Annotated in this window: 49 protein-coding genes (1 of these 49 running past the window's edge); 31 read left to right on the top strand and 18 right to left on the bottom strand. The window is 62.2% G+C overall.

Annotated features, from left to right (window positions below; all coding sequences use genetic code 11):
* Both addA and trxA read left to right on the top strand, forming a co-directional pair.
* On the top strand, positions 1-1,778 hold the 3' portion of the coding sequence (gene addA / locus OU694_RS08915; RefSeq protein WP_308910649.1) for a double-strand break repair helicase AddA. 1,693 nt of this gene lie to the left of the window's left edge; only the last 1,778 of its 3,471 coding nucleotides appear in the window; its start codon lies off the left edge, out of view; the stop codon is at positions 1,776-1,778.
* Positions 1,779-1,879: 101 nt separating this feature from the next.
* Positions 1,880-2,197, top strand: coding sequence for a thioredoxin (gene trxA / locus OU694_RS08910; protein WP_308910648.1), 318 nt, complete (start codon positions 1,880-1,882; stop codon positions 2,195-2,197).
* A gap of 70 nt (positions 2,198-2,267) precedes the next feature.
* On the opposite strand, the gene OU694_RS08905 is transcribed toward trxA, so the two are convergent.
* From OU694_RS08905 to OU694_RS08880, 6 genes are all read right to left on the bottom strand, one after another.
* Positions 2,268-2,501, bottom strand: coding sequence for a hypothetical protein (locus OU694_RS08905; RefSeq protein ID WP_308910647.1), 234 nt, complete (start codon positions 2,499-2,501; stop codon positions 2,268-2,270).
* 28 nt (positions 2,502-2,529) lie between these two features.
* Positions 2,530-3,177 (bottom strand): acyl-homoserine-lactone synthase, encoded by a 648-nt coding sequence (locus OU694_RS08900; RefSeq protein ID WP_308910646.1) that lies wholly within the window; start codon positions 3,175-3,177, stop codon positions 2,530-2,532.
* A 98-nt stretch (positions 3,178-3,275) separates the two neighbouring features.
* Positions 3,276-4,007, bottom strand: a complete 732-nt coding sequence (locus OU694_RS08895) for a helix-turn-helix transcriptional regulator (RefSeq protein ID WP_308910645.1) — start codon at positions 4,005-4,007, stop codon at positions 3,276-3,278.
* A gap of 84 nt (positions 4,008-4,091) precedes the next feature.
* Positions 4,092-5,375, bottom strand: a complete 1,284-nt coding sequence (locus OU694_RS08890; protein ID WP_308910644.1) for an HlyC/CorC family transporter — start codon at positions 5,373-5,375, stop codon at positions 4,092-4,094.
* A gap of 20 nt (positions 5,376-5,395) precedes the next feature.
* Positions 5,396-6,526, bottom strand: a complete 1,131-nt coding sequence (gene aroB, locus OU694_RS08885; protein WP_308910643.1) for a 3-dehydroquinate synthase — start codon at positions 6,524-6,526, stop codon at positions 5,396-5,398.
* Positions 6,519-7,112, bottom strand: a complete 594-nt coding sequence (locus OU694_RS08880; protein ID WP_373460343.1) for a shikimate kinase — start codon at positions 7,110-7,112, stop codon at positions 6,519-6,521. Before OU694_RS08880 ends, aroB begins: the two co-directional genes overlap by 8 nt.
* Positions 7,113-7,275: 163 nt before the next feature.
* On the opposite strand from OU694_RS08880, the gene OU694_RS08875 reads away from it, so the two are divergent.
* From OU694_RS08875 to OU694_RS08845, 7 genes are all read left to right on the top strand, one after another.
* Positions 7,276-7,416, top strand: coding sequence for a hypothetical protein (locus tag OU694_RS08875; protein WP_289503894.1), 141 nt, complete (start codon positions 7,276-7,278; stop codon positions 7,414-7,416).
* Positions 7,394-9,430, top strand: coding sequence for a hypothetical protein (locus OU694_RS08870; protein WP_308910641.1), 2,037 nt, complete (start codon positions 7,394-7,396; stop codon positions 9,428-9,430). The genes OU694_RS08875 and OU694_RS08870 overlap by 23 nt, the downstream gene beginning before the upstream one ends.
* Before the next feature lie 17 nt (positions 9,431-9,447).
* The gene (locus tag OU694_RS08865; RefSeq protein ID WP_308910640.1) at positions 9,448-10,353 is read left to right on the top strand and encodes a site-specific tyrosine recombinase XerD; all 906 of its coding nucleotides are present in this window, start codon (positions 9,448-9,450) and stop codon (positions 10,351-10,353) included.
* A 16-nt stretch (positions 10,354-10,369) separates the two neighbouring features.
* Positions 10,370-12,505, top strand: a complete 2,136-nt coding sequence (locus OU694_RS08860) for a penicillin acylase family protein (RefSeq protein ID WP_308910639.1) — start codon at positions 10,370-10,372, stop codon at positions 12,503-12,505.
* A 157-nt stretch (positions 12,506-12,662) separates the two neighbouring features.
* The gene (locus OU694_RS08855) at positions 12,663-13,619 is read left to right on the top strand and encodes an acetyl-CoA carboxylase carboxyltransferase subunit alpha (RefSeq protein ID WP_308910638.1); all 957 of its coding nucleotides are present in this window, start codon (positions 12,663-12,665) and stop codon (positions 13,617-13,619) included.
* 344 nt (positions 13,620-13,963) lie between these two features.
* Positions 13,964-15,811, top strand: coding sequence for a ribonucleoside-diphosphate reductase subunit alpha (locus OU694_RS08850; protein ID WP_373460341.1), 1,848 nt, complete (start codon positions 13,964-13,966; stop codon positions 15,809-15,811).
* Between the two features lie 86 nt (positions 15,812-15,897).
* Positions 15,898-16,857 (top strand): ribonucleotide-diphosphate reductase subunit beta, encoded by a 960-nt coding sequence (locus tag OU694_RS08845; protein WP_308910636.1) that lies wholly within the window; start codon positions 15,898-15,900, stop codon positions 16,855-16,857.
* A gap of 63 nt (positions 16,858-16,920) precedes the next feature.
* On the opposite strand, the gene OU694_RS08840 is transcribed toward OU694_RS08845, so the two are convergent.
* Positions 16,921-17,382, bottom strand: a complete 462-nt coding sequence (locus OU694_RS08840) for an RT0821/Lpp0805 family surface protein (RefSeq protein ID WP_308910635.1) — start codon at positions 17,380-17,382, stop codon at positions 16,921-16,923.
* Positions 17,383-17,408: 26 nt separating this feature from the next.
* On the opposite strand from OU694_RS08840, the gene OU694_RS08835 reads away from it, so the two are divergent.
* Positions 17,409-18,578, top strand: a complete 1,170-nt coding sequence (locus OU694_RS08835; RefSeq protein ID WP_308910634.1) for a hypothetical protein — start codon at positions 17,409-17,411, stop codon at positions 18,576-18,578.
* 217 nt (positions 18,579-18,795) lie between these two features.
* Here the strand turns inward: OU694_RS08835 and OU694_RS08830 are convergent, their stop codons facing one another.
* Positions 18,796-19,599 carry a hypothetical protein gene (locus tag OU694_RS08830; protein ID WP_308910633.1) on the bottom strand — a complete coding sequence of 268 codons (804 nt, stop codon included), beginning with the start codon at positions 19,597-19,599 and terminating at the stop codon, positions 18,796-18,798.
* Positions 19,600-19,756: 157 nt separating this feature from the next.
* Here OU694_RS08830 and OU694_RS08825 point away from each other — a divergent pair, with 157 nt between their 5' ends.
* Both OU694_RS08825 and OU694_RS08820 read left to right on the top strand, forming a co-directional pair.
* On the top strand, positions 19,757-21,664 hold the full coding sequence (locus tag OU694_RS08825) for a CocE/NonD family hydrolase (RefSeq protein ID WP_308910632.1): 1,908 nt from the start codon (positions 19,757-19,759) through the stop codon (positions 21,662-21,664).
* Positions 21,665-21,695: 31 nt separating this feature from the next.
* On the top strand, positions 21,696-23,441 hold the full coding sequence (locus OU694_RS08820) for a monovalent cation:proton antiporter-2 (CPA2) family protein (protein WP_308910631.1): 1,746 nt from the start codon (positions 21,696-21,698) through the stop codon (positions 23,439-23,441).
* Between the two features lie 7 nt (positions 23,442-23,448).
* On the opposite strand, the gene OU694_RS08815 is transcribed toward OU694_RS08820, so the two are convergent.
* Together OU694_RS08815 and secA are read right to left on the bottom strand one after the other, a co-directional pair.
* Positions 23,449-23,988 (bottom strand): DsrE family protein, encoded by a 540-nt coding sequence (locus OU694_RS08815; protein ID WP_308910630.1) that lies wholly within the window; start codon positions 23,986-23,988, stop codon positions 23,449-23,451.
* A gap of 115 nt (positions 23,989-24,103) precedes the next feature.
* Positions 24,104-26,782, bottom strand: coding sequence for a preprotein translocase subunit SecA (gene secA / locus OU694_RS08810; protein ID WP_308910629.1), 2,679 nt, complete (start codon positions 26,780-26,782; stop codon positions 24,104-24,106).
* A 269-nt stretch (positions 26,783-27,051) separates the two neighbouring features.
* Between secA and argJ the strand changes: the two genes are divergently transcribed.
* Positions 27,052-28,299 (top strand): bifunctional glutamate N-acetyltransferase/amino-acid acetyltransferase ArgJ, encoded by a 1,248-nt coding sequence (gene argJ, locus OU694_RS08805; RefSeq protein WP_308910628.1) that lies wholly within the window; start codon positions 27,052-27,054, stop codon positions 28,297-28,299.
* A gap of 104 nt (positions 28,300-28,403) precedes the next feature.
* Positions 28,404-28,640, top strand: a complete 237-nt coding sequence (locus OU694_RS08800; protein ID WP_308910627.1) for a hypothetical protein — start codon at positions 28,404-28,406, stop codon at positions 28,638-28,640.
* 15 nt (positions 28,641-28,655) lie between these two features.
* Here OU694_RS08800 and OU694_RS08795 read toward each other — a convergent pair whose 3' ends face one another.
* Positions 28,656-28,865: a Flp family type IVb pilin gene (locus tag OU694_RS08795; RefSeq protein ID WP_308910626.1), complete on the bottom strand. Its 210-nt coding sequence runs from the start codon at positions 28,863-28,865 to the stop codon at positions 28,656-28,658.
* 140 nt (positions 28,866-29,005) lie between these two features.
* Between OU694_RS08795 and OU694_RS08790 the strand changes: the two genes are divergently transcribed.
* Positions 29,006-29,446 carry a (deoxy)nucleoside triphosphate pyrophosphohydrolase gene (locus OU694_RS08790; RefSeq protein ID WP_308910625.1) on the top strand — a complete coding sequence of 147 codons (441 nt, stop codon included), beginning with the start codon at positions 29,006-29,008 and terminating at the stop codon, positions 29,444-29,446.
* Between the two features lies 1 nt (position 29,447).
* Here OU694_RS08790 and OU694_RS08785 read toward each other — a convergent pair whose 3' ends face one another.
* Positions 29,448-30,329 carry a class I SAM-dependent methyltransferase gene (locus OU694_RS08785; RefSeq protein ID WP_308910624.1) on the bottom strand — a complete coding sequence of 294 codons (882 nt, stop codon included), beginning with the start codon at positions 30,327-30,329 and terminating at the stop codon, positions 29,448-29,450.
* 109 nt (positions 30,330-30,438) lie between these two features.
* Here OU694_RS08785 and OU694_RS08780 point away from each other — a divergent pair, with 109 nt between their 5' ends.
* From OU694_RS08780 to OU694_RS08765, 4 genes are read left to right on the top strand one after another with little or no spacing between them, the layout of a single operon-like run.
* Positions 30,439-31,248 carry a double zinc ribbon domain-containing protein gene (locus OU694_RS08780; RefSeq protein ID WP_308910623.1) on the top strand — a complete coding sequence of 270 codons (810 nt, stop codon included), beginning with the start codon at positions 30,439-30,441 and terminating at the stop codon, positions 31,246-31,248.
* A 52-nt stretch (positions 31,249-31,300) separates the two neighbouring features.
* Positions 31,301-31,564, top strand: a complete 264-nt coding sequence (gene grxC, locus OU694_RS08775; RefSeq protein WP_308910622.1) for a glutaredoxin 3 — start codon at positions 31,301-31,303, stop codon at positions 31,562-31,564.
* 5 nt (positions 31,565-31,569) lie between these two features.
* Positions 31,570-32,397, top strand: coding sequence for a carbon-nitrogen hydrolase family protein (locus tag OU694_RS08770; protein ID WP_308910621.1), 828 nt, complete (start codon positions 31,570-31,572; stop codon positions 32,395-32,397).
* A complete protein-coding gene (locus OU694_RS08765; RefSeq protein ID WP_308910620.1) occupies positions 32,394-32,849 on the top strand; it encodes a DUF1178 family protein in 456 nt (151 codons plus the stop codon). The genes OU694_RS08770 and OU694_RS08765 overlap by 4 nt, the downstream gene beginning before the upstream one ends.
* A gap of 8 nt (positions 32,850-32,857) precedes the next feature.
* Here the strand turns inward: OU694_RS08765 and ubiG are convergent, their stop codons facing one another.
* Positions 32,858-33,646 carry a bifunctional 2-polyprenyl-6-hydroxyphenol methylase/3-demethylubiquinol 3-O-methyltransferase UbiG gene (gene ubiG / locus OU694_RS08760; protein WP_308910619.1) on the bottom strand — a complete coding sequence of 263 codons (789 nt, stop codon included), beginning with the start codon at positions 33,644-33,646 and terminating at the stop codon, positions 32,858-32,860.
* A 219-nt stretch (positions 33,647-33,865) separates the two neighbouring features.
* Here ubiG and OU694_RS08755 point away from each other — a divergent pair, with 219 nt between their 5' ends.
* The 11 genes from OU694_RS08755 to OU694_RS08705 all read left to right on the top strand — a co-directional run bounded on the left by OU694_RS08755 (position 33,866) and on the right by OU694_RS08705 (position 49,119).
* A complete protein-coding gene (locus OU694_RS08755) occupies positions 33,866-35,098 on the top strand; it encodes an aspartate kinase (protein ID WP_308910618.1) in 1,233 nt (410 codons plus the stop codon).
* 61 nt (positions 35,099-35,159) lie between these two features.
* A complete protein-coding gene (locus OU694_RS08750) occupies positions 35,160-36,203 on the top strand; it encodes an NAD(P)H-dependent flavin oxidoreductase (protein ID WP_308910617.1) in 1,044 nt (347 codons plus the stop codon).
* A 62-nt stretch (positions 36,204-36,265) separates the two neighbouring features.
* Positions 36,266-38,527, top strand: a complete 2,262-nt coding sequence (ptsP, locus tag OU694_RS08745) for a phosphoenolpyruvate--protein phosphotransferase (protein ID WP_308910616.1) — start codon at positions 36,266-36,268, stop codon at positions 38,525-38,527.
* A 273-nt stretch (positions 38,528-38,800) separates the two neighbouring features.
* Positions 38,801-39,742, top strand: a complete 942-nt coding sequence (locus OU694_RS08740) for a RodZ domain-containing protein (protein ID WP_308910615.1) — start codon at positions 38,801-38,803, stop codon at positions 39,740-39,742.
* A 126-nt stretch (positions 39,743-39,868) separates the two neighbouring features.
* Positions 39,869-40,981, top strand: coding sequence for a flavodoxin-dependent (E)-4-hydroxy-3-methylbut-2-enyl-diphosphate synthase (gene ispG / locus OU694_RS08735; RefSeq protein ID WP_308910614.1), 1,113 nt, complete (start codon positions 39,869-39,871; stop codon positions 40,979-40,981).
* 23 nt (positions 40,982-41,004) lie between these two features.
* A complete protein-coding gene (gene hisS / locus OU694_RS08730; RefSeq protein ID WP_308910613.1) occupies positions 41,005-42,243 on the top strand; it encodes a histidine--tRNA ligase in 1,239 nt (412 codons plus the stop codon).
* Positions 42,244-42,246: 3 nt separating this feature from the next.
* Positions 42,247-43,329: a peptide chain release factor 1 gene (prfA, locus tag OU694_RS08725; RefSeq protein WP_373460294.1), complete on the top strand. Its 1,083-nt coding sequence runs from the start codon at positions 42,247-42,249 to the stop codon at positions 43,327-43,329.
* A complete protein-coding gene (gene prmC, locus OU694_RS08720) occupies positions 43,329-44,192 on the top strand; it encodes a peptide chain release factor N(5)-glutamine methyltransferase (protein WP_308910612.1) in 864 nt (287 codons plus the stop codon). The genes prfA and prmC overlap by 1 nt, the downstream gene beginning before the upstream one ends.
* 183 nt (positions 44,193-44,375) lie before the next feature.
* Positions 44,376-45,086 (top strand): DUF4167 domain-containing protein, encoded by a 711-nt coding sequence (locus OU694_RS08715; RefSeq protein WP_308910611.1) that lies wholly within the window; start codon positions 44,376-44,378, stop codon positions 45,084-45,086.
* A gap of 234 nt (positions 45,087-45,320) precedes the next feature.
* Positions 45,321-47,921 (top strand): ATP-dependent chaperone ClpB, encoded by a 2,601-nt coding sequence (gene clpB / locus OU694_RS08710; RefSeq protein ID WP_308910610.1) that lies wholly within the window; start codon positions 45,321-45,323, stop codon positions 47,919-47,921.
* 166 nt (positions 47,922-48,087) lie between these two features.
* The gene (locus OU694_RS08705) at positions 48,088-49,119 is read left to right on the top strand and encodes a hypothetical protein (protein ID WP_308910609.1); all 1,032 of its coding nucleotides are present in this window, start codon (positions 48,088-48,090) and stop codon (positions 49,117-49,119) included.
* Positions 49,120-49,133: 14 nt separating this feature from the next.
* Here OU694_RS08705 and OU694_RS08700 read toward each other — a convergent pair whose 3' ends face one another.
* A complete protein-coding gene (locus OU694_RS08700) occupies positions 49,134-50,420 on the bottom strand; it encodes an aspartyl/asparaginyl beta-hydroxylase domain-containing protein (RefSeq protein WP_308910608.1) in 1,287 nt (428 codons plus the stop codon).
* Between the two features lie 207 nt (positions 50,421-50,627).
* On the opposite strand from OU694_RS08700, the gene OU694_RS08695 reads away from it, so the two are divergent.
* Complete coding sequence (locus OU694_RS08695) at positions 50,628-51,638, top strand: hypothetical protein (protein ID WP_308910607.1); 1,011 nt, start codon at positions 50,628-50,630, stop codon at positions 51,636-51,638.
* A 153-nt stretch (positions 51,639-51,791) separates the two neighbouring features.
* Here OU694_RS08695 and OU694_RS08690 read toward each other — a convergent pair whose 3' ends face one another.
* From OU694_RS08690 to OU694_RS08675, 4 genes are all read right to left on the bottom strand, one after another.
* Positions 51,792-54,773, bottom strand: a complete 2,982-nt coding sequence (locus OU694_RS08690; protein ID WP_308910606.1) for a TonB-dependent receptor domain-containing protein — start codon at positions 54,771-54,773, stop codon at positions 51,792-51,794.
* 265 nt (positions 54,774-55,038) lie between these two features.
* The gene (locus OU694_RS08685) at positions 55,039-55,575 is read right to left on the bottom strand and encodes a hypothetical protein (RefSeq protein ID WP_308910605.1); all 537 of its coding nucleotides are present in this window, start codon (positions 55,573-55,575) and stop codon (positions 55,039-55,041) included.
* A gap of 117 nt (positions 55,576-55,692) precedes the next feature.
* On the bottom strand, positions 55,693-57,111 hold the full coding sequence (locus OU694_RS08680; RefSeq protein ID WP_308910604.1) for a M23 family metallopeptidase: 1,419 nt from the start codon (positions 57,109-57,111) through the stop codon (positions 55,693-55,695).
* A gap of 232 nt (positions 57,112-57,343) precedes the next feature.
* The coding region (locus tag OU694_RS08675; protein ID WP_308910603.1) for a hypothetical protein at positions 57,344-57,671 on the bottom strand (328 nt) is incomplete at its 5' end.

Below are 57,671 nucleotides of genomic sequence, written 5' to 3'. Positions count from 1 at the left end.
CATGGCGCATCGCGCGGCGCATCCGCGACATGATCCGGAAGGGGGAAATACTGGTCTCCAAGGCACGGCCCATCACGGCCGGCGATATCCTGATCCTCGTGCGCAAACGGGGGGCGATTGCCGACCATCTGGTTCGCGCGCTGAAACGCCTGCAGGTGCCGGTCGCAGGCCGGGACCGCATGGTGCTGACCGAAGAATTGCCGGTGATGGACCTGATGGCGCTCGCCCGCGCGGTGTTGCAGCCGGGGGATGACCTGACGCTCGCGACCGTGCTGAAATCCCCTTTCATCGGGACCAGTGAGCAATCGCTGTATGATCTCGCCCATGGCCGCGGCGAGATGAGCCTCTGGGTCAGCCTTGCTGCCCGCGCGCACGAACGCGATGACTGGAAGGCGGCCTATGGCTGGCTGTTGCAGGCGCTGAATGCGGCCGATCACCTGACCCCGTTCGATTTCATGAACCGCATCCTTGGGCCCCTTGGCGGGCGGGAGAGGCTGGCGGCTCGGCTCGGCGCCGATATCCATGATCCGGTCGATGCTTTCATGGCCGAGGCGCTGGCCTATGAGCGCACGGCCGCCCCGTCGCTGCTCGGTTTTCTGACGCATGTCGAGCGCGCGGGGGCCGAGGTCAAGCGCGATATGGAGGCTGCAGGCGGCGCGGTCCGCGTGATGACGTGCCATGGGGCCAAGGGGCTGCAGGCGCCCATCGTGTTCCTGACCGACCTGACGTCGCTGCCCGATATTTCGAAGGATGGCCGCATCCTCGACTTCGCGCCGGAGGATGGCGGTGCGCCGCTCCTGATGTGGTCGAAGGAAGGCGCGACCCTGCCGCTCGTTACCCGCCTCAAGGGCGAGCTGAAAGCCAAGGCGATTGCTGAATACCGGCGGCTTCTCTATGTGGCGCTTACTCGCGCCGAGGACCGGCTGTATGTGGCCGGCTGGCAGGGCAAGAAGGCGGCGGGTGACGACAGCTGGTTTACCGCCATCGAGGAAGGCTTCAAGCGGCTCGGTGCACTGGAAGCCGACGGCCCGGACGGGCTGAAGGTTCTGCGCCACGAAGTGCAGCAGACGGCGGAGGTGAAAGCGGCAGCGGCGGACGAGGCATCCCGCACCGCCGTGCCCGCGCCCGCGTGGCTGCATGCAGCAGCCCCCTCCGAACCCGTACCGCCCCGTCCACTCGCGCCCTCGCGACCCGATGATGACGAGCCTGCAGCGGCAAGTCCGCTCGCCGCCCGTGCCGCCCGCCGCTTTGCGCGCGGCAAGCTCGTTCACGCGCTTCTTGAATGGTTGCCGGAAATGGATGCCGCTGACCGGCAGGCGGCAGCGGCGCGCTATCTGGCCGAGCCCGCGCACGGGTTGACGGCGGAGGAACAGGCCGCTCTCGCCCGCGAGGTTGATGCGATCCTCAATGATCCTGTGTTCGCACCGCTCTTCGGCCCTGGCAGTCGGGCCGAGGTGCCGGTGGCCGGCGTGATCGGGGGCAGGGCGCTCGCCGGTCAGGTGGACCGGCTTGTCGCCATCGGCAACCAGATCCTGATTGTGGACTATAAAACCAACCGCCCGCCGCCCCTTGCGGTGGAAGGCGTTGCCCCCCTTTACATGAAGCAGATGGCGCTGTATCGGGCTGCGTTGAAAGCCCTGCATCCGGGCAAGCGCATTCGGGCCGCCCTGTTGTGGACCGATGGCGCCCGGCTGATGGAACTACCAGAAGAACGCCTTGAAGAAGCGTTAGTTGAACTGATGGCGAGTGGCAGAAATGATGGCATCACCAGTGCGTGACGTGCCTTGACCACCAAGCGGGGCCTCCTTACCTTAAGCCCAACGCAACAAATCATGGCTGTGCCTAGCCGGCCGACAGAGACAGAAAGTGAGTATTAAAAATGGCTACCATCGCAGTTACCGACGAATCCTTCGAAGCCGAAGTCCTGAATGCCGGCAAACCTGTTCTTCTCGATTTCTGGGCGCCCTGGTGTGGCCCGTGCAAGATGATCGGCCCGGTTCTTGAAGAAATTTCGGGCGAGCGCGACGATATCGTCATCGCCAAGATGAATATTGACGAGAACCCCGAAACGCCGACCCGTTTTGGCGTGCGCTCGATCCCCACGCTCCTGATCTTCAAGGGTGGCGAGCCGGTGGCAACCACGCTTGGCGCAAAGCCGAAAGCGGCGCTCAGCCAGTGGATCAACAGCGCGATCTGACCGCGCGGCCAAATGCTGAAACAAGAAGGGCGCCTGATGGCGCCCTTTTCTTTTGCTGGCCTGTTTGATTTCAAGCATGTCCGCAGGGACCGGTCACCTGAATATCCTGTGCTTCGTCATAGGTTTCAAGAAGCTGCAGAAAGCCTTCAAGTACAGGGGCGGGCATCCGGGCGGCCGCGAAGCAGAAGCGGGCCACGCTGTCTTCCCACCGGGCCTTGGTATCGAGCGGTGCTTTCTGTTCAGGGCCGAGGCGCGGGCCGAGGGCCATCATGTCGCCTTCCAGAATGAATTTGATATCGTCCATGACTGGGTTCCTTTGAATGATGCGGGCCTCAGGCAGCAGCGCGCTGCAGGGTCGGCATGGTGAGGTGATACTGGGACAGCACGGGCGTGCCGAGATTGTAACGCACCCTGAGGGCGTAAAGCCGCTCGAGCGACGGTGCATAGGCGTAGCAGGTGGCGTTGGTGGCGCCGTAATCACGGGTCTCCGACACCCATTCGGGGTCGCCAAGGAGTGTGCTTGTGTGGCGGGCGATATGGTCGTCCTGCACGCTCAAAAGTTCGGTAATGCCATGGAGAATGGCGAATTCCATCAGGCCGCAGCCCATGGCGAGCATCAGCTTCTTCATGGTCTGGGTGCGGCCGGCGAACTGGTCGCTGTCGATGGCGTAGCGGGAAAGTTCCCACACATAAGGGTCGGAAGGGGCGGCGCCGCCTTCGAAAAGGTCCCCGAACACCTCGGCCGTGAGGTTGCGGTGGGTGCTCGGCGTCAGGCGCCAGTAGCCGGCAAGCCGGCCCGGTGTGTCGAAGGCCATCAGGTGCCAGGCATGGCCGTCATAGACATCGCTTTCGCGGCCGTTGCGGTGGGGCAGGCCCCATCCCATCTGCTGGTTGAAAACCTTGTGACGGAGGGCGAAGGCCTGGTCGAGTTCGGCAGCAAACAGATGCTGCAGCGACGGGGCAATGAGGATGACTTCCATGGTCGGGCTCCTTCCGTGGGATGTGGAGCCCGATTGTGGATAAGGCGGCGGGGTTTGTCAGGTCGCGCAACCGATGATTTGGATAACCCTATGCGGGATTAATAGTGCGGGCTCACGATCCCCAGTTGTACCGCCTTCACGATTGCGCTGATTTTGGTATGGGTGCCGAGCTTCTGGCCGGCCTTCTGCAAGTGCGAATTCACGGTACTTGCCGAGATCGACAGGATACCGGCGATCTCGTCGTTCGTCTTGCCGGCGCTTGCCCAGTTAAGGCATTCGATTTCGCGGCCGGAAAGGATGGGAAGTGTGGCTGTTGGACCCATGATAGTCTTGTACTTCTCGATGATGGCGTGGCTGACACCCACAAGGCTCGGGCGTTTTGCTTTCACAAGGTGAAAGAAATCGCGGTCAGCATCCGAATAATAACAGAAGGCGGACCGGTCATGCGGTCCGCGGTTGTGTTTGATCACCAGGCCGTTCGTCAAGCCGAACTCCCGCCCTTCCTGCAGCTTCCGGAAAGCCGGGCGACTGAGGTCGCTTTCGGCATAGACCTCATCCCAGGTGAAGGTGCGGGTGGGGCCGAGCATCGCGGTATAGACTGGGTCGAAGGCGAAATAGCCCTTGTGGCGGTACCGGTCCAGCCATTCCTTGGGCCGGTCGTCGACCATATGGCGGACCTTGGCGGGATCGGAAACGGCAAAATAATAGCCGCGCATGCCCAGCGCCTCGACGGCAGTTTGCGCAGCTTGTTTGAGACCGTCGAGATCGGACGTCTGTCCGATCCGTTCAAGCATGTCACCGGTTACTGAATCGATGCCAGCCGTCGCCACGTTTTGCCCTCTCAACCGTCCGATACATCTGGATGGGGTTATTTTGGGGCTACGGAGCGCCGTGCGCAAGAAAGAAGAATGCGGTCAGACCTTGCGCACGCGCACGCCGGTGATCTGGTTGCGGCGCCGTGCAGTGACTTCGAACTCGCAGCCATGGAAGCGGAATTTCTGCCCGACGATGGGAATCGTTGCGGATTCATAGACAACAAGACCGGCAATCGTGGTGGCATCGTCGTCCGGCAAGGACCAGTCGAAGGTGCGATTGAGCTCGCGGATCGAAACCGTGCCTTCGGCCTCGATCCAGCCGTTATCAAGCACGCGGACGCCCGGAACGGCCGAATCATGCTCGTCTGTGATGTCGCCGACGATTTCCTCGAGAATGTCTTCAAGGGTCACAAGCCCCTGCAGGTCGCCGTATTCGTCAACGACCAGCGCAAAATGGTTCTTCTTTTCAAGGAAGGCGGCAAGCTGTTCGCGCAGCGTCGTGGTTTCGGGGATGAACCACGGGTTCATCATCACCCGGCGCACATTGAAACGGCTTGTCTGGTTACCGGCGCGCTTCAAGGCCCGAAGCACATCCTTGGCATGCAGGATGCCGATGATGTTTTCGGGGTTGCCTTCGAAGATCGGCAGGCGGGTGTAGGGGCTGCGCATCACCTGGTTGATGATCTCGTCGGGAGACGCCGCCGCATCCACCACCTGCATCGCCCGGCGGTGTACCATAACGTCTTCAACGGCCACATTGTCGAGATCGAGAATGGAGCCAAGCATCACGCGGTCCGATTTCACGAGGCCGCCCTCGTGATGGTGAAGATCAATGGTACCGCGGATTTCGTCGTGCGCGGAAAGGATGCTCTGGCTGGAGGAAATATCGATCCCGAAGATAGCGAGCGTGAAGCGCACGATCCGCTGCACAAGGGCAACGACCGGCGCGAAAAGCGCGACGATGATGCCGATGACGCGGGCAACGGCAAGCGCCACGGTATCCGGGTTCGAGATGGCGTAGGACTTGGGCAGCACTTCCGAGAAGATCAGCACGAGGGCTGTCATCACGAGGGTCGCGTAAACCACCCCCTCGTCGCCGAACAGCTGCAGGAAAAGCCCGGTCGTCAGTGCCGAGGCACTGATATTGACCAGATTGTTGCCAAGCAGGATGCCGCCGATCAGGCGTTCCTGGTTTTCAAGGAGCTTTTCAACCCGTCGGGCGCGGACGTCGCCTTCCTTGGCCAGATGGTGGATGCGCGCGCGGCTCGAAGCCGTGAGGCCGGTTTCGGAACCCGAAAAAAGCGCCGACAGCATCAGAAGGACGATGATGATTCCGGCGGTGATCCAGATGTCGCCGCTGAGGCCGGATATGTCTTCAGTCATTGCTCGTCACCATCCTGTTGTCAGGCAAGGGAATCCTCGAGGCTCGCCCTGATGGCGGCAAGGTCGGGATTCTGCACGATGCGGGCGCCGCCGATGGGGCCAAGGATGAAGGTCAGCTTGCCGGCATCGACCTTCTTGTCCTGCGCCATATGGCCGATCAGTTTATCGATATCGAACGTGCGGCCGATATCTGCAGCGCGCGCCTTCATGCCGACGTGCGCAAGATGGGCAAGATACCGCGTCTTGTCGGCCGCCGGTGCAAGCCCGAGCCGAACCGAGGCATCCAGCGCCATGCCCATGCCGATGGCGACGGCCTCGCCGTGCAGCAGGGTGCCGTCGTAGCCGCACTCGGCTTCAAGCGCGTGTCCGAATGTGTGGCCGAGATTGAGGAGGGCGCGCCTGTCGCCGGTTTCGCGCTCGTCCTCGCCCACGATCCGTGCCTTGGCGGCACAGGAATGGGCAACGGCGCGGGCCTGCGCGGCGCGGTCGCCGGCAAGGATGGCGGGGCCTGCCTTTTCCAGCCATTCAAAGAAGGGCAGGTCGTCGATCAGGCCGTATTTCACAACTTCGGCGTAACCGGCCCTGAGTTCGCGCGCGGACAAAGTGTCGAGGGCCGTAAGGTCTGCAATCACCTTGCGCGGCTGGTGGAAGGCACCGATCAGGTTCTTGCCGAAGGGGCTGTTGATCCCGGTCTTGCCGCCGACGGAGCTGTCGACCTGCGCCAGAAGCGTCGTCGGCACCTGCACGAAATCCATGCCACGGCGAAGGACGGAGGCAGCAAAGCCGGTGATATCGCCGATCACGCCGCCGCCGAGCGCCACAAGGATATCCTTGCGCTCCGCGCCGAGGCCCAGCAGCCGGTCAAGGAGTTCGGTGAAGGTGCCATAGGATTTGGTGGCTTCGCCCGACGGCAGCACCACGACTTCGGCGGTGATGTTCGCATGGTCAAGGGCGGCGAGCGCGCGGCCAAGGTGGGCTTCGGCGACGCGGGTGTCGGTCACGATGAACACCTTGGGGCGTTTCAGGACGGAGGCCAGTTCTGTGCCCAGCCGGTCGATCAGTCCTTCCGCAATGACGATGTCATAGGCGCGGTCGCCAAGGGGCACGCGCACGGCTTCGCAAGGTGTGGAAGCGTCAAGGCTTTCAGGCACTGGCTGTCTCCTTCGGCGCGGCGCGGCTTGCCAGCGCCTCGATCACGCGGGTCACCACGTCGTCGTGCGGGCCGTCGCCCGATACCACACGGAGCTGGGCTTCGGCATAGATGGGGGAGCGTTCGGCCGCGAGCCGCGCGAGGATCTCACGCGGGTCCCCGCCCTTCAGGAGCGGGCGAGTGTTGCGGCGGCCAGTCCGCTCGACAAGCACATTCACATCGGCATCCAGCCATACCGATACGGCAGTATCCTGGATGAGCGCGCGAGTTTCAGCATTGATGAAGGCACCACCACCGGTCGCCAGTATCTTCGGCTTGCCGTCCATCAGGCGGGCGATCACGCGGCGTTCCACCGCGCGAAATTCGGCTTCGCCATAGGTTTCGAAAATCTCGGCGATCGACATGCCGGCCGCTTCCTCGATCTCGTGATCGGAATCGACGAAGGAAAGCCCCAGTTTGCGCGCCAAGCGGCGGCCCACGGTCGTCTTCCCGGCCCCCATGAGGCCGACAAGGACGATCGACCGGTCTATGGGCGGCATTGCCCCGGCTTTGCCCCGGGCTGCCTTGCGGGCGGGTCTCTTGGTCATCATGTCCGTTGTTTACACGGGCGCCTTAGGCAAAGCCACGGTTTTTTGCGCTGCCGCACAGGCGTCTCAGGGCATGGCTGGACTTGGGGGCCGGGGCGGCCTATAAAGGCATGCAACCGCTGCAACATGTAGTTCAAGTCATTCAATCAAAAGGGTTCGGTTGATGTCGAAGCTCAAGAAAGTGTCCTTCATCGTTATCCTCGCAGCACTGGCAGGGGGGACCATCTTCCTGCTGACCTGGGATATTCCTGCACCGGCCCAGCCCGTGACGAAGACGCTGAATGATGACCGCTTCCCGTCGTAAGGCCCTGCTCCTCGCCGGAGCCGCCTTCGCCTTCCTCGGCAGTGCTGCAGCGAGCGCGCAGGAAGCCACCGAAGAAACCACCGAAACCGCAGCAGAGGAAACGGCAGCCGATCAGGCACAGCCGGCCGAGGTGGTTCAGTCCGAGCATGCCGCACGCCGCACCTGGTATCTGGGCGGCAAGCCGACAGCCACGAATGCCGGACGCATGTCCTCCGCCCCCGCCCTTGGCGCCCCGCGCACCATTTCGCCTGCCCCCTATGTGCCGGTTGGCAGTGTGACGGCAGCGGCGCCGACGGTGGGTGATGCGCAAGCGGTGACGCCGCCGGTGGCCGAGGGCACCAGCCTGCCGGGTCCGGCCGAAGCCGTGGTTCCAATGGACGGCGTGCCGATCGAGGAAGGGGCGCTCAATGACCTCGACCCCTCGACCGTGGCGGCGACATCCGAAGGCCTGCCTTCGGGCTTCTTTACAGGGCTCAGCCGTGCGGCCTATGTTTCGATCCTCGACAGCCTGCCGTCCCCGAGTGGTTCGCGGCTTCTCGGCTCCGTCGCGTCAAGGCTCGCGCTTTCGGGCCCGGTGCTGCCGGCGCCGGAGGATGATCAGTCGATGCAGGCGGTTGTGAAATCGCGGCTCGACCTTCTGGCGCGCGCCGGTGACAGCGAGGGCTTTGCCCGCCTTTTCGAAAACCTGCCGAAAGGGCAGGCCTGGCCGATGCTGGCGCATGAGGCAGCGGATGCTCACCTGCTGGCGGGCCGTGTGGCCGAGGCCTGCAATGTGGCCGATACGCAGCGCACCAACACGGGCGACCCCTACTGGATTCGCCTGCTGGCTTTCTGTAGCGCCGTCGATGGCAACCGCGATGCGGTACGCTTCCAGATGGGTATTCTGGAAGAACTGACTGACGTCGGTCCCGAAGTGCACCAGATGATCGAACGCATTCTGGTCGCGTCCGAGCAGGCCCGTGCGGCTGGTGGCGCCAGTGCGCCCGTGCCGCCCGCCCCGGTTGCCCTTGAAGGCAAGCTGAAGGTCGATGTGCTGGATGTGACGATGGCTGGCCTTGCCGCTGTTGATGTCGGCGAACTGACGACCGAGGAAATCGACCCGCTCGCGGTCGGCCCCGCGCTCGCGATCCAGACCCTGTCGCGCGATGCCAAGTTCGATCTCGTGTCGCTTGCGGTGACCCAGGGTTGGGTCAACGATCGCACGCTCGCCGCCTTCATCGGCGGGCAGGCCTTCACGGAAGCCGAACTCGCTGCCGCGATGGATGACGGCACGATAGAAAACGACAGCTTTGTGATCGATGCGGCCCTTGCCCATATCGCTGTAACAAACGGCGACGCGGGTGCGCGGCAGGCGGCCCTTGCCAAACTGTGGGCGCGCGCGGTGCGCCTTGGCCATGTGGCGGTTCTGGGCGGCGCCTTGGCCCATATGGGGCTTGATGTCGATCCCGCGAACGCCAACAGCGCGGTGGCGGGCCCGGTGATCCGCAGCCTGCTGCTGGCCGGACAAACCGAAACGGCGGCCGCCTACTTCCGCACCCTGCGCGATAATATGACCGGCCCGATCGATGAAGCCTTGCTGACCGAGGTCTGGCCGCTGCTGCTGGTGGCCGGCATGCCGGATGTACCCGGCCCCGAAGCCGGCCCGCTGCCGACATGGTGGAGCACGCAGGGCACGGATGATCGCCGCTATGCCCGAGCCGGCCTCCTGTTCAGCCTTCTCGAAGCGCTTGGTGAAAGCGTGCCGGATGCGGCATGGTCGTCGCTTGAAGATGGCCCCGTCTCGCTCGAGCAATCGGCGACCGCACCTGCCGTGTGGCGGCGTCTGCTGCTGGCCTCGAACGGGGGTGACCGTCCGCTGGTGCTTTCAAACGGCTACCGGATCGTGGCGGAATCGGGGCTTGCCGATGTTTCGCCGGCGCCTGCCGGGTCGGTTGTCCAGACGCTGCGGCGTGCCGGGTTCGAGGGCGAAGCCCGTCAGCTCGCGCTCGAAATCCTGATCGCCCAGGGTCTTTGACCCCCGGGCGCGGTCCGATGGGCGACAGCCGGCTGATAGAGCAGTTTCTGGAGATGCTGGCGGCTGAAAAGGGCCGGGCAAAAAACAGCCTTATGGCTTACGCTCGCGACCTTGAAGACTTCGGGGATTGGCTCGCCGGTCCCCTTGGCACCGCGACGACAGACGATATCAGGGGATATCTTGCCGACCTCGCCGCGCGCGGCTTCAAGGCGGCGACTGCTGCCCGGCGCCTGTCGGCCCTCCGGCAATTCTATCTATTCCTCTACCGCGATGGTCTGCGCGGCGACAATCCAGCAGCGGGGCTTGAAAGTCCGCGCGCCGGGCGTCCGCTGCCGAAGGTCCTCTCTGAAGATCATGTCGACCGGCTGCTTGATCATGCCGAGGCGGAAGCCGCCGGCGGTGACCTTGCGGCCTTGCGCCTGCATGCGCTTGTTGAAACGCTTTACGCCACGGGCCTTCGGGTCAGCGAGCTTGTCGGCCTGCCGCGCCGGGCGGTGGGCCCCGAGACGCGGCTCCTCACCGTGCGCGGCAAGGGCGGGCGGGAACGGATGGTGCCGATGGGCGAAAAGGCGCGCAATGCCCTTCTGGCCTATCAGGCAGCCGTGAAGGTGGCAGACCAAGGCGATAGCCCGTGGCTGTTTCCCTCGCGCACGGCGAAGGAAGGGCACGTCACCCGGCGGCGGGTGGGGCAGCTTCTGGAGCGACTGGCGATTGACACGGGCGTGCCTTTGGATCTCGTCAGCCCGCACAAGCTGCGCCATGCTTTCGCGACCCATTTGCTGGCGCACGGGGCAGACCTGCGCGCCGTACAGCAGATGCTGGGCCACGCAGATATCTCGACAACCCAGATCTATACCCATGTGCTGGATGCCCGCCTGAAGGCGCTGGTGTTCGACCGCCATCCCCTCAGTGACAATGCATGAGTGACGGAGCCCGACGATGACGACCAGATCCCGCTATCCCGTGGCTGCCCTCGTGCCCGCACTTCTCGTCTGGGGGCTTTTCTGGATCGTTGCCACCGGGCCGAAGCCGGTACCTGCTGACCGTTATCTGGACCTTGCCGATCGGTATGACGTGGAAATCATCCGTGACGATTACGGCGTGCCGCATATCTATGGCGCGCGTGATGTGGATGTGGCCTTCGGCCTCGCTTTCGCGCATGCCGAGGACGATTTCCCGACCATCCAGGATGTGGTGCTGGCCACCCGTGGCATGCTCGCCGCTGAAAAAGGTCCGTCGGCGGCGCCAGCCGATTTCCTCGTCGGATTCATGGATGTGAAGCGCACGGTCGAGAAAGGCTATGCGACAAAGGTGAGCGCCGAGGCCCGCGCCCTTGCCGAAGCCTATGCCGATGGCATCAATCATTATGCCGCCACCCATCCGGGCGAAGCCTCCAGCCTTTTGCTGCCGGTGAAGGGCGAGGATGTGGTGGCGGGCTTCACGTTCAAGACGCCGCTTTTCTATGGTTTCGACAAGGCGATCTCGGCACTGTTCGCTGGCACCTATCCCGGCATGCCAAGCAGTGCGCAGCCCGAGGAAGAGGAGGAGAGCCTGCCGGTTGGCAGCCAGGGCGTGGCGCTTGCCCCCAAGGCGACAACGGACGGACACACCCGGCTTCTCGTGAACAGCCACCAGCCGCTTACCGGCCCTGTTGCCTGGTATGAGGCGCGGGTGAAATCGGAAGAGGGGTGGGACATGGTTGGCGGCACCTTCCCCGGTGCGCCCCTTATCCTGCACGGAGCAGGACCCGATCTCGGCTGGGCCAATACGGTGAACACGCCCGATCTTGTCGATGTGTTCAGGATCCGCCGCCACCCCGGCGGTGCGCTTGCCTATACGCTGGATAACAAATGGGCGCCCATGACCGCCCGCACCGTGCCGATCCGCGTGAAGCTCTGGGGACCGTTTTACTGGACGGTCGAACGCACGGTTTATGAAACCCTGTTCGGCCCGGTGGTCGAGGTGAATGGCGATTATTATGCCGTGCGGTTCGCAGGCTACCGCGAGCTTGGCATGCTCGATGCCATGTATGCGCTGAACAAGGCGAAGGACCGCGCGGCCTTCGAGGCGGCACTGGCACGTGGCAGCCTGCCGAGCCTCAATTATGTGATGGCGACGGCTTCTGGCGATGTCGCTCATTATTATAATGCCCAGTTCCCGAAGCGGCCGAATGTGCCGGGCCTTGACTGGCGGAAGCTGGTGCCGGGGGACCAGAGCTCGATCTTCGTTGAAGGCTATGAGCCCTTCAGCGCGGTTCCGAAGACAGTGAACCCGGAAAGCGGGATTGTCTTCAATGCCAACAACAGCCCCTATCTGGCAACGACTGGCGCCGGCGCCCCGGTGCCGGACGATTTCCCGGCCCGCCTCGGGGTGCAGGGGAACCTGACGAACCGGGCGCTCAGGCTGAACCGCCTGCTGACGCTCGCGGCCCCCGTCAGCCCCGATGCCTTCCGCGAGATCAAATATGACAAGGTCTTCGACCCTTCCTACCCGCCACTTGTGGCGCTGCGGACCGCGCTTCTGGAGCCGCCCGTGTGGCTTGGCGTGGAGGAACGCGAAGGGGTCGACCTTCTGCGCCGCTGGCGGGGCGGGACAGCGCTGGATGACCGCTCGGCCGCGCTTGGCATCGCGCTTCTCTATCCCATGATCAAGGCATGGGAAGCGGACGAACCGATGCCGGACGTTTGGGGGCGGCTGCCTGTGGCGCTCAATTATCTCGTTACCCGGTTCGGGCGGATCGACCCCGAATGGGGCGAGGTGAGCCGTCTGCGGCGCGGCGGGATCGACCTGCCGATAGCGGGTGGGCCCGATATCCTGCGCGCGGTTTACGGTGAGCGGGACGCCGATGGCCGCATGCGCGATGTGGCGGGCGACAGCTATATCCTTTTCGCCGACTGGGATGGCAAGGGCGGCTTCACCGCGCGCTCGGCCCACAGCTTCGGCGCGGCGGCCGGGCGGCCGGATTCGCCCCATCATACAGACCAGATGGACATGTTCGTGCGAGAAGAGGAGCGCGAGGTGCCCCTTGACCGGGAAGCCCTGATGGCCGAAAAAACTTCTTCAAGGCGCCTCTGAGCGTGCCATACTGATTACTGGACCGGCTGGTTCTTGTGTTGACAGGCCGGGAAGCTTCGGGGATTTTGCGCCCGAAGTCCGGAGCAACAGACGTGGAGAGGCGTGCCCCGTGACGCGCGATAATAAAACAGTCCCAACTGAAAAGGGCGAACGCCAGATGATGACTTTTCTCGAATTCGAAAAGCCGATTGCCGAGCTCGAGGGCAAGATCCGCGAGCTTCGGAGCTTCAGCCACGGCCGCGATTTCGATATCGGTTCCGAGGTTGGCCAGCTTGAAGGCAAGCTTGGTCGCCTCCTGAAAGATACCTACGCAAACCTGACGCCCTGGCAGAAGATGCAGGTGGCGCGTCACCCGGAGCGCCCCCATTTCAAGGATATCGTGGCGCACCTCACGGAAGATTTCACGCCGCTTGCCGGTGATCGCACCTTTGGGGAAGACGAAGCCGTGATCGGCGGGCTTGCCCGTTTCCGCGGTGAAGCCTGCGTGATCATCGGCCATGAAAAGGGATCGGACACCGAAAGCCGCATCCGCCACAATTTCGGCATGGCACGGCCCGAAGGCTACCGGAAAGCGATCCGCCTGATGGACATGGCCGACCGCTTCGGCCTGCCGGTCATCACGCTGGTTGACACCTCGGGTGCTTACCCTGGTGTGGGCGCCGAGGAGCGCGGCCAGGCGGAGGCCATCGCGCGCTCGACCGACAAATGCCTGTCGCTCGGTGTGCCGCTTGTGACCACTATTGTGGGCGAGGGTGGCTCGGGCGGTGCGGTTGCCATCGCGGCGGCCAACACTGTCCTGATGTTCGAACATGCCATCTATTCGGTGATCTCGCCTGAAGGCTGCGCCTCGATTCTGTGGCGCACCAACGAAAAGGCGAAGGATGCGGCAACCGCGCTGAAGATCACCGCGCAGGATCTTCTCACCCTCGGTGTGATTGACAAGATCGTCGCGGAGCCCCTTGGTGGCGCCCACCGTGATCGCGAGCGCGCCATGAACATGCTCGGTGACGCCATCGAGGAAAGCCTCAAATCCATGGCCGGGATGGACGGCGAACGGCTGCGCCGCCTGCGCCGTGAAAAATTCCTCGCCATGGGGGCAAAAGGCATCAATTAAGCCGCATCGGACGGAGCCCCGCAAAGGGACCGCGAATCGGCAAGAATGAAGGCGTCGGGCCAAAATCCGGCGCCTTTTTCACACCCATCAGCCACTACATATTGTAGCGCTTCCAACGTTTTGCCCTTTATGTTGACGAGCCCCCCCGTTTGTCCTTATTCTCGATTTTCGAGTTCGGGGGTGCGTTGCTAGCGGGGCACTGAGGGCGGCTGTCCCCCAACTTCAAGCAAAACATAGAGAAATGTCGGAATGTTCGACATTTGTTCCATTTTCAGGCATGCTGGTTTGCTGGCACCTGAGGCGGAATGAAGAGAACGATTCCGAATCAGGTGGTAAAGGGAGTTATGGGCACCATGTTTGAGGTCACGCATTACGAGCACGGTGGCGCGGTTCAGATCGACCGCAGCCGCGACGATCTCCTGACCGAGTTTGGCAAGGCAACCTTGTCGGACCGGTATCTGATGCCCGGTGAAAGTTTCCAGGATCTGTTCGCCCGTGTGGCCAGCTATTACGGCGACAGCAAGGAACATTCCCAGCGGCTCTATGATTATATCTCGAAGCTTTGGTTCATGCCCGCAACGCCCGTTCTGTCGAACGGCGGCACCAACCGCGGCCTGCCGATTTCCTGCTTCCTTAATGAGGCCCAGGACAAGCTCGATTCCATCGTGGGCCTGTGGACCGAAAACGTATGGCTCGCGGCCCGTGGTGGCGGCATCGGCTCCTATTGGGGCAATCTGCGCTCGATCGGCGAAACCGTCGGCGGTGTGGGCAAAACCAGCGGCATCATCCCCTTCGTGCGGGTGATGGACAGCCTGACCCTTGCCATCAGCCAGGGCAGCCTGCGTCGTGGTTCGGCCGCCGTTTATCTGCCGATCCACCATCCGGAGATTGAGGAATTCATCGAGCTGCGCCGCCCCACGGGCGGTGACCCGAACCGCAAGACGCCGAACCTGCACCACGGCGTGCTGGTGACCGACGAATTCATGCGCGCGGTTGAGGCCGACGAGCAGTTCGCGCTGACGAGCCCCAAGGATGGCCATGCCGTGCGCACCGTTTCGGCACGCGCCCTGTGGATTCGCCTTCTCACCGCGCGTGTGGAAACCGGCGAGCCCTATATCATCTATTCGGATACCGTGAACCGCCAGATTCCCGAGCATCACAAGCTCGCGGGCCTCACGGTGAAAACCTCGAACCTTTGCGCCGAAATCACGCTGCCGACGGGTGTCGACCACCTTGGCAACGAGCGCACGGCTGTTTGCTGCCTGTCGAGCCTCAACCTTGAAACCTACAAGGAATGGAAAGACGACAAGCAGTTCATCCCCGATGTGATGCGTTTCCTTGATAACGTGCTGCAGGACTTCATCAACCGTGCGCCCGACAGCATGGTGAAGGCCCGCTACGCCGCCATGCGCGAGCGTTCGGTCGGCCTTGGCGTGATGGGCTTCCACAGCTTCCTGCAGGACAATATGGTCCCGTTCGAAAGCGCGCTCGCGAAAGCCTGGAACAACCGCATCTTCAAGCATATCCAGACCGAGGTGGACCGTGCCTCGCACGAACTGGCGCTGGAGCGGGGCCCGTGCCCGGATGCGGCTGACTATGGCATCATGGAGCGTTTCTCGAACAAGACGGCGATTGCGCCGACCGCTTCGATCTCCACAATCTGCGGCGGGTCGAGCCCCGGCATCGAGCCGATCGCGGCCAACAGCTATAACCAGAAGACGCTTTCGGGCAGCTTCAACGTGCGCAACCGCGCGCTGACCCGCCTCCTCACCGAGAAGGGCATGAATACCGAAGCCGTCTGGACCTCGATCACCGTCAACGAAGGCTCGGTGCAGCATCTCGATTTCCTCTCGGACGAGGAAAAGGCCGTGTTCAAGACCGCGTTCGAGCTGGACCAGCGCTGGGTGGTGGAACTTGCCGCCGACCGTGCGCCCTACATCAGCCAGGCCCAGTCGGTGAACATCTTCCTGCCGGCCGACGTGCACAAGCGCGACCTGCACCAGATCCACTTCCAGGCCTGGAAGAAGGGCCTGAAGAGCCTCTATTACTGCCGGTCGAAATCGATCCAGCGCGCCGAGGTTGTCTCGAACGACACGCTGAAGAAGAAAACGCCCGAAGCCGTGCAGCTGGCGCTTGCCGAAATGCCGGTGCAGACGACCACCAATTACGAGGAATGCCTGGCCTGCCAATAAGGCGGCAGGCAGCTCCTTTTCGCGAACGGGGCGGCAATTGCAGCCGTCCCGCCTGATCCCGACCCTTTCGTTTCGAGGCTTTGCCCATGTCGCTGCTTGAAGAACGCCACGTCTACAAACCCTTCCGTTACCCCTGGGCTTATGAAGCCTGGCTGAAACAGCAGCAGATCCACTGGCTGCCGGAAGAGGTGCCGCTCGCGGAGGACGTGCGCGACTGGGCGAACAAGCTGACCCCGTCCGAGAAGAACCTGCTGACCCAGATTTTCCGCTTCTTCACCCAGTCGGATATCGAGGTGAACAATTGCTACATGAAGCATTATACCAAGGTCTTCAAACCGACCGAGGTGCAGATGATGCTGTCGGCCTTCTCGAATATGGAGACCATCCATATCGCAGCCTATAGCCATCTTCTCGATACGATCGGCATGCCGGAGACGGAATATTCCGCTTTCCTTAAGTACAAGGAAATGAAGGATAAATATGATTACATGCAGCAGTTCAACTCGGACGACCTGGCGTCGACCGCGCTGACGCTCGCTGTGTTCGGGGCCTTCACCGAGGGGCTGCAGCTTTTTGCATCCTTCGCGATGCTCCTTAACTTCCCGCGCTTCAACAAGATGAAGGGCATGGGCCAGATCGTTTCCTGGTCGGTGCGCGACGAAAGCCTGCACTGCGACAGCATCATCAAGCTTTTCAAGACGCTGATCTCCGAACACAAGGAAATCTGGACCGATGACCTGAAGGCAAAGATCGTCGACGCCTGCCGCACGATTGTGGAACATGAAGATGCCTTCATCGACCTGTCGTTCGGGATGGGCGAGATCGAGGGCCTGAAGCCCGAGGAAGTGAAGCAATATATCCGCTATATTGCCGACCGCCGCCTCGGCCAGCTCGGCTTCGATGCAATGTACCAGATCGAGGACAATCCGCTGCCGTGGCTCGATAACATGCTGAATGCGGTGGAACACACCAACTTCTTCGAAAACCGCGCCACCGAATATTCGAAGGCGGCTACCCGCGGCAGCTGGGACGAAGCCTTCAGTTGAGAATGAAAGAACGGCCCGCAGGATATCTGGCGGGCCGTTTTCTTTGTATGCAGCGGCGTGCGACTACCTGCCGTTGCTGACAACCCACACACCATCATCCCGGCGACAGGCCGTTCCTTCAACCTCGGTCGCCTTGCCGTCGATCGTCACCGCCTCGCGGTAAGGCCGGCAGGGCTGGCCGTTTTGCGTATAGGCCTCGCCCGGCACCACCATGCCATAGTGGCCGGTATCGGGATTGCGCCAGTGCGAGACCGAGCCGGTGCGGCCGGATTCAAGGCTCTGTTGCATCGCAAGCCGGGCCTTTTCGCGGTCGCGTTTGTCCATGCGTTCTCCGATCTCGTGGCCGAGGAGGCCACCCGCCACCGCGCCCGCGATCAGCCCGAACGTGCCGCCGCCTATGGCTTTGCCGATAACGCCACCTGATACTGCACCGATGCCTGTTCCGGCCTCGGTCTTGCTGACCGAGCCGCAGGCCCCGAGGGCGAGGCAGCAGGCAAGGATTCCACAAGGAAAATTGGTCTTCATGATCTTTCTCCCGTCTGGACGTTCAGATGACCACGGCAATGGGGCCATTTTGTGCGGCAAAGAGGGCGTTCCCTTGGCACGGCGCTTGCTACTCAGGCGAGCAGTCCAGTTTCCCCGGGGGTCGACACATGACAAGCATCATCGCCAATGCCTATGTTTTGCCATATGCGAACAATCGGACTTATTCCGATATTCAGGCGCAACCACAGCCGCAAAAAGCCGGGCAGCCGTCCCATGGTTTCTCCGACAGTGCCATCAGTGTCACCTTGTCTGAGGCGGGCAGGGCGGCCCTTGCGAGGGGTGGCCAGTCGGCAGACGACGACGAGACCGACAAGCTTCGCCGGGAACTGACCGAACTCCTGGACGGGCTCGGACGCACATCGCCCCTCACAGACGGCAAGCTGGCGGTTGACCTTTCCGGTTTCGAGCGGGCAGAGGTTTTTGCCATTGCGCAGAACACCGGCAACAAGTTCACGGCAGATGAGCAGAAGGCGGCAAAATCGGAGCTGCAGCAACGATTTGATGCCGCACTCTCGGGCGCTCACTCGCTCCTTGAGGTAACGGGAAGCTACAGGGATCTCTATGAAGCGTCCCTCGAATATCTGGATGCTGCGAGTGCCGAAGAGAAGAAATCTGCCGAATGGCAGCAACACTATGCGGCGGTGTCCCAGGCGCTCGGGCAGTTGAACAGCAATCCGGGCCAGCCGCCACAGGGGATCAAGAGCGATCCGGTGGTGGCCTATCTTGGGCGCGTGGCCAAAGGCGAGCAGGTTAAGGACCGCACCTTTGCCGATGTCTCCGATGACGCCCGCGCGGGGCTCGATAACATCTATGCAAAAGCCGGAGACTTGAAGGATCTGTCGAAATTCGGCAGCAGGGCCCTTTCGGCGATCGTCCTCAACCGCACTGACACATTTACCAGCACGGAAATTGCCGCCGCGCGCTCGGAGATGAAATCCCGGTTCGGCCAAAGCGTGCAAAGTGCCTTCCAGTCAGCAGGCGGCACCGGCGATCCCACGGCGTTTTCCAAGAAGCTGATCGCGCAATATGGCTCGATGAGCGTCGAGGAACGCGAAGCTGCAGGGCTGGATGACCAGTATTACAATACGATCGTCAGGAACTATGAAACGTCCCTGAATATATCCCGGGCGTTTGGCCTGGGCGGCGGGGCGACCAGCCTGCTGAGCTTCCTTTAAGGGCTTCGAAGAAAACAAAAAGCCGGCCCGAGAGCCAATCGGGCCGGAAGGTTCAGCCGCGCTCCCCGGTGCCGGCTCCAGCGAGGAGGAGCTTGGTGACACCGGGGAGGGGCTTTCGCCGCGGGCACTTTAGGAAGTGCCCTGGCGGCAGTCGGACGACCCTCTACTCAAAACAGGGGCCATAGTGACGGCCGTCCGATAATTCTGTCAGGCGGGGTCAGCGCCGGCCGCGGGCGTCGGCATACTGTTGCTCGTTGGCACGCCAGTCGTGCTCGGCCTTCAGCACACGCTCCTGTTCGTTGCGGATCAGGCCAGCGATCTTGCGGCCCATATCCTCGGCTGCGCTCCGGCGGATGCCGTCGGCCATACCGTGGCGAGTGCTGAGATCGTCGCGGGCAAACAGGTCAGCCACCCAGTTTGCCGGGACCGGGGCGTGGGCGACGGTCCCGCAGGCGCCATGCCCGGTAAGCCCGGCGCCATAATTGAAACGGTCACTTTGCAGGCCGTGCACGGTGGCCACATGATCGGGCGCAAACCGGTTGTTGACCCGGACATCATAGCTGTAGCGTGCCGTTGCCTGTTCGGTCACACGGGTGAAACTGGCGCCGTAAAGCGGGCCACATCCGGCGAGGAACGTACCGCTCTGATAGGGCGCGCTGGCACGTTTCCGGTCCATCACGTTGAAATCCATGTCGAACGAGCGCTCATTGACGGCAAGGACCATATCGGGCCGCACCCGGCGGTCTCGCGGGTCAACCAGCCGCACGCCCGAGGGCAGCCACCGGGCGACGGCATCCATCATGCGGGCCTGATCCAGTGCCGGTGCATCGTGCCGCCCGTGGCGAGCATCCAGCTTCACCACCACATAGAAAGGATAGACGCTGTGGCGCGGCTCCTTTTCATGTGCATGGGCGTCATGAGCGCGGGCGCTGTAGGTCGCAGCCGTCACAAGGCCAGCGACAAGGGCAGCCGAAATGCCGAAACGGCGGACGATGGTCACTTTTGCACGGGCGTTTCTCATATGGATCGCTCCTCTCGCTGATCGATGGGTTAACCCTAACGCGTCAAGCTTGAGCGAAAGCTGAGGGGGGTGTTCATATGGCATTCATCGTCGCCGGTTGACCCCGGACAGGGTGGCGTGACAGTCTGACGGCAATCAGACAGCAGGGGGATAACAGATGCACAAGAAGATCACCGGGCCCATCGCATTGATAGCCGTCCTGTCAGCCATCGGCAGTGTGCGCGCAGACGACGCGGCGGCACTCATGCAGGAAGCGATGACGCCGGACACGGTGGAGGTTTACGACCCCGTCCGCGCAGAGGCCGATTATATCCGGCGCGAGGTGATGATCCCGATGCGCGACGGGGTGAAGCTTTTCACCGTCGTGGTGATGCGCAAGGGCACCGAGGGGGCGCCGATCCTGCTCAGCCGCACGCCCTATAACGCCTCGAAGGCGACATGGCGGAATGCCAGCCAGAAGATCGAGGAAATCCTGACGGTGATGGACGCCGAGTTCGTGAATGACGGCTATATCCGCGTCTATCAGGATGTACGCGGGCTTTATAAGTCCGAAGGCGATTATGTTATGAACCGGCCGCTCACGGGGCCGCTGAACAATACCGGGATCGACCATTCGACCGACGCCTATGACACCATCGACTGGCTGGTGAAGAATGTGGCCGAGACAAACGGCAAGGTAGGCATCACCGGCTCGTCTTACCTCGGCTTCACCACGCTGATGGCGCTTGTGAACCCGCACCCGGCGCTGAAGGCGGCTGTACCGCAAAGCCCGATGGTGGATGGCTGGATCGGTGACGACTGGTTCCATAACGGCGCCTTCCGCCTCAATTCCTTCGGCTATTTCACCGGCCAGATGGCGCGCAAGGGCAGTGGCCCGGTACCGCAGGGCACGGGGGATGAATATGAACTGTTCCTCAAGTCCGGTTCGGCGGGTGATTTTGCCCGGCGCTTTGGCCTTGATGCCTTCGGCCAGACCCAAAAGATGATGAACCATCCGGCGTATGACGACTTCTGGAAACTGCAGGCGGTGGACAAGATCCTCGGTGAGCGCAAGCTGACCGTGCCGACGATGCTGGTTGTCGGCCAGTGGGACCAGGAAGACAGCTACGGCGCACCCGCCGTTTACAAGGCGCTGGAACCGCAGGACAAGAAGAACGACATGGTCTCGCTGGTCATCGGCCCGTGGCGACACAGCGGCGTGAACTATGAAGCCCGCACCCTCGGTGCGCTTGATTTCAAGGGCGACACCGGGCTCGAATTCCGCCGGGACTATATGAAACCCTTCCTCGATCGTTACCTGAAAGACGGCGCGCCGAAGGTTAAAACCCCACCGGTGTTGACCTACGCCACCGGCGCCAACCGCTGGGAAGTGAGCGACGCTTGGCCGCGCGGCAGCGAAACGCCGCTTTATCTGCAGGCCGGTGGCGGGCTCGGCTTTGAAAAGCCGAAGGCGGCAGGCCGGGATGAATATGTCTCGGACCCCGCGAAGCCCGTGCCGTTCATCCCGCGCCCGATTGACATGGGTGACGCGGACCAGTGGAAGCCCTGGCTCGTGGCCGACCAGCGCTTTGTGGACGGTCGCCCCGACGTGCTGACCTATGTGACCGAACCCTTGGGTGAGGCCGTTCATATCGCGGGTGCGCCGAAGGTCGATCTTTTTGCGGCAACCAGCGGCACCGACAGCGACTGGGTCGTCAAGCTCATCGATGTGTCGCCCGAGGAGTTTTCGGCGGTCCCGAAGATGGCGGGTTACCAGATGGGAGTGGGGATCGAGATTTTCCGGGGACGCTATGTCCATGGCTTCGACAAGCCCGCAGCCCTGACGCCGGGCAAGGTGGAAAACTACAGGTTCGAACTGCCGAACGTGAACCATGTGTTCCAGCCCGGTCACCGCATCATGGTGCAGGTACAATCGACGCTGTTCCCGCTGTATGATCGCAACCCTCAAACCTTCGTGCCGAACATTTTCAACGCGAAAGCAGGGGACTATAAGGCAGCAACGCAAAGCGTGGCGACGGGGGGCAAGGAAGCCAGCGCCGTGTGGCTGCCGGTTGTGAAGGACTGAGGCCCGAGGGCCGACTACAGGGGCGCATTGTATGGAGCATCATTCGACCGGGGTTTTTGAACTCGTGGCAATCCTCGGGGCGGCGGTTGCCTGCGGGGCGCTGATGATGCGCCTCGGGCTTGGCACCGTGATCGGCTACCTGCTTGCCGGGTTCCTGATCGGCCCGTCGGTGCTGAAGGTGATCCCCGATCCTGCGCGGGTGGCGGGCGTGGCCGAGTTCGGCGTGATCTTTCTGCTGTTCATCATCGGGATCGAGATGAAGCCACGGCGCCTTTATGTGATGCGGCGCATGGTCTTCGGGGTTGGCGGGGCGCAGTTCCTGATCACCACCATCGTGCTGGCCTGGGGGCTTCATGCCTTCTTCGGACTGTCGGTGCCTATTTCGGTGGTGGCGGGGTCGGGCCTCGCGCTGTCGTCCACCGCCTTCGGCCTGCAGATCATGACGGAACGGGGCGAGCTTAACAGCCAGCGCGGCCGCACGGCCTTTGCCGTCCTCCTGTTGCAGGATCTGGCCGTGGTGCCGCTTCTGGCCCTCCTGCCGATGCTGGAAGGCAAGACAAGCGGCACTTTCACATCATTCCTTCTGGCCTTTGCCCAAACGGTCGCGATCCTTGGCGTTACCCTCCTTTCAGGCCGCTATCTGCTGGGGCCCATCCTCCGGATGGTTGCCAACCGCCGTTCGGCCGAGATGTTTTCGGCAACGGCGATTCTCATTGTCGTCGGCTATGCGTGGCTCATGGAAATCGCCGGGCTGTCGATGGCGATGGGTGCCTTCCTTGCCGGGATCATGCTGGCCGAAAGCGAGTTTCGCCATCAGGTGGAAGGCGATATCCAGCCCTATCGCGGGTTGCTCCTCGGCCTTTTCTTCATGACGGTGGGTATGGGCCTCGATCTGCAACATCTTCTGGATAACGCGCTTCTGGTGTTCGGGGCGGCCGTCGCGCTGATGCTGGTGAAGGCCGTCATCATGACTGGTGTCGGGCGGTTCGCCGCCGGGCTCGACTGGCCGGATGCGGCGCGGGCGGCGACGCTTCTTTCCGGCGCAGGCGAGTTCGGCTTCGTGCTCTTTGCCGTCGCGGTCTCGCAGGCAGTGCTCGCGGGCGATATGCAGGCCACGCTCAATTCGGTGATCGTCATCACGCTCGTCATCACGCCGTTCGTGGTGCCGCTTGTCGACCGGTTGATGAAACGCTTTGACCGTGAGCTGCCGACCCCGGTGATGACGGAAGAAGAATGTCCCGCCACGCCGCCGGTGCTGATTGCCGGCTTCGGGCGTGTGGGGCGCACCGTTGCCCGGCTTCTGGACCGGCACAGCGTGCCCTGGATTGCCATCGACGGCAATCAGGCCAATGTTTCGGCGGCGCGGGCCGAGGGCGCGAACGTCTTCCTTGGCGACGCACGCCGGCGCGAGGTGCTGGTGTCGGTGGGGGCCGGCAAGGCGGCTGCGCTTGTCATCACGCTTGATAGCCCCGAAACGGCCGAGGCGACGCTCATGAACGCCCGCATGTGCAACCCCGGCCTGCCGGTCCATATACGCGCCCACAGCCTGACGGCGGCGTCGCACCTGCTGGACCTTGGCGCCGCGCGGGCGGTGCCCGAAGCGTTCGAGGGCAGCCTGCAGCTCGGCGTCGGTGTGGCGCTATCCCTTGGCATCCCGGAGGCGGAGGCACAGGCAAGTGCGGCTGATCTTCGCGCGCTCGGCTATGCGGACCTCAATGCCCACTGCCAGACCGATCTTTCAGGAACGGCCCCGCCCAAAAGCGAGGCCCCGGCCTGATCCGGCGTCAGAAGGGATTGGTACGGAAGCCCTGATTGGCGAGCATCGCATGTGCGGTGATGGCCGAAAGGGCCATCTTCACCCCTGGCAGCAGGTCAGCGTTCGAGACGCCGTAGCGCGTGGCGCTTTGTCCGCAGACATAAATCTCGGCACCCGCCGCGACGAGCGCGGCGATAAGAGCGGCATTGCCGTTCGCCGCCTGCTTGTTCGCCTTGTAGAAATCCTCGTTCGCGACATCGAGCGTGGCGCCGCCGTGGAACACTGCGGCCACATGCAGCCGTTCTTTCGGCACGCCGGCATCGACCATCATGTTGATGAAACGGGCGAGCGTCTCGATCTGTCGGCTTTTCTCGCCGGGGGTGGCTGCGTCCGCGATATCGAAGGAAACGCGATAGTCCTGATCCCCCGGTACCGCCACGTCGGGTTTCAGATTGTCAGCAATCGGGCCGAAGTCCGGGATCACGGGGCCTGCCTTGAAGCCTTCAATGGCGCTCGCGGGTGCGGCGACGGCGATCATGGCGGTCAGGGCAAAAAGGGTATGCTTCATGGCGGTTCCTTGTAGCTGCAAACGGCAGGAGCCTAGCATGCACGACCCCGGCCGCGCGGAGAAATAAAAAGGCCCGCCGGATGGCAGGCCTTTTCGTATTCGATTGTCGGGCGGGTCAGAGCGCGCCGTGGCAATGCTTGTATTTCTTGCCCGAACCACAGGGGCAGGGCGAATTGCGGTTGAGATCGCGCCATGTGGTCGGATCGTTCGGATCGACACGGGCCATCTCGTTCTCGCCCGTCACCGGGTCGATATGCTGTTCTACAATCGCGGCGGGGCGTGGCGGGGCGAGCGGGGCAGCGGGCTCGGCCGACGGCTGCGGGGCCAGTTCGACGCGGGCCAGAAGCTGCGTGATGCTCTCGCGGGTATGGAACAGCATGCTCTCAAACAGGCCGAAGGCTTCGGTCTTGTATTCATTGAGCGGGTCGCGCTGGCCGTAGGCCCTGAGGCCCACGCCCTGCCGCAGGTGATCGAGATTGGCCAGGTGGTCCTTCCATTCCTGATCGACGACCTGCAGGAGCAGGCTTTTCTCGACATGGCGCCAGAGGTCGGAGCCGTAATTGGCGGCCTTGGCAGCCATGAAGCGGTCGGCTTCATCGGCGATGCGCTCAATGATGGTGGCATCGTCGACGCCGTTTTCGTCGCCCCAGGCAACAACCGGCAGCTCAAGGCCAAGATACTTCAGCACGTCTTCCTGCAGTCCGGCGAGGTTCCATTGCTCGGGGTAGGATTTCGGCGGGATATGGGTTTCCACCAGATGGTGGACCACATCGGCGCGCATGCCCTTCACGAGCTCTGCCACATCGTCGGCGTCCATGATGTCGCGGCGCTGCTCATAGATCACGCGGCGCTGGTCATTCATCACGTCGTCGAAACGCACGAGGTTTTTCCGGATGTCGTAGTTCCGGGCCTCGACCTTCGTCTGTGCTTTTTCGATGGCCTTGTTGATCCACGGGTGGATGATCGCCTCGCCCTCCTCGATTCCGAGGGTGACGAGCATCTTGTCCATCCGCTCGGGGCCGAAGATGCGCATCAGGTCATCGGCGAGCGAGAGATAGAATTTCGAGCGGCCGGGGTCGCCCTGACGGCCTGAACGGCCACGCAGCTGGTTGTCGATGCGGCGGCTTTCGTGGCGCTCGGTGCCCATCACATAGAGGCCGCCGGCTTCAAGAACCTTGCGCCGCTCTTCGGCAACTTCAGCCTTCACGCGCTCGGTGATTTTCGCGATTTCAGCTTCGTCTTCCACGCCCTGCGTTTCTTCGGCGATCCGCATGTCGGCATTGCCGCCAAGCTGGATGTCGGTACCGCGGCCCGCCATGTTGGTGGCAATGGTGATGGCGCCAAGGCGGCCGGCCTGTGCCACGATATAGGCTTCCTGCTCGTGGTAGCGGGCGTTTAGCACCTGGTGCTTGATCTTGTTCTTCGTGAAGATTTCGGAGAGATGCTCCGACTTCTCGATCGACACGGTGCCGACAAGCACCGGCTGGCCTTTGGCCTGCGCTTCCTTGATGTCCTCGACGATGGCGGCATATTTCTCGTCCGCCGTCCGGTAAAACTCGTCGTGCTCGTCCTTGCGCGCCACGGGCACGTTCGTCGGGATCTCGATCACGCCGAGGCCGTAGATCTGGCCGAACTCTTCCGCTTCGGTCGCTGCTGTGCCGGTCATGCCCGAAAGCTTCGGATACATGCGGAAATAGTTCTGGAAGGTGATGGAGGCCAGCGTCTGGTTTTCCGGCTGGATCGCCACATTTTCCTTGGCTTCGAGCGCCTGGTGAAGCCCGCCCGAATAGCGGCGGCCTTCCATCATGCGGCCGGTGAATTCATCGATGATGATGACCTTGCCGCCCTTGACGATATAGTCCTTGTCGCGCTCGAACATCATGCGCGCCTTGAGGGCCTGGTCCACATGGTGGACGATCGCCGTATTCTCATAGTCATAAAGGTCTTCGGACTTCAGGATGCCCTGTTCGCGCAGCAGTGCCTCGACCCGCTCGGTGCCCTCGTCATTCAGGCTGACGGTGCGCGACTTTTCGTCTTTTTCATAGTCGGCCTCGCCAAGCTCGGCGATCACCTTGTCGATCGTCACATAAAGCTCGGACTTGTCTTCGGTGGGGCCAGAGATGATGAGCGGCGTGCGCGCTTCGTCGACAAGGATACTGTCCACCTCGTCGACGATGGCGAAAGCGAACTCGCGCTGCACCATTTCCTCGCGGCGGAATTTCATATTGTCGCGCAGGTAATCGAAGCCCAACTCGTTATTGGTGGCGTAGGTGATATCGCAGGCATAGGCCGCGCGGCGCTCCGCGTCGGTCAACCCCGGCACGATCACGCCGGTGGTGAGGCCGAGGAAGCCATAAACGCGGCTCATCCATCCGGCGTCGCGGCTGGCGAGATAGTCGTTCACGGTCACCACATGCACGCCCTTGCCAGGCAGCGCATTGAGGTAAGCGGCGAGCGTGGCCACAAGCGTCTTGCCTTCACCCGTGCGCATTTCGGCGATGGAGCGGTCATGCAGCACCATGCCGCCGATCAGCTGCACATCATAGTGGCGCTGGCCAAGGGTGCGCTTTGCTGCTTCGCGGACCGTCGCGAAGGCTTCGGGCAGGAGGCTGTCCAGGCTTTCACCTTTTTCAAGGCGGGCGCGGAACTCGGCGGTCTTGCCCTTCAGGGCATCGTCCGAAAGGGCGACGAAATCCGCCTCGAGCGCATTGATCGCGGCGACCTTGGGTTCAAGTTTTTTCAGATATCGGTCGTTCGACGACCCGAAAAGGCGTTTGGCAAGTTTGCCCAGCATGATGTTTGTCCCCGGCCCTGACTTGCGGCGTGCGCCGTGGGCTCTCTGAACAGAAGCTGACACCGGCGGAAAGCGGCAGTTGATATGGTTTTGCATGAGATAAGCGCCGCACGGGCATGTGTCAACCTGCGCCCCGGGCCTAGGCCAAAAGAAATGGGGGCTGCAAACGGCTCGCCCCTTGCCGGAAAGCGACGTTCGCGCCATGATACAGGTCTTGTCCGCGCCCGGCCTGTCATGCTGCCGGGTTCCCTTTGATACAGGATCGTCCTATGGCCACGCTCAAGCTTTCGCCGCTCGCACCCGCACAGTTTCCGCATATCACGCCCGTTCCGGGGGTCGAACTCGGGGCCTATGCCGCGGGCCTCCGATACAAGAGCCGCCCGGATATCATGATGGCGGTGCTGGCCGAGGGGACGAGTGCGGCCGGGGTCTTCACCCGCTCGAAAGCGCCGGCGGCTCCGGTTGACTGGTGCAAGGCAGCGCTCGACGCGACGGGCGGCAAGGCCCGCGTGGTGGTGTGCAACGCCGGCAACGCCAACGCCTTCACCGGCGAAAAGGGCGCCAAGGCGACCCACGATATCGCGACCGACGCCAGTGAGGTGATCGGCTGCGACATCAATGAAGTGATGGTGGCCTCCACCGGCGTGATCGGCGTACCGCTGAACACCGCGCCCTTCCGCAAGGCGATGGAGCGCATGAAGGACGGCCTTTCCGCCGGGCTCTGGAAAGAGGCAGCGTCGGCGATCATGACGACCGACACCTTTCCGAAAGGCGCCAGCCGCGTGGCCGAGGTGGACGGCAAGCCGGTCGTCATTTCGGGCTTCACGAAAGGCTCGGGCATGATCGCGCCTGACATGGCGACGATGCTTGGCTTCATTTTCACGAACGCCAACGTCTCGCCCGGCTGCCTGCAATCGATCCTGTCGGAAGTCACTGACCGCAGCTTCAACAGCATCACGGTGGACGGGGATACCTCGACGAACGACTGTGTGCTGGCCTTCGCGACCGGGGTGCATGCGAACAGCGATACGATCAGCGACCCCGCCGATCCGCGCCTTGAGGACTTCCGGGCGAAGTTCGAGGAGATTGCCGTCGACCTTGCCCAGCAGATTGTGAAGGACGGCGAGGGCGCCACCAAGTTTGTGACCATCACCATTGAAGGTGCCGAGGATGATGCGGCAGCCCGCAAGATCGGCCTTTCGGTCGCCAACAGCCCGCTCGTGAAAACCGCCATCGCCGGCGAGGACGCCAACTGGGGCCGCATCGTTGCAGCTGTCGGCAAGGCGGGCGAGAAAGCCGACCGCGACAAGCTGATGATCTGGATCGGCGGCCAGCTTGTGGCCCACAAGGGGGCTGTGCATCCGCGCTACTCGGAAGAGGAAACAAGTGCCCACATGAAGGGCCAATATATCGATCTGCGAGTGGATGTGGGGGGCATCGGCACCGGCAAGGCGACCGTCTGGACCTGCGACCTTACCTACGAATATATCCGCATCAACGGCGATTACCGCAGCTGACGCTGGCGGTGTCCGGCCAGCGCTTCACGGTTGGCATGGCATTTGAATGAGTCTCCACGGGCAGGGGTGCCCACGACAGGTAATGTCGATGTGGAGATTGAGTGATGCCAACCGTGAATCTTGAACTGCAGCTTAAGTTTCTGAACGATCTTGAAGCTGCCCTTGCCGATGCGTTGCAGCGCTTTGAAGCCGACGGACCGGAAAAACTTGCCGAACTGAAATTCATGCAGGCCGAGGTTGACCATGCCCGGCGCATCGTTGCCGCCCGCCTGATGGAGGACGACGACCGCGCAAGCACCAAGCCCGCACCCAAGGATTATGGTCACGGGGCGGTGGCCTGAGCGACCAGCCCGGACTTATTCGCCGGCTGCTGCCTCTTTCCCGGTTTCAGCCGCACCCAAAAGGTTCTCGAACATCAGAACCATGGTTTCGCCGAGCGAACCGGTCGACAACAACAGGACCAGCGCGATGAGCGCCGCGATAAGTCCGTATTCGATTGCGGTGGCGCCCGTGTAATCGTCCCACAGTTGCCGGAAGAATCGCTTTCCTGCCAAAGCGTTCATCATGTTTCACCTCTCCTGAGCCCTGACCCGACTGCCAGTATGGGGCAAGGCGCCTGCCTTCACAATAGACCGAGACTGGGCGCCATGGCTTAACAAGTGCTTAAAGCTTGAATTTGCCTCAAACTGCCTCTAAGCCTCGGCTCATGGATGAATGCCCTGACAGTTTTGTCCGCCTTGATGCGGCCCTCCCGACCGTTCTTGTCGCCGCCATTGCGCTCGTCGATATTGAAGGCCGGGTGCTGATTGCCGAACGGCCGGCTGGCAAATCAATGGCGGGGCTGTGGGAATTCCCGGGCGGCAAAGTGGAACCCGGCGAAATACCGGAAGCCGCCCTCATCCGCGAAGCCAGGGAAGAGCTGGGGATCGATGTGTCGGCCTCGTGCCTTTCTCCCTTCGCCTTCGCCTCGCATTCTTATGAGAAATTCCACCTGCTGATGCCGCTTTACCTGTGCCGCAAATGGGACGGGCTCATTGTGCCGCAGGAAGGCCAGCGCGTGAAATGGGTGCGTCCCCTTGATATGGGGGACTATCCGATGCCACCTGCCGACCTGCCGCTTGTCGCGATGCTGCGGGATTTTATCTGATCTAGCTTTTCGGCTTGTCCATCGCGGCTTTGAGCGCGTCGCCGAGCGGCATGCTGCCGCTGCCGCGCCGGAGCGGCTTTTGCTGGCTTTCGTGCGGGTGCCAGCCGGTCAGCCAGACAATTTCGAACGTGGCCTGCACGCGGCCCGAAGGGGTGGCGTGGCGGCCCATATAGATATCGAGCATCCGGGCCAACACATCGCGGCGCAGCGTTTTGCGGCTGCGGTCGGCGAGCGCATTGGCCTCGCCCATGCCGCGCAGGTCGGTCATCAGGCGGAGGGGGGTCTCATATTCAACGGTGATCACGTCGGCGTCCGCCACCGGCAGGGCAAAGCCCGCGCGCTGCAACAGGCCGCCGGCGTCCCGCACATCAGCAAAGGGTGAAACGCGCGGGCTGGCGCCGCCTGTGATTTCCGCCTCTGCCTCCAGAAAAGCATGACGAAGCTCGGTGAGCGTATGGCCGCCGAAAAGGGCGGCGAGGAAAAGCCCGTCAGGCTGAAGCGCGGTTCTGGCCTGTGCCAGCATGCCCGGCAGGTCATTCACCGAATGGAGATAAAGGTTCGATACCACAAGGTCAGCCGAACCGGGCTCGGCGGGCAGTGTTTCCGCCTCGATCGCTTGGGCGTCACTAAGCGGGACGCCCTCGGTACAAACCTGCCATTGGCCGGCGGCAGGCAGGAGGCCGAGCCGGGCGAGATTGCCGCCAAGGTCGACACCCGCTTCGAAGCTGCGGTTGATATCGGCCAGCCGGTCCAGCAGCCGTTCGCCCACTTCCCGGTGCAGGAAATCATGCTCGCCAAACCGCGCGGCGGCACGCTGTCGCTGGCGCACGAGGGCGGCGCGGTCGAAAACCTGCCAGTCGGGTCTGTCTGCGGTGGCTGCCAAGGTGGGGCTCCGGCGTTACTGTTCAGTTGCGGCCTTCCTAGCGCGCGGCGGCGGCGGGCTCAAGCCCTTCGCGGCTTCACAAGTCGCGGCGCGGCGTTATCCTGCATCCATGAGTCGCATCATTTCACAATCGAAGGCAGCGCTGCGCCGCCTTGCCGATCTTCTGATGCCGCCGCGTTGCCCCGCGTGCGGCGAGGTGATCGGCGCGCACGGCGGCCTGTGCGCCTCTTGCTGGGGCAGGATCGGGCGGATCGACGGCCCGGTCTGTGCCTGCTGCGGTCACCCCTTTGATGCCACGCTTCCCGGCGTGCATCTGCCCGGCAGCCTGTGTGCTGCATGTCTCGCAGCAAAGCCGAGGTTCGATTGGGCGCGGGCGGCCTGCGCCTATGATGGCCTCGCCCGGCACATGGTACTGGCGCTGAAGCATGGTGACGGGCTCGATGGTGCCATGACGATGGCGCGGCTGATGAAGGCGGCTCTCGATACGCGGGATGGCAAGCACCTGGTCGATCTCATCATTCCTGTGCCGCTGCATGGAAAAAGATTGTTTCGACGGCGTTACAATCAGTCACACGTGCTTGCGGGTGCCCTAGGGCAGTTGACAGGCCTGCCCGTGATGCCGCGGGTGCTGCACCGCGTGCGGGCGACTGCAAGCCAGGGCGGGCTTGGCCGCAAGGCGCGCTTTCGCAATGTGAAGGGCGCATTCAGGGTGGCGGAAGATGGTGCTGTATCGCTGAAAGGCCGGCATGTCCTTCTGGTTGATGATGTACTGACGACCGGGGCAACCGTTTCGGCCTGCGCGGGCGTCTTGAAACGTGCCGGGGCCGCATCCGTTGGTGTTCTGACCTTCGCCCGTGTCGACCCCACGCGGGTGGGGCGCGTCGCGGACAACATCATGTTGTCGAGCACGGGCCTTTGATTTCCGACCCTTTTCCCCTAAATATGGGGCAAAGCGTAAAGGAGTGACGGCAATGGCCGACATCGTAATCTATAGTTCCGATCTCTGTCCCTATTGCTTCCGGGCCAAATCCCTGTTGAAGCGCAAGGGTGCAGCGTTCCGTGAAATCAGTGTGGATATGAACCCTGCTGCGCGCCGTGAAATGCGCGAAAAAGCAAACGGCCGCAACACGGTGCCGCAGATTTTTATCAACGGCCAGCATATCGGCGGCAGTGATGATCTGCATGCGCTGGATGATCGCGGCGCGCTTGATCCGCTGCTTGCGACAGCAGGTTGACACGCATGCGCGGTGCCCTTGTCCAGCTGACATCCGGCCGTACGGTTGCCCCGAATTTCGAGGTGCTGGAAGCGCATATCCGCGCGGCCGCGGCGGAAGGCGCGGAGTTTGTTTTCACGCCCGAAACCAGCCTGATGATGGAAACCCGCCGCGCCGAGGTGCTGGAAAAGGCCCGGTATGAGGCCGAAGACGAGACGCTGGCTGCCCTGCAGGCGCTGGTCATCGAGCTTGGCGTCTGGCTCAATCTGGGCTCGATCATGGTGAAGGTGGCAGACGACCGCCTTGCCAACCGGTCGTTCCTGATCGGCCCGGACGGCGAGATCAAGGCACGCTATGACAAGATCCATCTTTTCGATGTCGATCTGGGCGAGGGGCAGGTTTACCGCGAATCCGCGCTTTATGAAGCAGGCAGTGAGGCTGTGGTGGTGGATACCCCCTTCGGTCTCGTCGGCATGACCGTGTGCTATGACCTGCGCTTCCCCTATCTCTATCGTGCGCTGGCCGGTGCCGGCGCGCGCATCCTGCTGGTGCCGGCGGCTTTCACCCGGCCGACCGGGGAGGCGCACTGGCATGCGCTCCTCCGCGCTCGCGCTATCGAAAACGGGGCTTTCGTGATTGCGGCCGCACAAACAGGCGATCATGAAACTGGCCGCGCCACCTATGGCCACAGCCTTGTGATCAGCCCTTGGGGTGAGGTGGTGGCGGATGCGGGCACCGCACCCGGTGTCACGCTTTTCGATATCGATCTTGCCAAGGTCGATGCGGCGCGGCAGAAAGTGCCCTCGCTTGACCACACACGCACCTTCAGTGTCGCCAGGATAGAAGCCCCATGATCGTTTTCGATCTCAGATGCGAACAGGCCCATCGTTTCGAGGCATGGTTCCGCTCGTCCGGTGATTATGAAACGCAGCTCGCTTCCGGTCTCGTTTCCTGCCCCGTGTGCGACAGCACGCAGATTGAAAAGGCGATCATGGCGCCGAATGTGGGTGTGAAGGGCAACCGCAAGGCCGAAGCCCCGGTCGCCGCTACGCCTTCAGAAAAGCAGCAGCCGGTGGCCCATGCACCCGCCGCTTTCGCCGAAATGATGGCGGCCTTCAAACAGCATGTTGAGGCGAACTGCGAGGACGTTGGCGAAAACTTCGCCGAGGAAGCCCGAAAGATCCATTACGGCGAAGCCGAAGAACGCGGCATCTACGGCGCCACCAGCGCCGACGAGGCGCAGGCTCTGATCGAGGAAGGTATCGAGGTCCTGCCGTTGCCGACCGGTCGCCGCACCGACGCCTGAGGTAGCCTTCAGGCCGCCACAGCCCCCATTGCATAATTGACCGCCACGTCGCGGTCAGAAAGCTTCCAGTTGCCGGTCAGCGGGTTGAAGACAAAGCCGGTAGGAGCTTCAGGCGTGAAGCCAGCTGTCTTCAGGGCATCAGCCAGTTCACGCGGGGTGAGGAACTTGTTCCAGTCATGTGCGCCGATGGGTAGCCAGCGCAGCACATATTCAGCCCCGACAATCGCAAAAATGAAGCTGCGGGCAGTGCGATTGAGCGTGCTCATCAGCATCAGGCCGCCGGGCTTAACGAGCGCGCGGCAGGCAGCAAGATAGGCGGGCACATCTGCCACATGCTCCACGACTTCCATATTCACCACCACATCAAACTGCTCGCCGGCTTCGGCGAGCGCTTCGGCGGTGGTATTGCGGTAGTCGATGGTGAGCCCCATGCGGGTCGCATGAATTTTCGCGACCTCGATATTGCGTTCTGAGGCATCAACCCCCGTGACGCTGGCGCCAAGGCGGCAAAGCGGCTCCGAGAGGAGCCCGCCGCCGCAGCCGATATCGAGGATCCTGATGCCTTCAAACGGCTTCAGGCTCGTCTCGCTGGTGCCCGTGTGGGCATTGATGGCGGCGCGGATATAAGCGAGCCGCGTGGGGTTGAGGAGATGCAGGGGCCGGAACGGGCCGTTTTCATCCCACCACTGGTCGGCAATGCGGGCGAAGAAGGCAACCTCGTCCTCGTTCACGGTCACGCCCTCGGCCATGCGGCCTGTGGTGGCTTGTTTCGACCCTGAATTGTTCTCAGTCGACATTTTCTTACTCATTTCGGCCCATCCGCGCAGAAAAATTAGCGGCAGGGGGTCCTGATGATCCCTTGCGCACCCCCCGGCCAGCCATTAAACAGATGCCCGAGCAAGCTCCTCTTTTACGCACCGTTTGAGGGGTCGGGTCAAGGGACTTGGCGATCTTCGTGGTCCCCGCCCCGGCGAAGCCTTGAAGGGTGCTCATGGTAAACGTCTGGAACGGTCGATATGGCAAGGATAGTGAAGAAGTTTGGCGGCACATCGGTTGGCGATGTGGACCGGATTCGCAACGTGGCGAACCGGGTAGCGCGCGCGGTGAAGGAAGGCCATGAAGTGGTCGTCGTCGTGTCGGCCATGTCGGGCGTCACCAACCAGCTTGTTGCCTATTGCCGTGACGCCGCACCGCTGCATGACGCGCGCGAGTACGACGCGGTCGTAGCGGCTGGTGAGCAGATTACCAGCGGCCTCCTGGCGATATGCTTGCAGGAACTGGGCGTGCCTGCCCGGTCGTTCCTTGGCTGGCAAGTGCCGATCAAGACGAATTCGGTGCATGGTTCGGCGCGGATCGAGGACATCCCGACCGAAAAGCTTGAAGCCTGCCTGAAGGAAGGCCGCGTGGCGGTGATCGCCGGTTTCCAAGGCATCGGCGACGATGGCCGCATCACCACGCTTGGCCGTGGCGGCAGCGATACGTCGGCCGTGGCAGTGGCGGCGGCGATCAAGGCCGAGCGCTGCGATATCTATACGGATGTGGACGGCGTTTACACGACCGACCCGCGTATCGTGCCGCGCGCCCGCAAACTTGATAAAATCTCCTATGAAGAGATGCTTGAAATGGCGTCGGTCGGTGCCAAGGTATTGCAAACGCGGTCCGTGGCACTGGCAATGAAACACGGGGTTCGGACCCAGGTGCTGTCGTCCTTCGAGGACAAGCCCGGCACCTTGATTGTTGGCGAGGATGAGATTGTGGAACAGGAAGTAATCAGCGGCATCGCCTATTCGCGCGGCGAAGCGAAAGTCACCGTGGTCGGCCTCAACGACCGCCCGGGTCAGGTGAGCCATCTTTTCGGCCCGCTGGCTGACGCGAATATCAACGTCGACATGATCGTGCAGTCGGCATCGGATAACGGCGAGGCCACGGACGTGACCTTCACCATCCCCGAGGACGATCTGCTGCGCGCCGTGAAAATCCTGAAAGAGCACAAGGACCAGCTCCTGTATCAGGACATCCAGTATAACGGCGAAGTCACGAAAGTGTCCGTTGTGGGCGTTGGTATGCGCAGCCACGCAGGCGTCGCGCGCAAGATGTTCGACACGCTTGCCGAGAAGGGAATCAACATCCAGGTGATCTCGACTTCCGAGATCAAGGTGAGCGTAATCATCGATTCCGAATATACCGAGCTTGCAGTCAGGGCGCTTCATACGGCATATGGACTTGATGCACCGGCTGCGTCGGCTTGATGTCTGACCGGTGCTGCCGGAAATAACCGGCAGTCAGGCAATCGAGTGTGAGGATGGGCATATGACCGAAACCGGGATGCAACGGCTGGATGCCTTGTGGAAACGCGGGACAGATTTTCTGGGAACCCGCTATGCCATTCTCGGCGGGGCCATGTCCTGGGTGTCGGAACGTCATCTGGTGGCTGCGATCTCGAACGCGGGTGGCTTTGGCGTTATCGCCTGCGGCGGGATGACCCCCGACCAGCTAGCGGCCGAAATTGCCGCGACCCGCGCCCTGACCGACAAGCCTTTCGGTGTCAACCTCATCACCCTGCATCCGCAGCATATGGATCATATTGCTGTCGTCCGCGAGGCGGGCGTCAGCCATGTGGTGCTGGCGGGCGGCATTCCTTCGGGTGCGGCCATCGCTGCCGTGAAGGATTTCGGCGCCAAGCTGATGTGCTTTGCGCCGGCCGCCGTGCTCGCCAAAAAGCTTGTGCGCTCCGGCGCTGACGCGATTGTGATCGAGGGCTCGGAAGCGGGCGGCCATATCGGCCCCGTGTCGCTCAATGTGCTGGCGCAGGAAATCCTGCCTGTCATTCGCGATGTGCCGGTGTTTGTGGCGGGTGGCCTTGGCCGCGGCGAGGCGATTGCCGCCTATCTCGAGATGGGGGCATCGGGCGCGCAGCTTGGCACCCGTTTCGTGGTGGCAAACGAATGTATCGCGCACCCGAATTTCAAGAAAGCCTTCATCCGCGCCGCCGCCCGTGACGCGGTTGCCAGCGTCCAGATCGACAACCGCTTCCCGGTCATCCCGGTGCGCGCCCTGAAGAATGCCTCCACCGAGGCCTTCCTGCAGACGCAGCGCGAAGTGATCAACGCCTATCAGGCGGGGGAAGTGAGCATGGAAGATGCCCAGCTCCGGATCGAACATTACTGGGGTGGGGCGCTCCGGCGTGCCGTGATCGACGGCGATGTCGAAATGGGTTCGGTGATGGCCGGCCAAAGCGTGGGCATGGTGACCCGCGAAGCGCCGACCGCCGAAATCATTGCCGAGATCGTCGAGCAGGCGGCAAGCTGCCTTGGCGCGCGCGACGCTGCGCCCGTATCGCAGCCCGCCGCATAAGTTACCAGCCGCTGCCGGCGCCCTGCCGGCGGCAGACCGAAGTCGAACCGGGGGACTGAGAGTTGCCGGACGTAGTCAGCCAGCCGCGATTGCTCTTGCGGCGCCTCCACGGGCTTATGGCCGGTGGTGGGGCAGCGGAGGATCGTCTTGGTCAGGTAGTGCGCCTCATCGCCCAGAATATGGTCGCGGAGGTGTGCTCCATCTATCTCGTCCGGGCGGGCGGGGTGCTGGAGCTGTTTGCGACCGAAGGTCTGAAGGCGGAAGCCGTTCACCGCACCCGGATGCAGTTTGGCGAGGGCCTAGTGGGCCTTGTCGCCGAACGCGCGCTGCCCCTCAACATCTCCGAAGCTCCACAGCACCCGCGTTTCTCGTACCGCCCTGAAACGGGCGAGGACCTGTATCACAGCTTCCTTGGCGTGCCCATCATGCGCACCGGCCGGGTCGCGGGCGTGCTGGTTGTCCAGAACGTCACGCCCCGCCGTTACCAGAGCGAGGAAGTGGAAGCCCTGCAGACGATCGCCATGGTGATCGCCGAGCTTGTGGGCAGCACCGAGCTTGTCGACCCCGAGGAACTGAGCGAGGACGCGCTGGCGACCGGCGCCCCGGTCACGCTCGACGGGATGAAGCTCGTGGAAGGCGTGGCGCTCGGTAACGCCGTCTTCCATGTGCCGCAGGTGAAGATCACCCGCACGGTTGCCGACGATATCGATGCCGAACGGGTGCGCCTTGAAGATGCCATCGCGCAGATGCGGTTGCAGCTTGAGGAAATGATCGAGCATCCCGACCTTGCCCACGGCGGCGAGCACCGCGAGGTCCTCGAGACCTACCGCATGTTCGCCTACGACCAGGGCTGGCAGGACAAGATGCGCGATGCGGTTAGTTCCGGCCTGACGGCGGATGCGGCGGTCAACCGCGTGCAGCTCGATACCCGTGCGCGGATGATGAAGATCCGTGATCCGTACCTGCGCGAGCGAGCGTCGGATTTTGACGATCTCGCCGGGCGGCTCATTCGCATCATCCAGGGAGCGAGCGAGGAAGACGACCGCAAGCTGAAAGAAGATAGTATCCTGATCGCCCGGTCGGTCGGCCCCGCCGAACTGATGGATTACGACCGTCGTCTCCTCAAGGGCATCGTGCTTGAGGAAGGCTCTGCCACCAGCCACATGACCATTGTGGCACGCGCCATGGGCGTGCCGGTGCTCGGGCGCGTGTCGGGCCTGCTGGAGCATGTTGAGCCCGGCGAGCTGGTTGTCGTCGATACCGAAAGCCAGCATGTATTCGTGCGGCCGGGCGAGGATGTCGTCGAGACTTACAGGCAGGCCATCCGCGACCGGGCCCGGCTCCTTGCCGAGTATGAAGCCGAACGCACCCTTTCGGCCGAGACACTGGATGGCACCAGCGTCACGCTCTTGATGAATGCGGGCCTCACGGCTGATCTGGCGAGCCTTGACGCCACGGGCGCCGAAGGCATCGGCCTTTTCCGCACCGAGTTCCAGTTCATGGTGGCCTCGACCCTGCCGAAGGTGGAGGAACAGACCCGGATCTATTCCGCTGCGCTCGATGCCGCGCGGGAACGCCCCGTGGTGTTCCGTACGCTTGATATCGGCGGCGACAAGCAGGTGCCCTTCCTGCCACGCGACGAGGAAGAGAACCCGGCCATGGGCTGGCGCGCTATCCGGGTGGCGCTCGACCGGCCGGCGCTGTTGCGCTACCAGCTACGGGCGCTTCTTTACGCGGCGGCCGGGCGCACGCTCCATGTGATGTTCCCGATGATCGCCGAGGTTGCCGAGTTCCGCGCCTGCCGGAAGATATTGCAGAAAGAGATCGAGCGTCTTGACGGGCTCGGCAAGGAGCCGCCGGCGCGGGTCTTTGTCGGCTGCATGCTCGAGGTGCCATCGCTCGCCTGGCAGCTTGACGCGCTTCTGAAGGAAGTCGACTTCCTGTCGATTGGCACCAACGACCTGATGCAGTTCTTCTTCGCCTGTGATCGCTCGAGCCCGCGGCTGGCTGGCCGGTATGATCTTCTCGCGCCCTCGGTACTGACCTTCCTGCGCGGCGTTGTCGCCTCGTGCAATGCCGCGAATGTGCCCGTCACGCTTTGCGGTGAAATGGGTGGCCGTCCGCTTGAGGCCATGGCGCTCGTGGGCCTCGGATTGCGGCGGATTTCGACCTCGCCGACCTCTATCGGGCCGGTGAAACGGATGATTCGCACGCTCAATCTGGATGAATTGAGGGTTTTCCTCGATGCGCGGCTTGATTCAACCGATCATTCGATTCGCGACTCTCTTATCCACTTCGCGCGCGACCACGGCATCAAAATCTGATTTTATCCTGTATTTTCCATTGAATAGGCCAGTTTCCGAAGAAATTGCCTTCACCAATTTGATTCTATTTGACAGCAGTTCTTAAATGCTTTTTCACTTGCCCATGTTCATCTGACCTATAAAGCCTGACCTGGCGGCAAACGCCGGGCGACCGACAGCGCGGGAAAAATAAAATGGGGGCGGGTCCAAGTGGCCCTTTTACCTCGGCCGCTACGGGTGCAAACTGGCGACTGGGGCAATCTGCCGCGAAGCAGGCGGCAGGAGGCAGTTGAAATGAACGACGAAAAGATGACCGTCGGAACAAAGTTGAAAACGGCACGTGAAGCCCGGAGCCGCTCGCTTGACGAGATGGCCTGCGAACTGTGCCTGCGCCGCAATTTCCTCGAAGCCATTGAACGCGACGATATCTCCGCCTTGCCGGAGCCGACCTTCGCGGCGGGCTTCGTGCGCAGTTATGCGAAGGCACTTGGAATGGACGGCGCCGCCATGGCCGCCGACTTCCGTGCCGAGCATGGCCTGAGTGTGGCACAGCCCATCGTGATCCCGCCACAGATGGCAGCACCGAAGAGCGCCCTGCCGCGCTGGCTCAGCTCAACCGCAGGTCTTGCCCTGGCGCTTGGTGCCTGGTTCACGGTTTCAAGCGGCCTTGCGACCTACCAGACGGCGGAAGTGCTGCAGCATGACCGCGAAGCGATTGAGCGCGCTGAACTTGATGAAGTGAAATCGCGCCTCGCCGAAACCTCGCCGGACCTTGCCGCTGCGGATAGCGCGGTCACGGGCAGCACCGAAGCCGTCCCCGCCAACCCCGGCCCGTCTGCGCCGGTGATGGCAACCGCAGCACCGCTTGAGCAACCTGCCGATGCGCGCCCCTTCTTTGCGCGCCGCGCGCCGCCGACCTCGATTTTCCCGGCAGCTATGGCCTCGGAAGGCCCGGCCTCGACCCTGTCGCCCAACGCGCTGATGATCAGCGCCACGGAAGACAGCTGGGTCCGCCTTGAAGGTGCGGACGGTACGGAAGTCTGGTCCGGCGTGCTGAAGGAAGGCGAGACCTTCCGGCCGGCGGTATCGGGCAGTGCCATCTTCCTCACCACCAGCAATGCCGGTGGGGTCAGCATCAGCTTCCAGAACCAGGCGCTTGGCCCCCTTGGCGAACGCGGCGAGATCATCGCCGGGCTCCGCCTTGATGCCAGCCGTGTTCCGGCGACGCAGGGCTGAGTTTTCCGCCAAGATTCCGTGATTCTTCTTGCGTTGCGGCCCGTGCTTCATCATGTATAGGCGCGAGGTGACGAGCCCATTGTTGTGGTCGTCCCGCCCTTTCAGCGCAGTACGAGGAAGCCGGACATGAGCATCCGTCCGTGGAGAGACATCAGCCGCCGCAAATCGCGCCAGATCATGGTCGGCAACGTGCCGGTCGGTGGTGACGCGCCGATTGCCGTGCAGACGATGACGAACACGCTGACCTCCGACGCCAAGGCGACGATCGAACAGATCCACAAGGCGGTGGAAGCCGGCGCCGATCTCGTGCGCGTTTCTTGTCCCGATGAAGCCAGCACGGCTGCGATGCCGGAAATCTGCCGCGAGGCGGGCGTGCCGATCATCGCCGACATCCATTTCCATTATAAGCGCGCGCTTGAAGCCGCTGACGCCGGAGCTGCGTGTCTGCGCATCAATCCGGGCAATATCGGCTCGGCCGACCGCGTGAAAGAGGTTGTTCGTGCCGCCAAGGCAAACGGTTGCTCGATGCGGATCGGTGTGAACGGCGGCTCGCTCGAGCGGCATCTTCTCGAGAAATACGGTGAGCCGTGCCCCGAAGCACTGGTGGAAAGTGCGCTGGAGCATGCCCGCATTCTGGAAGACAACGACTTCCGCGAATTCAAGATCAGCGTGAAGGCGTCGGACGTGTTCCTCGCCGTTGCATCCTATTACGGCCTTGCCGACGCCTGCGATTATCCGCTGCACCTTGGCATCACTGAAGCGGGTGGTCTGCGCGGCGGTACGGTCAAGTCCGCCATCGGTATCGGTTCGCTCCTCTGGGCCGGGATCGGCGACACGATCCGGGTTTCGCTGTCGGCGGAACCGGTCGAGGAAGTCAAGGCCGGCTTTGAAATCCTGAAGTCGCTTGGCCTTCGCCACCGCGGCGTGCGGATCGTTTCCTGCCCGTCCTGTGCGCGGCAGGCCTTCCCGGTGATCAAGACGGTGGAAGTGCTGGAGGAACGCCTTGCGCATATCCATACGCCCCTCAGCCTGTCGATCATCGGCTGCGTGGTGAATGGCCCAGGCGAAGCGCGGGAAACCGACATTGGCCTCACCGGCGGCGGGCAGGGCAACCATATGGTTTATCTCTCGGGCGTCACCGACCACAAGATCACCGATGACCGGCTCGTTGACCATATTGTCGAGCTTGTCGAGGCCAAGGCGGCCGAAATCGACGCGGCAGCCAAAGCCGCTGAATAGCTATTCTCTCAAGGATCAGACCAGTGTCCAAACTGCAACCGGCGCGGGGCACGCGCGACCTTTTTGGCGAAGACATGCGGCGCATGCAGAAGGTGATCGACACCTTCCGGCAGACCGGCCTTGCCTATGGGTTTGAAGACCTCGCCACCCCGATTTTCGAATTCACCGAAGTGTTCAAGCGGCCCTTGGGGGACGCGTCCGATATCGTCTCCAAGGAGATGTACACCTTCACCGACCGTGGCGGCGAGGAAGTGACCTTGCGCCCCGAATTTACGGCGGGTGTGTGCCGTGCTTTCATCTCGAACGGCATGCAGCAGAACCTGCCGTGCCGCCTGATGAGCCACGGCCCCGTGTTCCGGTACGAGCGCCCGCAGAAGGGCCGCTACCGCCAGTTCCACCAGATCAATGCCGAGCTTCTGGGCCCTGCTGACCCCGAAGCCGATGTCGACATGCTGGCCTTCGCCTGGCGTATCCTCAAAACGCTCGGCATCTCGAAAGATGTGGTGCTGCACCTGAATACGCTTGGTGACGTTGAAAGCCGCGCGGCATACCGCGATGCGCTCGTTACCTATTTCAGCGCGCACAAGGACAAGCTTTCGGAAGACAGTCAGCGCCGCCTGACGACGAACCCGCTGCGTATCCTTGATAGCAAGGATGAAGGCGATCGGGTGCTGGTGGCGGATGCGCCCAATATGTCGCAGTTCCTGAACGAAGCCTCGCTTGATTTCTTCAACCGTGTCAAAGCGGGCCTCGAAGCGGTCGGCGTGCCCTATGTGCATGACGAGCGGCTCGTGCGCGGGCTTGATTACTATACCCACACGGCGTTCGAGTTCGTGACGTCGCAGCTCGGGGCGCAGGGCACGGTGCTGGCGGGTGGTCGCTATGACGGCCTCATCGCCCAGCTCGGCGGCCCCGCCACGGCAGGGATTGGCTGGGCCGGCGGGATCGAACGCCTGTCGATGCTGCTTGCCGAAGACCCGGGCACCCCGCGTGGCACAATCGTGCTGCCAATGGGGGATGCCGCCACCGTGAAGGCTTTCGCCGTTGCCGAAGCCCTGCGCGATGCCGGCCATCTGGTCACTCAGGATCGTTCCGGCAACCTTGGCAAGCGCCTGACGCGTGCGGCGAAGGCAAATGCCCGCTATGCGGTCATCCTTGGCGACAGCGAGCTTGAGAAGGGTGTTGCGGTCGTGAAAGACCTCGACAGCGGCGACCAGCGCGAGGTTGCGCTGGCTGAGCTTGCGGCGTCTTTGGAGGCCTGAGGCATGGCGACGATCAGCGACGAGCGGATCGAGCAGCTTCTGGTCCGTCATGAGTATCTCGCTCACCAACTGGGTGACCCGTCCGCGCATTCTTCGGCCGAGTTTGTGAAGCTTTCGAAGGAATATGCCGATCTTGGGCCCGTCGTGGATGCCGCCAAGGCGGTGAAGGCAGCGCGGCTGGAACTGATCGACCTCAAGGACATGCTCAAATCCGGCGATGCCGAGATGCGCGAACTGGCGGAAGAAGAGCTTGAGGCCCTGAAGGAACGCCTGCCGGATATGGAGCATGATCTGTCGATCGAGCTTCTGCCCAAGGATTCTGCCGACGAACGCTCGGCCATCCTTGAAATCCGCGCTGGCACGGGCGGCGATGAAGCAGCGCTTTTCGCGGGCGACCTTTACCGCATGTATGAACGTTATGCCGCTCTGCAGGGCTGGAAGGTCGAGATGATCTCGGCGTCCCAAGCCGAGGTCGGGGGCTTCAAGGAAGTGATCGCCAGTGTTTCGGGCAAGGGCGTGTTCGCCAAGTTCAAGTTCGAATCTGGTGTGCACCGCGTGCAGCGCGTGCCGGTGACGGAATCGGGCGGGCGTATCCATACCTCCGCCGCAACCGTGGCCGTGCTGCCGGAAGCCGAGGATGTGGATATCGAAATCCGCGAGCAGGATATCCGTATCGATACGATGCGCTCTTCCGGTGCCGGTGGCCAGCACGTCAACACGACTGACTCTGCCGTGCGTATCACCCACTTGCCGACCGGTATCGTGGTGACGCAAAGCGAAAAGTCGCAGCACAAGAACCGCGACAAGGCGATGAAGATCCTGCGGGCACGGCTTTATGATCTGGAACGCGAAAAGGCGGCAAAGGAACGCTCCGACGCCCGCGCCGCGCAGGTCGGCTCGGGCGACCGGTCGGAACGCATCCGCACCTACAATTTCCCGCAAGGCCGCGTAACCGATCACCGGATCGGCCTCACGCTTCACAAGCTTGAGCTTGTCCTTTCGGGTGATGCGCTTGGCGAGGTGATCGATGCGCTGGTGGCCGAAGATCAGGCGGCACGTCTGTCGGCCATGGAGGCGACCCTTTAATGAGGCCGGCTTTCGAACTGGTGCGTGATGCTGCCGAGGCCTTGGCCGGTGTGGCTGGCGACTGTGCCCGGATCGATGCCGAACGCCTGTTCCTTGCCGCCACCGGCTGGGCCAAATCGCGCCTCGTGATGGATGCGCGCACGGCCCCCGATGAAGCCGGTGCGGCACAGTTCGCGAAATTCGTCGCGCGGCGGCAAACGGGGGAACCTGTGGCCTATATCGTCGGCACCCAGGAATTCTGGGGCCTCGATTTCATGGTGACGCCCGCCACGCTGATCCCGCGGCCCGATACCGAAACGCTGGTGGAAACCGCGCTCGCGCATCTGCCGCCCGATGCAGCGCGTACTGTCCTCGACCTTGGCACGGGCAGCGGCTGTATTCTCCTATCCGTTCTCCATGAACGCCCCCGCACCTCCGGCACCGGAGTGGATGTGAGTGACGCAGCCCTCGCTGTTGCCGCGCACAATGCCGGGCACCTTCGGCTTGCCGGGCGCACAAAGCTGGTGAAGTCCGACTGGTTCGCGAATGTTGATACGCCCGAGGGCGGCTTTGATGCCATCCTTTCGAACCCACCCTATATCGCCGAAGCCGATATGGCAGGGCTGATGAAGGATGTGCGCGACTTTGAGCCCTATACGGCTCTGACAAGCGGGCCCGATGGCCTTGCAGCCTATCGCATCATTGCAAGCGGGGCACCGGCGCGGCTTGCTGATGACGGGCTTCTGGCCGTAGAGGTGGGCGAAGGACAAGCGCACGATGTAGCAGGTCTTTTTGCTGCTGCCGGCCTTGCCGACATCCGCATCCGGCAGGATCTTGCGGGTATCGAGCGCGTGGTGGCGGCAAAAAAAGCAAAAAATAGCTAAATTGGCCTTGGAATGCTGGGCCCGAGGCGCTAGGGTGACCCTGTCTTCGCCAGACATGCGGGATGAAAAAGGGCCGCACGTCTCGGGACACTTCCGACAATTGGATTTGGCGATATCGGAACCAAGGGCGCTTCAAGGCGCCGCGAAGACGTTATTTCTGAAAATCGTTAACAGTGATTTCGCATGAAACAACCACAAAATTCGCGGAAATCCCGCGCGCGCTCCTCGTCCCGTAACAAGGGTGGGGCGAAGAATGGCGGCAATAGCCCCGGTAACCGCGTTGATACGCGGGTGCGGGGCAACCCCAAACAGCATCTTGAGAAATACAAGAATCTCGCGCGAGAGGCCATGCAGGCCGGCGACCGCGTGCAGGCTGAATATTATTTCCAGTTTGCCGATCACTATCAGCGCGTTCTGAATGAACTGCGCGGGCCTGACCGCTTCTATGACGACGATGCCGATCAGGACGGCGAAGACGGTGGCGCCGACGACGAGGATGACGGCGACACCGAGGCCGAGAACGAAGGCCAGGGCCAGCAGCAGTCCGACAATGAAGAGCGCCGGGACCGTGGCCGCCGGGGCCGGAGCCGCGGTCGTGGCCGTGGCGGGCGCCCGCAGGACGATGCAAACGGTGACAGCAACGACGATGATTCAGCCGGTAATCGCAGCAACGACGAAGGGGCTGGCAACGAGGCCGAACTGCCGCTCGCCGCAGCAGCGCCGCGTGGCCGTCGTCGCGCCGACCCCGCTGAAGCCGACCAGCCGGTTGAAGTGCATCCCGAGCTTGAGTTTGAAGGCGGGGCCTTGCGTGAAGTGAAGCCGCGCCGCCCCCGTGCGCCGCGCCGTCCGCGCGCCTCGGGCGATACGCCAAGTGAAGGTGGCGAAGCCGCCTGAGGCTTGAGCCCGAAAAATTGATTGCAAAGGCCGCGCCGCACTAACGGGGCGGCCTTTTGTATTCGGTGTCACGGTCGCTGCGACAATTTCACCCGGTCCCGGGTCTTGTCGTCTGTGCTATCCTTCCCCACATCATGGACAAGCCAGGCTGTGCCTCGAAGAGGGCGGCCAGCAATTTCAACAAGTGACGTTGCTTCTGATGAAGGACGCGCACGGACATGGGGTTGATGACACATGAATATCGAACAATATACCGACCGCACCCGCGGCTTCATTCAAAGCGCCCAATCGCTGGCGCTTCGTGAAAACCATCAGCGTTTCACGCCCGAACATATCCTGAAAGTTCTGCTTGACGACAAGGAAGGCCTCGCGGCCGGTCTCATCCGGGCTGCCGGCGGCAAGCCCGAACAGGCACTGAAGGATACGGAAGAGACACTCGCAAAACTGCCGCGCGTTGAAGGCACCGGGGCAGGGCAATTGCATCTGGACCCGGCGACTGCGCAGGTTTTTGCCAAGGCTGAGGAAGTGGCTGAAAAGGCCGGTGACAAGTTTGTCACCGCAGAACGCCTGCTCCTTGCCCTTCTGATGACAGCGAAGGCGGAAAGCGCGCGTATCCTTGCCGCTGCCGGGGTAACCCCGCAGACGCTGAATACTGCAATCAACAATATCCGCAAGGGTCGTACCGCCGATACCGCATCCGCCGAGGACCGCTACGACGCGCTGAAGCGCTTCGCGCAGGACCTGACGGAACGGGCGCGCTCGGGCAAGCTTGACCCTGTGATCGGTCGCGATGAGGAAATCCGTCGCACCATCCAGGTCCTTTCCCGTCGCACCAAGAATAATCCGGTGCTGATCGGCGAACCGGGCGTGGGTAAAACCGCGATCGCCGAGGGCCTCGCGCTCAGGATCGCCAATGGTGATGTGCCGGATAGCCTGAAGAACAAGAAGATCATGGCGCTCGATATGGGCGCGCTGATCGCTGGCGCCAAATATCGCGGCGAATTTGAAGAACGCCTGAAGGGTGTGCTGCAGGAAGTGGCGCACGGCGAGGGCGACGTAGTGCTGTTCATCGATGAGATGCACACGCTCGTGGGGGCTGGCAAGACGGACGGGGCGATGGATGCCTCGAACCTCCTGAAGCCTGCGCTGGCACGCGGCGAACTGCATTGCATCGGTGCCACCACGCTGAATGAATACCGCAAATATGTGGAGAAAGACGCAGCGCTTGAGCGGCGTTTCCAGCCGGTGTTCGTGGGCGAGCCGACCGTTGAGGACACGATCTCGATCCTGCGCGGCCTGAAGGAAAAGTACGAGCTGCACCACGGCGTGCGCATCACCGATGGTGCGCTTGTCTCGGCGGCCCAGCTTTCCAACCGTTACATCACGGACCGCTTCCTGCCCGACAAAGCCATCGACCTGATGGACGAGGCCGCGAGCCGCCTGCGGATGGAAACGGAATCCAAGCCCGAAGAAATCGACGAGCTCGATCGCCGCATCATCCAGCTGAAGATCGAACGCGAAGCGCTGAAAAAGGAAAAGGACGAAGGGTCCAAGGCCCGGCTCGAACAGCTGGAGAAGGAACTGGCGGACCTTGAGCAGAAATCGGCCGAGCTGACAGTGCGCTGGCAGGCCGAGCGTGACAAGATCCACGGCGAAACCCAGATCAAGGAAAAGCTGGAAGCTGCTCGGCTCGAGCTGGAACAGGCCCAGCGCCGGGGTGATTTCGGCCGCGCGGGCGAACTGCAGCACGGGGTGATCCCCGGCCTTGAAGCGCGCCTGCAGGAAGCCTCGACCGTGAACGAAAGCGCGATGCTGCGCGAAGAGGTGACGGCACAGGATATCGCCGGGGTCGTTTCCCGCTGGACCGGTGTGCCGGTGGACAAGATGCTGGAAGGCGAGCGCGACAAGCTCCTGCGCATGGAAGACGAGATCGGCCGCCGGGTGATCGGTCAGGCCGAGGCTGTGGCCGCTGTTTCCCGCTCGGTACGCCGGGCGCGTGCAGGCCTGCAGGACCCGAACCGGCCGCTTGGCAGCTTCCTGTTCCTCGGGCCGACCGGTGTGGGCAAGACCGAACTGACGAAGGCGCTGGCGGGCTTCCTGTTTGATGACGACACCGCGATGGTCCGCATCGACATGTCTGAATTCATGGAAAAGCATGCGGTGAGCCGCCTCATTGGTGCGCCTCCGGGCTATGTCGGCTATGAGGAAGGCGGGGTGCTGACCGAAGCCGTGCGGCGCCGGCCTTATCAGGTGGTGCTGTTTGACGAGGTCGAGAAGGCCCACCCCGATGTCTTCAACGTGCTGTTGCAGGTGCTGGATGATGGCCGTCTGACCGATGGTCAGGGCCGGACGGTCGATTTCACCAACACGCTCATCATCCTCACTTCCAACCTCGGTTCGCACCTGATCGCGGGCCTTGGCGAAGGCGAGGAGGTGGAAAGCGTGCGGGATGGTGTGATGGAAGTAGTGCGCGGTGCCTTCCGCCCCGAATTCCTGAACCGGCTTGACGAGATCGTTCTGTTCCACCGGCTTGGCCGCGACAATATGGGTGGCATCGTCGATATCCAGGTTGCCCGCCTGCAGAAGCTGCTGGACGAGCGCAAGATCACGCTCGACCTTACGGCGGACGCGCGCGACTGGCTGGCGGCGACAGGCTACGATCCCGTATATGGTGCCCGTCCGCTGAAACGTACGGTGCAGAAATATCTGCAGGATCCGCTCGCCGAAGCCCTCCTGAAGGGCGAGGTGAAGCCGGGTGACCGGGTGAAGGTGAAAGCAGGCGAAGGTGTCCTCGTACTGACGCCGGAAGCCACGGCCGCCAGCGCGGCTGCTTGATCATCGGGCGAAGCATGAAAAGGGCCGGGTGGGCGATCTCACCCGGCCCTTTGTCATCATCCTGTCATGAATCACAATAAATTGTGGGTATTGACACAGCGAGGCACAATACTTGACACGGGCTGGTTGAACAGGCACCCTAAGTAAACGATCAGGCGAACCACGAATGAAGCATCCGGCGTCCAATGAATTGCTGTCCTATTGGCTGTCTGTAAAGGCAGACGAGGAGCTTCCACCCTTATCCGCTTTTCAGGAATTACTTCCGAAATTCAAAGGTGCAGAAGCCGTTTTCAGACGGATTGGAGACGACATCATTTATGACCAGTGCGGCAAGAGCATCAATGAAGTCGCAGGGGTCGACCTGACCGGAAAATCGATCAGCTTTGTCTTTCCCGAGGCGATGAAGAAGCTGCAGGTGCAGATTCTGCTGCCCTGCTTCGAGCAGAAGATCGGCGTGGTGCGCCACAGTCGCTATCTATATGGCCACCGCCACAAGGATGCCGAATGGTGCCTTCTGCCGGTCGGCGATGACGCGACAGGCGAAACTTTGCTGCTGGGGCAGGGGGCGACTTTCGTGGATATCGACCCGCGCGACCATCTCTCTGTCGGGTCCGATCTTCTGGAACGGATCATCACACAGAATTATCTTTCGCTTGGCCGCAAGGTGCGGCTCGATCGGCTCAGCGGCAAATGCTGGGCCTTTCTTGATACCATGGGCACGAAGGTGGCCATCGACGGCGAGGAAGTGGACCATACCGCCCCGGCCATCCTCGGCGAGGCGGCGATGCTGGCGCTGAAGGTCGGTCGTTCCAATGTGCTGGCGGCGATGGAGGTGGCGGATTTCGGCCGCCCTATCAAGCGCATTGCCAATCGCTACCATCTGAAACTGGTGGAATCAGGCGGTGAAGCCCTGGCCATCCTTGAAACCGACAAGGTGGATGTCCTCGTGGCTGCCGAGCAGCTGGGCGACATGACGGGGCTCGAATTGATCGAGCGTGCCCGCGCGCTCAACCAGCGTATCGGGTTCGTGCTGATTGTGGAGCCCCGCGACGGCGCGGGCGACACCTGCGTGCAGATCGGTGACGCGACCGTGCATTGCCTTGTCCGCCCGCTTGGCGAATTTGCGCTGCGGCAAGCCATCGATGAAGCGGCAACCCGCCTGAACGGCATCCTGCAGCGCGAGGCGCTGGCGGGCTGAGCCCGCGGCTGTGTTCAGGCCTCTACGACGGTACTGATGCCGAGGGCTGCGCCTTCCTCGAAGAAGGCGCTGAGAAGGGCCTGTTCGTCCGTCGTCAGGTGCGGGTTCCAGACATCGAAGATGAGGACGGCGCGCAGCTCGTCGCTATCGTTCCAGGCTTCATGCTCTATCGTATCGTCAAAGGCGAAGGCCTCACCCTCGACCCATGGCCGTGTTTCGCCGCCGACCCGGAAGGCGCATCCGGCCGGCACGATGAGCGGCAGATGGACGATGGCCCGTGTATTGGTGACGCCGGTGTGCGGCGGAATCTTCGATTTGGGGGCAAGGAGTGAGAAGAAGGCCGTTGGCGCCCGGCCCGGGATGGTGGACCTCGGAACGGCATCAAGGGCAGCGGCAGTTGCGGGGCAACGCGCGCAGGCTTCTTCGACCCTCGTGCCATGATGCCACAGGAAATAGGCATTCCAGCGCTCGGAATTGTCGAGGTCGCTCCATTTGTTGCGCGGTGTGCCGGGATCCATCCGGACATAGGGGCGCGCGCCGGGCATGCCTTCGGTCAGCAGCGATTCGAGTTCGGCGCGGATCGCGGGCGTGTGTCGCTCGATCTCCTCCATCCAGGGAAAATGGTGTCGCTCGAAAAACTCGTCCTCCGGCAGGAAGGGAAAATGCAGGCCGTGACATTCATTGTGGTAGACGCGCCTGCGCCCAAGGGCGACATCGACCGCGGCTTGCATGCGGCGGGAGGTGGCAATGCCCTGTCCGGTCGCCATCTCATGAAAACGGTTGTCCAGTCGTTCGGTAAGCCGTGACTGCTGTGTGGCAACAAATTGCCGGCCATGTTTTAGAAGCTCCTGCACCATGGGTGAGGGCGAAGGTGTGGCACTGCCGATGGCAATGGCCTGCGACCAATAGCGCAGGGCCTGGCTTGTCTCGTTCAGGATTTCATGTACTTCGGCGCGGCGTATGTTTGCCATCAGGTCTGCCTGATCAATCCTGAGGATATGGTCCAGCGCTTCGAGTTCCAGCTTGGTGTCCTTGAGGCCGCGGGCCGCGGTCGCGAGATTGAGCCAAAGGGCCGGGGCGCCGCTGTCTGCCTCTGCAGCTTGCCGGAAGCAATCGGCGGCCAGCCCGAATTCGCGGTCGGCGAGCGCGCGGATACCGCGGCTGTTCATCACCACGGGATGGCCGGGGGCATCTTTCATCGCTGCCTCGATATGTTGCAGCTCCAGTATCGGGTTGCCGCTCGCCCGCGCATCGGCGGCAGACCGCAGGTGAGTGGCAGCAGTGGCAGGGATATTGGCCATGGCGTACCCTTCTTGTTTGGTTTGACCGCCTCCGGTTGGTGGAGCAACGGATTAAACCCAATACCTAGAACATATTAAACTGAAGACCTAAATCCAAATAAACTCAAGACGTAAAAGTGTCGCACCGGCCAGAACTTGACTTCCCCTTCAGGGGTTGGAACGGTACAGACGAAGGGCCGGGAAGAAATGCAACGAAGGGGCGCACATTTGACGAGCACGATAGCCAGCAATCCGGACTGGTGGCCGCACCGCTATGACCCGAACCGCGACGCCGTGCATTATGTCCCGGCCTCGCGCGAGGATCACCGTGCAGCCGTTTTCCTGACAGACGAGTATCTGCAGGGCGCCAAGAGCCCGAAGCCGGTGGCGCGCCGCGAGGCGGTGGCAGCCCAGGGGCCGGCAGCACCCATGCATTTCATCTTCCATTCGGCTTTTTGCTGTTCGACGCTCCTGGCGCGGGCGTTCGATCTGCCGGGCCTCTCGATGGGGCTGAAGGAGCCGGTCATTTTCAATGATATTGCCGGCTGGAAAAACCGGGGCGCGCGGCCTGAACAGATTGTTGCCGTGATGACGGATGCCCTGCGGCTTCTGGCCCGCCCCTTCTCACCCGGCGAGACGATGGTTGTGAAGCCATCGAACCTGATCAATGGCTACGCCCCCCTGATGCTTAAGCTTTTGCCGGAATCCCGTGCGCTGCTGCTGCATGCGCCGCTGCCGGTCTTTCTGGCATCGATTGCGCGCAAGGGCATGTGGGGCCGCCTCTGGGTACGCGACCTGATGATCAAGCAGCTCCGGGACGGCCTTATCCAGCTGGGGTTCCAGGGTGAAGATTATCTGGGCCTCACCGATCTGCAGGCAGCGGCCGTTGGCTGGCTTGCCCAGCAGGCCTTGTTCGTGGGCATGAGCCGGCAGTTTGGCGCGCGTGTCCGTACGCTGGACAGCGAAACGCTTGTCGCCTCGCCCGACAAGGCGATGACGGCACTTGCGGCTCTTTTCCAAGTGCCGCTCGGGGCAGAAGCTGTGAAAGAGATTGTGGAAGGGCCTGTCTTCAACCGGCATTCCAAATCGGATACAGCGTTCGGCGCCGATGAACGCGCAAGCGAACGCGAAAGCGGTGAAGCGCTGCATGCGGACGAGATCGAGAAAGTGACCGTCTGGGCAGAAGCGGTGGCAAAGAATGCCGGTGTACCGCTGACACTGCCGTCGGCCCTTATCTGATCCAAACCATCTGAAGCTTGATTGTCCGGCGCGCACCTTGTGGCGTGCGCTGGTGCTTGGCTGTGCATTGGCGGGCGCATCAAAGCCGAATTTGTCCAAAAAGAAAGGCGGGCCCGCAGGCCCGCCTTCCATATTCCAGACTGGTTACCCGAATTAGAAGGTAACTTTAGCCGAGATGCCGTAGCGGCGGCCCAGAGCGTCGTAGGTCGACGGGTAGGTGTTACCGCTGTTGTACGAGGTCGAACCGGTGTCGTTACCAACGATCGGCGGCTCTTTGTCGAACAGGTTCGACACGGTGCCGGTGATCGAAACGTTCTCGAGAACGTTGTAACGGACCGAGAGGTCGAAGTAGTCGTACGAACCGATCTTGTTGAAGTTAGCGTAGCCGAGGTTATCGGGCAGCTCGCCTTCAAACAGATCGCCTTCGAACTCGTAGGAGTTGCCATCGATATGGCGCCACATGACCGACACGTCGAACTTGTCCACCGAGAAGGTGTTACGCCAGTTCCAGCTGAACTTCGGCTGGATCGAGGCGCAGTTCGCGCTGTAGAGGCCCACGCACTCGCGAGCGCCCGAAACACCAGTTACGGCCTCGAAGGTCGAGCTGTTGGTCCAGTTGCCAGCGAAGGTCGAGTTCCAGTCAACCGCACCGAAGGTGTGGCCGTACGAAACGGTCACGTCGATACCGTCGGTAGCGAGGTTACCCGAGTTCGAGAAGGCGAGCGGAAGACCTTTTACAACAGCTTCGTCGCCCGAGAGGCTACCGTCGATCGGCGAACGAACGATGGCAAGGCAAGCCGGGTTGGAAGTCGACGGATTGTCGAAGCAGGCGTCGAGAGCGTCGTTCGGCGTCGGCTGAGCGATCGCTTCTTCAACCTTGATGTTGTAATAGTCGATGGTGACTGTCAGGCCCGGAACAGCGGCCGGCTGGATGATCGCACCAAGCGTCCAGCTGTCCGATTTTTCCGGGGTCAGGTTGATGTTGCCACCGCCCGTGTAGTTGGCTTGGCCAGCTGCCGGGAACGGAATGGCGCCGATCGTACCTGCCGGAGCACCCTGAGCGATACAGACGTCGCGAACAACACCGGTCGGGCCGGAGTTGACCACTTGGCCGTTATCGTCAACCGAGGCGCACGGATCGTCGCCGAGGTTGGTCAGGTTGGTGGTTACCGGAGCAAACAGTTCGGCAATGTTCGGAGCGCGAACTGCGCGAGCGAAGGTAGCGCGGAAGGTGATGTCATCAACCGGCGTCCAGCTCGTGCCCAGTTTCCAGGTCGTGGTCGAGAACGACGGGTTGGTATCGGCATCGATCGAATAGTCCGAATAACGGATACCAGCTTCGAAGTTCAGCGATTTGGCCCACGAAGCGTCGCTCACAACCGGAACAACGAATTCCGCAACACCTTCGTAAACGCTGTAGCCACCGGAGATGTCCGGAGCTGCACCACCAGCGCCGCCGAGGTCACCGCCCTTGGAGAGGAGGTCAGACTTCTGGGCACCGGAGTACTTACGGTATTCGCCGCCAACTGCGAAGTTAACAGCTTCCGAAGCCCACGGCAGGGTCCAGCCGGTTTCACCGCTGACAACGCCCTTGACCTGGGCCATGTCGAACTTGGTGACAACGGTCGACTCGCCGCCTTGCAGGAAGGCAGTCATTTCTTCGTTGATCGAGCCGGTCGGACCGAAGAAGTCAACCGGTACGCAGCCGTTCGACGAGTCGAAGCAGCCGTCCGGGCCAGCGAGCAGGCCTTGACGGAAGCGCGACTTCAGCCAGTAGCCCTGCTGGAGCTGCGACTGACGGCTTTCGCCGTACGAGCCGTAAACATCCCAGCTGATGCTCTCGGTGATGTCACCGCGGAAACCGAGCTGATAGTCGAAATAGTCGGCCGAGTATTCGGAAACACGCGGGCCGCCTTCTACGTTACGACGACGCAGCTGGGTGTCAACTTCACGGTAGTTCGGGTCGTTCGGGCTGGTTGCGGTGGCAGCAGCATCGCACTCTGCTTGCGTGAAGAGCGGGGTGTAGCCGTCGCCAGCCTGGGTGTCGAATGCGCAGAATGCGTTACGCTGAGCGTCCGACAGATAGGGGTGGCTCAGCGAAACAGTTACCGAGTCACCGAATGCGCCCGAAGGAGCAATGATGGTCTCTACAACGTTACGCGAGAAGATGCCGCGGGTGTAGACTTCGACGCCTTCAGCGATCTCGTAGTTTGCTGCAGCATAGATGTTGTAGCGTTCAAACGGGGTCTGATAGACGTTGAAGGGGTTGAAGTTGAAGGGCGTGAAGGCCGCGCCGAAGGTGCGGTCGTCCTGAACGCCACCAAGGGCGAGGTTGCCGCCGTCGGTGCCGGTCGGGTTCACGTTACCAAAGCGGGTGTTGTAGGGCCCGAGGCCCGAACCGCCGCAGAGACCGTTGCCCGAACCGAGCGAGCAAACCGAATATGCACGGTCGCCCTGGTAAACAGGCTTCGAATCCTGGTAACCGATGCTCACAACGGCGTTGCCTTTGCCGTCGCCGAGGTCAGCACCCATGGTGACTTCGAAACGCTTGGTGTCGCCGTCGCCTTCTTCGGTGACGCCGTAAGCAGCGTTCATTTCAACGCCGTTGAAGTCGCGCTTGGTCACGAAGTTGACCACGCCGCCGAGGGCGTCAGCACCGTAGGTGGTCGAAGCACCGCCGGTCAGCACGTCAACGCGCTCGACGAGGGCAAGCGGAACGTTGTTCAGGTCGAAACGGCCGTTCAGTTCCGACGGGGACAGACGCTGGCCGTCGATCAGAACGATGTTACGGTTCGAGCCGATACCGCGCAGGTTGACGTACGAGAAGCCGCCGTTACCGTTGTTCACGTTCGAGCCGATCGACGGGACCATGCCCGGGATCTCGCGAAGGATTTCTTCGGCAACGTTGGTTTGCTGGAAGGTCATCTCATCGGTCGAGACCACAGCAACCGGAGCCGAACGAACGAGGTTCGGGTTGCGGATCAGCGAGCCGGTTACGATCACTTCTTCGATGACGAATTCATCGTCACCGGACTGGTCTTGTGCAACTGCGACGCCCGTGAAGGACGAGGCGAGAAGCGTGGCGGCGCTACCCAGAAGGGCGGCGCGGCGCAGGTTCAAGAGTTCCTTAGACACTCTGCGTTTCCTCTCTATTATTGCTTTCCAAGCACTCGGAATGGCGGAAAATTTTATCCGCCCCCTAGCTCTAGCCAGATTCTGTCGCGAGTTGACAGAAAACTTTCACATTCGGGAGGGCGTTAACTTCGGATTAACACGATGGTGTGTTTTTCCTGCAACAGATATAAACGAAGGGTGAGCGAAGGGTGCTGCGGCAACTGGGGAAGCCGCAGAAACGCTCGGTTTTGCGTGGGGCAGGAATGGGCGCGCGGAGCGTTGCTCGTCAGCGGCGACGCTTCACCCGGTGCACGATGCCAAGGTCCGATATAGTGAGGACGAAGCCACCCAGGGCTGCACGCTTGACGATCACGCTGGTGTTGAGAATGCGGTTCTCCCGGACAGCCTTCGAGTCCGTTTGTTCCCAGATGGTGCCATTGTCGAGATAGAAGAGAACCCGACCGACCGGTGTGGCCACAATGCGGGTTACCGTTGCCGTTATCTCATCGGCATCGGCGCGGTCCTTGTCGGCCCCGAAGGACATGGCGTCGGCAGCCTTCTTCTCGGCTGCTCTGGCGGCAAGGGCTTCGGCTTCGGCTTCGGCTTCGCGGCGCTTGCGGTCGGCTTCCACTTTTGCCGCCGCCGCTTCGGCTTGGGCGACGCGGGCTTCGGCGAGCGCACGCTCTGCGGCTGCCAGACCGCCAGCGCTTGCCGCCTTGTCGAAACAGGCAAGCCGCGCCGTATCGTCGCCAATATCCGTGCAGGCCCGGAAGGCAGCAAGGGTGGTAGCCGCATCATCCGCCGACACTGCGGTGCCAGCCATCACAGCACCCGCACTGCAGGCAAACAGAACAGACTTATATATATAGGCGGCGCTGCGCATGAAAACCGGACCTCGTTATCCGTTATAAGGGAATGCCCGACAGAGACGGGGCTATGATCAGCGACGGCCGGCCATGACCGGGCTATCAGCTGTTTCTTGCCCGTCCACGTCTGCGGCTTCGGCCAGCAGCACCGTGTTCACGGTGCGGATCTGCCCGATATCGGCCAGCATCAGCTCGCGGTTCTCCTGGAAGGCCAGCATTTCCTGGCCCTTCAGTTTGCGACCGGTGGGCAGCTTGATGCCAAGCGGGTTGACCTGCTTGTTGCCGGCAAGGATCTCATAGTGAAGGTGGGGGCCGGTTGAACGGCCGGTGGTGCCCACATAGCCGATGATCTGGCCCTGCCGTACCCGCGCTCCGGCCTTCACGCCCTTGGCGAAACCATTGAGGTGGGCATAGGCTGTCTTGTAGTGGCTGTCGCCGTGACGGATGCGGATATAATTGCCGTAGGAACCATAGGGCGATGCCTTTTCGACAATGCCGTCGCCGGCCGCCATCACCGGGGTGCCGCGTGGTGCACCGAAATCGAGCCCCTTGTGCATTTTCGTATAGCCAAGTACCGGATGCCTGCGGCGGCCGAACTTGGATGTCAGGCGCGCACCGTCCACGGGTGTAAGCATGATGCTCTTGCGGGTGCTCTTGCCTTCCGAATCGTAATAGTCGGCTTCGCCGTCCGCATGCACGAAGCGGTTGGCTTCAAGCGTGGTGCGGCGGGTGACGAGTTTGGCGCGCAGGATATTGCCTTCGTCGGTATCCCCGAAGACGGGTGAATAGCGCCGCTCGAAATAGATCTCAAACGCGTCGCCTTCGCGGATGTCGCGTTCGAAGTCCACATCGAAGCTCATCAAGCGAATCATGTCGACAATGACCTTGTCCGGCAGCCCGGCCCGCTTGGCGGACAGATAGAGGCTGTCCTCGATGCGGCCTTCGGCAAAATGGGTGAGGGCAACGGTCGGAAGGTCCGCGGCTTCGGCCTTCAGGCCCTCGTCAGTCCGCGTCAGCACGGCTTCGCGGTCAAAGGCCGCGCGCATGCGCAGGCTTTCGATACGGGCCTTGTCACCTTCCGCCCGAATCAGGCGGACATCCTGGCCGGTCTTCAGGCGGCGCAGGTCCATCACGGGGCGAAGGGCGGCGACAGCCGCATGGGCCTCGCCGCGTTCGATCCCGGCGCGGGCGAACAGCTCGGTCAGTGTCTCGCCGGACTTCAGGTGGAAGGATTCTTCTACTGGCTCGGCAGGCAACATCGATTCGGGCGGTAGCGTAGCCGCGGCATCCTCCGCCAGCAGCGATACATTTGTTTCGGGAATAACGGGGGCGGGCGATTCGTCGACACCTCCCGTCAGCAGGGTGAGGGCAAGCCCGCCCGCAAGCGCGGTACCGAACAGCATCGCATGCTGTTTGCGCTTTGCCGATTCTCCCCCCGAGAAACCCGTAATATCACTGAGCCGCGCCTGAAGGCGGTGCCACTTCCCCTGCATGCGTCCGCTTATCCTTATAACTAGTATCGACGCCGCTGATTCCCCCGGCGCCCCCGTTGAAGCCTTCATATCGTCTTTATCTATATAGGGCAACAGGGCTGCCATGCGGAAAGCGGTGTCTCGCGGGGCGGTCAGAGGCGGCGACATATCTAACTGTTTGATTTATATGAGATATAGAGATCAAAGATGGAAAAAATGGAATTTCTGGAAAAAAGCCCTTGCGTTTGACCGGTCATCCCCCTAGAAACCGCTCCACCGACGGGGCGCGCTGCTCTGACGGCGACGCGGCGGAAACGCCAAGACGCCTGAAAGAATGCCAAACCGCTCGGATGGCGAATGTGATGCAAATCACGCTTGACACGGTGGCGCCAGTCACCATATACAAGTCGCCCTGCCGCACGCTGACGAAAGTCCGGTCCGGTATGAAAGCCTGCCCAAAACAGAGGATCTGTTTGACAGACTGAAATTTTCGGTCAGGCCGTTTTTGCTCTTTGACATTGTGATTTGGAAGGGAGATGCGGACGGTGGTCCGGCCTGGTACTGGATACTGGGCATGGGAC

The sequence above is a fragment of the Pseudokordiimonas caeni genome, from assembly GCF_026719705.1.
GTDB classification, from domain to species: Bacteria; Pseudomonadota; Alphaproteobacteria; order Sphingomonadales; family Kordiimonadaceae; genus Gimibacter; species Gimibacter caeni.
This window is presented reverse-complemented; position numbering and strand designations above follow the sequence as displayed.

What these genes read in the sequence shown, in the direction of transcription:
- prfA (WP_373460294.1), top strand. Translation starts at nt 42,247, where the DNA reads ATGGCGACGATCAGCGACGAGCGGATCGAGCAGCTTCTGGTCCGTCAT.
- OU694_RS08865 (WP_308910640.1), top strand. Translation starts at nt 9,448, where the DNA reads ATGGGCGACAGCCGGCTGATAGAGCAGTTTCTGGAGATGCTGGCGGCT.
- prmC (WP_308910612.1), top strand. Translation starts at nt 43,329, where the DNA reads ATGAGGCCGGCTTTCGAACTGGTGCGTGATGCTGCCGAGGCCTTGGCC.
- OU694_RS08680 (WP_308910604.1), bottom strand. Translation starts at nt 57,111, where the DNA reads ATGCAGGGGAAGTGGCACCGCCTTCAGGCGCGGCTCAGTGATATTACG.
- OU694_RS08870 (WP_308910641.1), top strand. Translation starts at nt 7,394, where the DNA reads ATGATGACCGCTTCCCGTCGTAAGGCCCTGCTCCTCGCCGGAGCCGCC.
- OU694_RS08705 (WP_308910609.1), top strand. Translation starts at nt 48,088, where the DNA reads ATGAAGCATCCGGCGTCCAATGAATTGCTGTCCTATTGGCTGTCTGTA.
- OU694_RS08900 (WP_308910646.1), bottom strand. Translation starts at nt 3,177, where the DNA reads ATGGAAGTCATCCTCATTGCCCCGTCGCTGCAGCATCTGTTTGCTGCC.
- OU694_RS08795 (WP_308910626.1), bottom strand. Translation starts at nt 28,865, where the DNA reads ATGATGAACGCTTTGGCAGGAAAGCGATTCTTCCGGCAACTGTGGGAC.
- OU694_RS08770 (WP_308910621.1), top strand. Translation starts at nt 31,570, where the DNA reads ATGCGCGGTGCCCTTGTCCAGCTGACATCCGGCCGTACGGTTGCCCCG.
- OU694_RS08850 (WP_373460341.1), top strand. Translation starts at nt 13,964, where the DNA reads ATGGGCACCATGTTTGAGGTCACGCATTACGAGCACGGTGGCGCGGTT.
- OU694_RS08830 (WP_308910633.1), bottom strand. Translation starts at nt 19,599, where the DNA reads ATGAGAAACGCCCGTGCAAAAGTGACCATCGTCCGCCGTTTCGGCATT.
- OU694_RS08740 (WP_308910615.1), top strand. Translation starts at nt 38,801, where the DNA reads ATGAACGACGAAAAGATGACCGTCGGAACAAAGTTGAAAACGGCACGT.
- OU694_RS08875 (WP_289503894.1), top strand. Translation starts at nt 7,276, where the DNA reads ATGTCGAAGCTCAAGAAAGTGTCCTTCATCGTTATCCTCGCAGCACTG.
- OU694_RS08845 (WP_308910636.1), top strand. Translation starts at nt 15,898, where the DNA reads ATGTCGCTGCTTGAAGAACGCCACGTCTACAAACCCTTCCGTTACCCC.
- OU694_RS08755 (WP_308910618.1), top strand. Translation starts at nt 33,866, where the DNA reads ATGGCAAGGATAGTGAAGAAGTTTGGCGGCACATCGGTTGGCGATGTG.
- OU694_RS08790 (WP_308910625.1), top strand. Translation starts at nt 29,006, where the DNA reads ATGGATGAATGCCCTGACAGTTTTGTCCGCCTTGATGCGGCCCTCCCG.
- OU694_RS08765 (WP_308910620.1), top strand. Translation starts at nt 32,394, where the DNA reads ATGATCGTTTTCGATCTCAGATGCGAACAGGCCCATCGTTTCGAGGCA.
- OU694_RS08835 (WP_308910634.1), top strand. Translation starts at nt 17,409, where the DNA reads ATGACCACGGCAATGGGGCCATTTTGTGCGGCAAAGAGGGCGTTCCCT.
- trxA (WP_308910648.1), top strand. Translation starts at nt 1,880, where the DNA reads ATGGCTACCATCGCAGTTACCGACGAATCCTTCGAAGCCGAAGTCCTG.
- OU694_RS08715 (WP_308910611.1), top strand. Translation starts at nt 44,376, where the DNA reads ATGAAACAACCACAAAATTCGCGGAAATCCCGCGCGCGCTCCTCGTCC.
- argJ (WP_308910628.1), top strand. Translation starts at nt 27,052, where the DNA reads ATGGCCACGCTCAAGCTTTCGCCGCTCGCACCCGCACAGTTTCCGCAT.
- secA (WP_308910629.1), bottom strand. Translation starts at nt 26,782, where the DNA reads ATGCTGGGCAAACTTGCCAAACGCCTTTTCGGGTCGTCGAACGACCGA.
- OU694_RS08815 (WP_308910630.1), bottom strand. Translation starts at nt 23,988, where the DNA reads ATGAAGCATACCCTTTTTGCCCTGACCGCCATGATCGCCGTCGCCGCA.
- OU694_RS08685 (WP_308910605.1), bottom strand. Translation starts at nt 55,575, where the DNA reads ATGGCTGGCACCGCAGTGTCGGCGGATGATGCGGCTACCACCCTTGCT.
- ispG (WP_308910614.1), top strand. Translation starts at nt 39,869, where the DNA reads ATGAGCATCCGTCCGTGGAGAGACATCAGCCGCCGCAAATCGCGCCAG.
- clpB (WP_308910610.1), top strand. Translation starts at nt 45,321, where the DNA reads ATGAATATCGAACAATATACCGACCGCACCCGCGGCTTCATTCAAAGC.
- OU694_RS08855 (WP_308910638.1), top strand. Translation starts at nt 12,663, where the DNA reads ATGATGACTTTTCTCGAATTCGAAAAGCCGATTGCCGAGCTCGAGGGC.
- OU694_RS08840 (WP_308910635.1), bottom strand. Translation starts at nt 17,382, where the DNA reads ATGAAGACCAATTTTCCTTGTGGAATCCTTGCCTGCTGCCTCGCCCTC.
- OU694_RS08860 (WP_308910639.1), top strand. Translation starts at nt 10,370, where the DNA reads ATGACGACCAGATCCCGCTATCCCGTGGCTGCCCTCGTGCCCGCACTT.
- OU694_RS08880 (WP_373460343.1), bottom strand. Translation starts at nt 7,112, where the DNA reads ATGACCAAGAGACCCGCCCGCAAGGCAGCCCGGGGCAAAGCCGGGGCA.
- OU694_RS08890 (WP_308910644.1), bottom strand. Translation starts at nt 5,375, where the DNA reads ATGACTGAAGACATATCCGGCCTCAGCGGCGACATCTGGATCACCGCC.
- grxC (WP_308910622.1), top strand. Translation starts at nt 31,301, where the DNA reads ATGGCCGACATCGTAATCTATAGTTCCGATCTCTGTCCCTATTGCTTC.
- OU694_RS08820 (WP_308910631.1), top strand. Translation starts at nt 21,696, where the DNA reads ATGGAGCATCATTCGACCGGGGTTTTTGAACTCGTGGCAATCCTCGGG.
- OU694_RS08825 (WP_308910632.1), top strand. Translation starts at nt 19,757, where the DNA reads ATGCACAAGAAGATCACCGGGCCCATCGCATTGATAGCCGTCCTGTCA.
- OU694_RS08700 (WP_308910608.1), bottom strand. Translation starts at nt 50,420, where the DNA reads ATGGCCAATATCCCTGCCACTGCTGCCACTCACCTGCGGTCTGCCGCC.
- OU694_RS08800 (WP_308910627.1), top strand. Translation starts at nt 28,404, where the DNA reads ATGCCAACCGTGAATCTTGAACTGCAGCTTAAGTTTCTGAACGATCTT.
- OU694_RS08780 (WP_308910623.1), top strand. Translation starts at nt 30,439, where the DNA reads ATGAGTCGCATCATTTCACAATCGAAGGCAGCGCTGCGCCGCCTTGCC.
- ubiG (WP_308910619.1), bottom strand. Translation starts at nt 33,646, where the DNA reads ATGTCGACTGAGAACAATTCAGGGTCGAAACAAGCCACCACAGGCCGC.
- OU694_RS08905 (WP_308910647.1), bottom strand. Translation starts at nt 2,501, where the DNA reads ATGGACGATATCAAATTCATTCTGGAAGGCGACATGATGGCCCTCGGC.
- OU694_RS08750 (WP_308910617.1), top strand. Translation starts at nt 35,160, where the DNA reads ATGACCGAAACCGGGATGCAACGGCTGGATGCCTTGTGGAAACGCGGG.